Genomic DNA, 57155 nt, shown 5'->3' on the forward strand with positions numbered 1-57155 from the left:
TCAGTCTTATCTGGTGCCAAGGACCACGCCACACCGCATCGCGCCTGTGATCGCAGGTCGTGCTCCACATAAAACGACGCTCGAGATAATGCGCCAGGCAGCCGGCCTCGGTCACGCCGGCGCTCATCACCTGCTTGTAGCCCGCGTAGTCGTCGCAGATCAGCGTACCTCGCCAGCCGCCGCTGCCGTCTTCGGCGATGCCCAGGAAGCGCCGTGCGTTGTGCCCGGCACGGCTTTCGGCGAAGTCGAAGACCACGGCGTTGACCTCGTCCCAGACCGTGGTGCAGTAGCTCCACAAGTAGGCTCTGTGCGTCTTGCCATGACCTGGCTTGAGCATCGCCACCGGGGTCTCGTCGGCGTGCAGCACGTGGCGCCCAAGCAGGTCCTCGCGCATGGCCTGCACCAACGGCGCCAGTTCCACGCCGATGGCGCCGATCCATTCGGCCTGGGTGGAGCGCGGCACTGCGAAGCCTGCGCGGCCCAGGCTAGCCTCCTGGCGGTACAGCGGTTGGTGGTCGATGTACTTGGCCACCGCCACATGCGCCATCAGGCCGGCGGTGGCGATGCCCTTGTCGATCACGCAGGCAGGCACCGGTGCCTGGATCAGCGTCTGGCATTGGGTGCAGGCCCACTTGCCACGCACATGGCGCTGCACGCTGAAGCGTCCAGGCTCATAGTCGAGCTTCTCGGCCACGTCCTGGCCGATGCGCTTCATCTGGCAGCCGCAGCCCGGTGTGGTGCAGATGGTGTCGTCGGGTTCGTGGTGGATGTCGTGGCGCGGCAGGTGGGCCGGCAGCGCCTGGCGCTTCGGGGTCTGCTTCTCCCCTGCGGCCTTGGCTGGCGACTGCAGCTTCCCTACCTCGCGTTCCAGGGCTTGCAGGTCCTCGTCGATGACCTCTTGCAGCAGGCTCCTCTGCTCGGGACTAAAGCGTTCGGCGCTGGCGGCGAACTTCAGCCGCTTGAGCACGGCCATCTCATGGGCCATCTTGGCGTTCAGCGCCTGAGCGTGCCGTACCTCGCTCTGCAGCCGGCTGGCCAAGGCGCACACCTGTGCGAAGCTCATGCCCGAGAACGCCGGATCAGGGATTGCATCAAGGGCGTTGGCGCTGCTGCTGTCCATCAGGGCGGTGATGGTGCCAGCAGGCTTAGCCGGCCGCCATCGGCACATTCCGCAATGGACGGGCTCACACCACCTTGATCACGCCGGCCTCGCCAACACGCTGCCAGGGCAGTCCGAGCACCAAGGCGTTCAGCTGCGAGTGGGTCAGCGACAGCGTGCTGCCATCCCTGGGCCAGACAAAGCGGCCGCTGTTCAGCCGCCGCGCTGCCAGCCACACACCGATGCCGTCGTGTACCAGCAGCTTCATGCGGTTGGCCCGTCGGTTGGCAAACAGGTAGGCGTGGTGGGGCCTGGCCTCGCCGAAGACCTTGACCACGCGGGCCAACGCCGACTCGGTGCCAGAGCGCATATCCAGCGGCTCGGTGGCCAACCACACGGCGTCGATGCGGATCAACGCAGCCACTCGCGCAGCCAAGCTGCGCACGACGATGCCGACTCCACCGGCCAGTGCACGACTGCAGTGGCACTGCCTCGCTTCAACTCGACACGGATGTCGCGGCCCGGAATCTCGCCTTCAGGCTGGACATCGAGTGCGATGAAGTCGGGCATCGGCAAGGTCGGAACGTCAGTCGCCTTCGGCGACGCAGCCCTGCGATCATCAGCACGCCACCGGTGCACCACGTTCGCATTCAGGTTGTACAGCCTCGCGATCGCCGCGGCAGAAGCATCCGGCTGCCGGCACGCCTCAAGGACCTCAGCCTTGAACCGCGCGCTGTGCTTGCGACGCGTGGCCCGCTTAACCACACCATCTATCGTGTCCACATCATTCATCGCGGACACGATGCCTGCTAACTCTCAGGCAATCAAGATGACTTCACTGCGCGCCTACACTTCATCTCCCAAGGCGGCACGTCAACCAGTCTAGAAGACTGATGTGCACCAGTTGTCGGTGAGATGGTGAAATGGATTCGAGTTGCTCTATTCATCACCTCGCGAGCTTTCCTCACTCTCGCTCGTAGCAAGCCCGCTTCGCGTACATGAAAGCGACCAAGTTGCCCGACAAGATTGGACGTCCTATCCGCGAACTTATGCAGTTCAGCCCCGACGTCCTCTGCGACGACGCGCTTCTCCAGCTCATGGACTTGCGTACGTACGGCCGACCGGCGCGCTTTGCTCCAGGAGGGCTTGGTATTCACGATTACTTTGGTCACGATCATTCGCTGCGAGCTAGAGAAAATCTCGTGCTTCTTACGTTTTGCGGAAAGGCCGTTTCGTCGCAACATGCCGTAGACATCCGCAATGATTCGCTCTTGCTCAACTGGCGTGATGTCCAGCTTGGATGACATCGCCATATCGTCAACGTAGCGCGAATATGTCAGGCCGTGTTTTGCAAGTTTGGCCTGTAGGTACGGCTCATCTCTCCACAGCACCAAATTCGCCAAGTAACTGCTTGTGCCGGCGCCTTGGGGCAAGGTGCCTGCTTTTGTGGTCAGCTTGGTTAGCAAGTGCGCCACATCATCGCCAAAGCCAAAGAAGTGCCTCCAGATGTCCCACACTCGCTCAGCGCTTACAGAAGGGAAAAACTTGCTCACATCCTCGCATATCAAGATACGTGCGCCCGTATGAAGCTTGGCGTTCGTAACGTAATCACGCCCCTTGACGCTGCCGGTAAGGTATTCGGGAAATCGGACCCGTTGGAGGATTGCTTCTTTGATGCGTCGCTGAATGGCTTTCAATCGCGGCTTGGCTGAAAACACCTCGCGGGTCGACCCGGGATCCATCCGGACAGGACGATATGAGCGATCTGCCACTATGGCGATAGCTTCCAACTCGGCCAGCTCTGTACGGAGCGCTTTGGCCAGTTTCTCGTTAGTCCAGATTGGGTTAAAGGGATAGCTTGGCTTGTTGAGGATCAGGCTCATTCAAAAGCTCCAAGGCCGTGAAGGCCAGCTGTCCTGCAAGCGCTCGATCCAGCTTGCCAAGTTCACTTCCTTCTGCACCGAGGAAAAAGAGAATCTCTACCGGCATCCCTAACGCATTGGCGATGCGGGTGACCGTCGAGAGCGGCGGGTCGCGCCGATTGCGCTCCAGCATCGAAAGATACGACCCCGATATATTCGCGCGATCGGCAAGCTCAGCTTGAGACAGCTTGCGCTTTTTCCTTGCCAGCTGGATCGCGTTTCCGATGTCCATGCTCTACCTTCAAGAAACAAAGTATGGGCTTGGGGTGTTCGAGTCTTCACATCTTGTCGCGAACGTTCGTCATGATACTGACGATCACCGCAATGATCTGAAGTACACGAAGGGATAGTGTTGCCACATCCATTCCGTATGTCCGCGATTCGAGATGCTGCTGCAGCGTCTCGATTACCGCATCCAATTCAACCTTCACACCGCTGTCGAGTTGGCTATCGCAAGCATCACGGACCTTCTTCAGGACCGCGATGTGGTTCTTACAAGTTTGTTTGTCCATGTGGACTCTCCTTACAGAGCGGAATTGCCCTGCGTCCCCATTCAAGGCAGCGCCGTAAAGGAGCCAACTCGACACCAAGCCCACCACAGTTGCCGCCGACTGCCGAACGTCCCCTCGTCGCCTCCGTGCCATGCACCACGTACTAAGCGTCGCCGGACCTTCGTCGTCCACTCGCTGCCGAACCGACCGCGAGCTGCGTTTCAAGCCTCATCAACTGCCCGATGAAGCGGCACCATCACTGGCGCCCAACTACTGAGCCTTCTGCCTTCTGGGTAAAAGAATCACAAACTTTTCGAACCGCGCCGGGGCCATGTTTCCCCCCGCCGTAGTTGAATTTGATCATGAAATCGCACTCAGAGGGCTTTTATTGAACTGCCAGTTCATATTTTATTGTGAATCAAAACGTAAGCGACCGCTGTCAGAACAAGAGGTCGGGCCGGGATGGTCGGAGAAACCGAGGCAATCGCGAAGTCCACCCGTCCAACTGATGTGACAAGTGGTGATTGATGACTTCTTCGGCTGCAAACTTCGCCTCGAGCTCACGCCACTTGGCCGTCAAGCAGGGCGCCATAGTTGTGGTTGTGTGAGGCACTGAGTGGCAGACCGGCGCCACAGGTGGTCGCATCAGAGCGGAGTTCGAGGACTGGTGGATTGCGTGGCCCAGCTGGTGTTTTTTGGCCAAGCGTCGCCGGGGACCCTGTGCTACTTTTTGGCTGATTGTTGGCCCCGTGACGGGCGGCGCCTGAAAGATGGGCTTCACCAGTCGCATTGCCTGTGCCTTGGGGTGGCTGCGGGCTCAGTCGGTGACGGCTGAGGGTGAACCGTGTAATGTTCCCCCCCATATGTCTTCAATACCCGATAGCTATGTTGACTCGATGCCTACTGATCCCGACTTACTCGTGGAACTCGGGCGAGTAGCATGGGCGGCAGCACGTCTGCATGCAGGAGTTCGCGATTCCATCAACAGGCACAGTGGCTCAACCTCAATGGCTCCTTTTGAGTTGACGCTTGGGAGGGCCATTGCAGACCTTGAAAGACTCGCGTCAAGCAATGGACGCGTAGACCAAGTGGCGTGGGTCCACAACGTCGGGCGACCTGCAAGTCATCGTCGCAACGCGGTGATTCACGCCGTGACGTTTACGGCCCCCGACGGCAAGCAGGCAATCGGGACCGTAGATAGCACTGCACCGGGCAGATTCCTCGGGGCTGATTTGCGAGCTGTCACGCTCGTCCTCATCGAGGCGAGCATGAAGTTGCCGGCTTAAAACTGAGAAGAGCCCCTCTGCTGCATGCCGCTAGTCGCCTAACCACGTCGCGTGAACTCTTCCAACCCTCTTCACGTGGAGCACAAGTGGCTTTGGCGCTAGTGGTGCTGGATCCAAAGTGCAGGACTATCGAACTCGATTAGTCACTTCGGGAAACCGTCAACGTGAGCGCGTTCAGCGGGTCAACAGCGCAGCACCGCTCGAGATCTCACAAAAGTACCTGTCAGCGCGAGTGCAACTGCGACAAGCGACGCAGATCGTCGACCATGGCCTGATCTCCCTTTTCCAAGGGCTGCGCAGCAAGCGCGTCTGCCATGGCCGTCAGCCGCACGGCGTGTATGGCTTCGGCCTCCTGCAGCGTCTGCCCAGGCCCTACTGGAAAACTCAAAAGTGAGCTTTCCTCTGCAACAAAGAACCAGATCGCTCTCTGCTTGGGTGCCATCTCGGCAAACATCGCCATGTAGTCTCGCAAGGTCGACTCGTAGATCAACTGCTTTTCAGATTTGACCAATATGCCCCCAAGGCGCACTCCCAATGCTAGGAATCACGCTACCAGATTTCGAGCTTTTCACTCTTGAAGTACTTTCTCCGAATTCCGGCACGCTATGCGTACGCCCCACTCTGAATCCGGCTGAGCAGACGAGACACCATGGCTTGGCCTTCCGCCGTATCCATCAAATCCCCGGGTCTCTGTCCATTCAGGGCGGACAGCGGCTGATCCAACCATTGGGCTACCCTGTTAGCGCCGGTGCAATCGAGATCAGCAGTGCCAGTCGAACATTGACCAGGGGCTGGAGCTGGTTCCGTTAGGAGCCAGCTGTGGATAACTATAGGTTGGATGCCTCGGTGGGTCCTCCTTTTCTTGAACCGATCGTTGGTATTCCCGAGCCGTCAGACGAGGCCCCTTCCTCCGCGGCCTCGCTCACCTGGGCCGCCGCTGTCTTCCTGGTCTGCTCGCGCGTCTTGATGCGCCCCTTGGCTTCGTGCGTGCTGTGGCGGAAGCGGTAGGACTCGTTGCCCGTCTTGATGATGTGGCAGTGATGGGTCAAGCGATCCAATAGCGCCGTGGTCATCTTGGCGTCGCCGAACACGCTGGACCACTCCGCGAACGTCAGGTTGGTGGTGATCATCACGCTGGTGTGCTCGTACAGCTTGGACAACAGGTGGAACAACAAGGCGCCACCGGCCTGGCTGAACGGCAGGTAGCCCAACTCGTCGAGCACGACCAGGTCCATGCGTACCAGACTCATGGCGATGCGTCCGGCGCGTCCCTGGCTCTTCTCATGTTCCAGGGCATTGACCAGATCGACCGTGGAGTAGAACCGCACTCGCCTGGCGTGCCGGGTGAGTCCGGCAATCCCCAGCGCCGTGGCCAGGTGGGTCTTGCCAGTGCCTGGGCCACCGACCAACACCACGTTCTGCGCATCCTGCGTGAACGACAGGTCCGCCAGTTTCTGGATCAACGCGCGGTCGACCTGCGAGACGGCGAAGTCGAAGCCGGCTAAGTCGCGGTGCATGGGGAAGCGCGCCGACTTCATCTGGTGAGCAATGGAGCGCATTGCCCGGTCAGCATCTTCGGCCTGCAGCAGGTGCTCCACCAGCCAGCGTGATGCGGCCAGGGTCGTATCGCCGCCTTGCTCCGTCAGATCGGCCCAGGCCGTGGCCATGCCGTTGAGCCGCAGCGCCTTCAGTTGGGACTGTACATCGATGGAGGTCTCACGCATGGCCAACCTCCTGTCCGTCCAGATGATCCTGGTGGGTGGGGCGCAGCCGGTCGTAGCGCGCGGTGTCGGCCTTGGGCGCCTGGGTGAGTCGCAGGGACGTCTGCGCCTGATCCGGCGGCGCCGGGCTGTTCAGGCGAGCCAGCACGTTGCGCACGTGCTCCACGCTGATGCTGCCGCTGGGCGCTCTGCCTTCGAGCACCAGCTCGATGGCCACCAGCACTGCCTCCAGCCCGGCCTGCGGCACCGCGGCCAGCACCTGTGCCATGACCCGGTCTCCTCCGGGGTGCCTGAGCAGCGACTGGCGCAAGCGCAGCAACGGCGCCGGCAGGTCCAGGAACGGCGTGCCGTTGCGCAAGGCGCCCGGCTTGCGCTGCACCAGCTCGATGTAGTGCTGCCAGTCGTAGCTGGTCTGGCCGCTGCCCGGCAGCCGGGCATGGCTGGCCACGACGGCGTCCGCGGCCGCCACATCGACTCGCTCGGGATAGACGCGGGTGCTGACGATATGGCCGGCCCACTCGCACGGCACGGAGTAACGGTTGCGCGCGGCGACCACCAGGCAGGTGCTGCTGACCCGGGCCAGCCGCTCGACGTAGCCGTCGAAGGGGGCTGGCATGGACATGAGGTGAGGCTTCTCCAGCTCCCACATCTCGGCCACGGTGAACTGCCGGTGGATCGGGTGTGTGGTGTCGGCCCACACCGAACGACACCGCTCGCTCAGCCAGGCATTGAGTTCGATGAACGAGCCGAAGCGCCGGGTTGCGGCTTCAATCCAGATGCGCCTGCGGCTGTCCTGCACGTTCTTCTCGACCACACCCTTCTCCCAGCCGGAGGCGACGTTGCAGAAGTCGGCGTCGAACAGGTAGTGGCTCCACATCGCAGCGAAGCGCGCGTTGACGGTGCGCTGCTTGCCGCGCCGCACCTTGTCCACGGCGGTGCGCATGTTGTCGTAGATGCCGCGCCGGGTGACGCCGCCGAGTGCCTGGAAGGAGCGGGTGTGGGCGTCGAACAGCATCTCATGGCCCTGGCTGGGGTAGGCCACCAGCCAGAAGGCTCGACTGGCGCACAGCTTCAGGTGCGCCACTTGCACGTTGTAGAACACGCCACCGACGACCATGGCTTCGACACTCTAGTCGAACTGGAAGGCCTCGCCCAGCTCGAAGCTCATCGGAACGAACGCCTTGGCCGGACTAGCTGCCGACTCCACCCGCCAGCGCCGGATGTAGTCGGTGACGGCGCTGTAGCCGCCGCGGTAGCCCTGAGCCTGTATCTGGGCAAGAGCACGACCGCTGCGCCGTGCCTGCTTGGGGCGATGGCTGTCGGTTGTGAGCGCTTGATGCAGGGCCGGCTCGAACGCCGTGAGCTTGCCATCGAGCTTGACCCGCTCGTACTTCGGCACAACATCGCTGGGAGCCCGGAGCCACTTCTTGACCGTGTTGCGCGACAGGCCTGTGCGCTTTGCGATCTCGCTGAGAGAGAGTTGGTCGCGCAGCCTCATGCGCCTGACCTTGCCAATCATGTCCATGGTGATCACCTTGAATCCCTGCTGAAATTCTCAGCAGGTCAGTGGAACACCCTGGTCAATATTGGATTGGCACTTTGTGCTTTAGCTGGTCAAGATTGCGCTGGCACTAAGAGCATCGACGTTTTGATGTCAGCACCGCCAGCCAACGTGGCGGTCATCACGCTCGTCATCCAGGGGAACATCACTCGTCCGAGCAAGTTGTCCCGTTGAGGCCATAGTCGCCTCGCTGGATATCGAAAGCGCGCGACGTCGCTGAGCTGCGCTCCCCGGCAGCTGGACTTCCTCCAGTCGAAAGACGGTCGATGGTGGCACTGAGGTATTTTTTTGGACGATCGAGCCGCAGGAAACGCGCAAGGGCAGCAGCACCCGCTGCCCTATCGCAGGCAGATCAAACGCCCTCGCCGCTTACGCCGTATTGGTACTTGCGTACAGCCAGGCTCTCGTCTGCGCGTTGTCGTTCGGCGTCGATCCTGCGATCCAACTGCTCGGCCAGCCACGCTGAAAACGCTCGAAGCCGCTCGTTTTCATCCGTCTTCCAAGCGCCGATTTGGTCGCGCTTGCGCTGGTAAGCTTGAACCATGCCGTGCTCGCCCCAGACGGTGCCAGTTGTTTCTAACGCAGCAGCCACCTCTCTCCATGCCGTCGACTGTTCCGGCACTGCTTTCACAATTGCCTTGCAGATATCCAGGATGGGGGCGCCGCCACCGTATGCACGCGTGATGGCCAAGACGAACTCGATGTCATCCTCGGCGCCAGGTACTACCAGTTCAAGCAGTGGAGCTTGTAGCGGCTGATCGAAGTTCGGAAACACCGCCTTCACCAGCTTGGCTCCGCCACGATAAGGAAACATCGAACGCACATCCATGTCGTAGAAGTTTTCGCGAAGAAGGTGAAGCAATTTGGCAGGATGCTTTTGAAGCAGCTTGTTGAGGCCATGCAACTGGTAGGGAATCGCCTCAAACTTGTCTTCGAGCACACTGCGACCTTCCGCTCGAAGCTGACGCCTTTCGTTCACTTCCACCTTCAGTCTCGAAGACAGAAAGCCGAATACGGCATCAATGTCTGTCTCGCCGACGGCACGAAGGACCTCCTCGGTTTGATAGTCGATTTCTTGCAAGTTAACCAAGCTGGCCAGCACCTCATCGCGATTCGACTTCTCCATCGCTGCGACCAGCGTCTTAAACTCCCGGCCAAACCAGAATACCTTGGCCCACCGGGCGTCGTGCCGTTTCGCGAGAGCCCGCAGCCCCCTTATGAACACGTCCTTCGCCTCGGCGCACCCTTGGCCATGGAGCGTGGCTGCGACACCCATGGCGATACTTAACGCATCGCGCTGATCCAACTCCTCAGCACGAGCCACGACGGCCTCCAACATGTCCAAGCGGTCGGGGCCGACTTTGAAGAGCGACTTCGCAATGGCGACGAGGTGCGTACCGTCAACCAGCCAACGGTCGATGACTTGGCCGACTTCCTTTTCTCGATTGCTGAGCTGCAGGCCACCCAGCAGCGGAACCAGAAACGGCTGCATAGCCGCCTCGTGTTCGCTGACAAGCTCCAGCGCTAGATCGGGCTCCTGGCGAGCCAGCAGATCCAGGAACTCAAAGTACACAGGGAAGGTAGCGAGGTCATCGGACTCGGTCTTCGAGAACTCCAGAATGCGGTCGCGCCACACGGCCCGGTTGCCGTCGTCGATGGCGTTGACGTATCCACGAGCGGCCTGCTGGCGGTTGGTGTTGCCATAGTCCCATTCTTCTTCGCGCGTCTTAAGCTTCTCCCAATCTCCGAAAATACCCTCGAAGCCGATTAACTGCTTGTAGATCTGGTACTCGTCATGTAGAGCGATAGCATCGCGGATTGTTAGCGCCGAGTTGGCGATTTCGGTGGAGGTGGCGTGATAGTAGTTCCAGTAGCTGTGGTGCTCGATGTCCTGGACCAGCGGCATCGCCTCAGTCGACACAAGGCCTCGCCAAAAGCCCAGCACGTCGATGGTGTCCCGCTGGAACATCTCTGCCGTTTCAGCGTCTTGCGAACTCTGCTCCCGGTGGGTCGCAGCATTCAGCGCATTGATGACGCTCTCCCTGTAGCGGACGGCGCCGTTGAGCGGATACATCCGCTTCAGCAGCGCGATGGCGCTCGCACGCATCCCGGCGACGTCGGCGTTGCCCGGCACGCTGCCGCGCGAGATGGTCACCGCGTTGTACGTCCACTGCTGGCCTTCCATGGAAGGCGACAGCACCATGTTGATCACGCCTAAGATCGCCCGAGCATCGGCGACCAGTTGCTCGTCGCTAAGGCCGGCCAACTTGTTGACGATGCTCTTCTGGGGTTCAACACCCAGCGTAGGGAAGTAGTCGAGGTCGATGGTCGCGAGACGTTGCAGCGCTGTCTGGGCTTTGCTGATAACCCTCTCGTCTGGCGACCGCGTAAGTTCCAACAGAAAGTCCACCATCACATCCAACTGCGCGTATCGGATCGCGTTAGGAACATCAACTGCTTCGCAGATCAGTTCTGACGCTGAACGGTACCCGCGTGCGGTGATTGGCTCACCGCCATCGGTCAGCACACGTGCCGGCAGCGTACGCGCGAAAGTCACAAGCGCGGGTATGACAGCGCCGTGATAGTTCGGTGCCAAGACACTGAGGATCTTCAACGCACCCTTGAGTTCTTCGTAGTCGGTGCCGCGCTCCAGGATGGTTTCCACGCGGCGATGCTCTTCGTCCAGACGTTTCTGCACCGCGATGGACGGGTTGGCCAGCAGCTTAGACAGTGTCGCAACGCGCAGTTCAAGGTTCATGGTCGAGCGCCTTCAACAAAAGCTCTTGGACGAGAGGGTCTTCTGCAGCGAGGCGGGCTGTTTCAGGATTCGTGGGCAGGTAGCGGTTGCCTGTGTCCCGCAACATGCCGGACAGCTCGAGCGTCCTTGCCTCGTGCTCAGTGAATTCCCTTGGGATACCGAGCACCTCCAGTTTCGCGAACAGCACCTCTTTGAGTGGGGTTTCCCATGCGTCGATGATGCCCAGCACGATGCGATCAAGATTCTCGAACTTCTTGCTGCGCAGTTGATCAAGCGGGACTGCCGCAACAGCTAGCGGCTTGGCCAGGATAGACACCACGGCGGTGGCCTCCTCGATGGCGGCATCCAGCAACTCGATGTCGCCCCAAATCTCGAAGCCGTCGTCACGCAGCGCACCTTCGAGTTTTCCATCCCGAACAAGGGCGATGTGGCGTCCAGCCTTCGCCTTGACGTCCATTGCAGCTTCGAAGATCCAAGAGTCCGGGATATCCTTGCGCCGGTTCTCGCGTTTCTCTCTGCCATTGAACGGCGAGCTGACGTTGAAGTATCTGGCCCAGGCTCTCTCGCCATGCTCGCCTGTGAACGGCAGCACCTCGATCTTGTTGGCAGCCAGGTACTTCCTGAGGACCTCGACCGAGTGCCGATCCAGCTCAGCGCGGCTAGGCACCCGCAGGTCTATGTGGACCAAGCCGTCGCAGATCATGCCGAGTGACCCACCCTTAAGTTCGCCGAGCTTCGAATTCGCCGCGACGATCACTTGGTCGTAGTCGTCCAGAATCTGGGTCCGGCGCTCCTCCAATGCGATTAGCGGAATGTAGAGCTTGGCCACGCCCTGCTGAACGCGCCTGAGTAACCGGCCAAAGTTGGGGTGTCCGAATGGCGTCTGACGCAGCAGGCTTGTGTCAAAAATGATGTGGAAAAGGTCCATAGGCTGCGACGCGGCGGCTCTGGTTGAATCTCTCGATGATAGGGGCAGGCATTGCGTCGACAGGCCGATTTGCTCGACCACTGTCGGCGGCGCTATGCAAATGCCGCTTACTCCAATGCAAAACAACTGAGTCGCCGTAAAGCCGCACTTGGTGAACTTCGACTATCAGTCTAAACCTGCCTCTCGGCGCCGAGTTCCCGGTACTCGACTGCCCCCTCTGCGATCTTGATGGCACCCCCTCTCACGAGAGCCGCCATTACACCGGCCACCTTTTCAGGCGTGGGATCCGGCCCAAAACGCCATTGAATTCTTTTCTCGAGTGAGGTCAAGGTCTTGGGCTTCCCTGCTTCCGCGAAGTCCTTGAGGATCTCCAAATAGATCTGGTCGACCGATTTCGATTTCTTGTTCCTCGCGGCAAGCCGAATAGATGCGGCAGCCAGACGGTCCGCTGCGATCTTGGGAGGCAATGACGGCGTCTGCCGAGCAGGCAGGGATCGGGCTTCAGCGGGCGCAGGCCCCAGGTCTTCCACGCGCTCGACCCGCCGGCCCTTCGATCGCGCATGCACGATAGCGGGGTCGTAGTCGCCATCCGCCGCAACGATCACGAAACGCGCCCCCGGCTCGTGGCGCCCGACCAGATAGCCCAGGTAGAGGACCAGATGGAAATCCAGCGAGTTCTTGCCCGGCCTGGAGATGTCGACAAGAGACACTCGGTCACCCAATTCCATGTACGGCGCGAGCAGTCCGATCTCGTGCTCACCATAGAAAATCCAGGCCTCGCCATTCGAACCCATCCACGACGCGACATCCTCCGGCGCTGGATGCCGGTTCTGCAGATCGATCAACAGATAGGTCTTGCTCATTGCCCGGCGGCATTCGCAATCATGAGCCGCGACGTCGCGCGCGTCGCACCGACGTAGAACAGCCGCATCTCCTCCAAAGGATCATGGTCGTCCCTAGCAGCCACCACGTCCCGGCCTGCGACAGCCTGACGCGCCCCCATTACCGCAACCACCGGAAACTCCAGTCCCTTGCTGGCATGCAGCGTCATCACCTTGATGGTGTCCGCACCGGGGTCGAAATCACGCGTGCCCTTGCGCACCTTGTGCGGCAAGCGACGACGCTCCAGGGCCCTGGCGCATTCGTCCATCAGCGCCCAGCTGCGGCACAGCACCGCCATGTCGCCCCAGGCATGCCCTTCGTTGTGCGCACTGGCCATGAGTTCGGCGATCCGGTCGGCCTGAGCCCGCGTGCTCGGCAGGTCGATAACGATGGGTTCGGGCCCGTCCCGACCGCAGCTCACCGGCTGAATGATCGGAACACCGTCGTCGTCCTTCTCCTGGGGCCGCAGGAGTTCGGTCGCTACCGCACTCGCCGTTTGCAGGATCTGGCGGGTGTTGCGGTAGTTGATCCTCAGGATGGTCGTGCGGCCCTGCGCCTGCACGCCCACGCTCTTGAAGCTGAAGGGCTTGCCGCTGCGCTTGTCGTAGATGCTCTGGGCATCGTCGTACAGCAGCAGCAAACTGTTGGTCGCAGGATCGACCATCTGGGTGACCAGCTTGAGCCACTCGGGCGCGAAATCGTGGCCTTCGTCGACCAGCACCGCCAAGTACTGTCCCGAAGGAATCATCTTGCGGTCCACCCCGTCGATGACGTTGCGCACCATCTGCTCCATCTTGGGAGTCACGGGGAGGTCGTTGGGCGGCAGCGGCTGGCCGAACGCCACGAGCTGGTCGCGGCACCATTTGTGGAAATGGCGGACCTGGACACGCTCGGCCAGCCCCTTGGCTTGCATCGTCGCCTGCAGCTTGACCGCCAGCGGCTCGTTGTAGCAAAGCACGAGCACGGGCTTGTGCGTATCGCTCGCGGCCTTGGCCAGATACTCGGCGCGATACCCCAGGATCATGGTCTTGCCGGACCCCGCGACGCCGTGGATGACACGGTGGCCGTCACCCAGGCTGCGCGCCAACTGCTCCTGCTGTAGGTCCATCACGCGCAGGAGATCGGGGATCGTCGCCTTGTCGTCCGCGTCGTCGAAGAGCGCACCCTGCTGCGGCACCCGCACTTCGGGAAACAGGTTCCAGCGCACCCGGTCGATCTGCGGCAGCGACAGCGTCCCGCGCATCAGCACCGGGAACATGTCCCAGAGCCGGCTTTGGAAACCCTCCGGCTCGGCGTCCTCCAGCATCTCGTCGGAACAGATCACACGGTTGGGTTCGATCGCGCTGCCGAGCCCCGCGGCCTCGAACTGCTTGCGCGTGATCCGGGTGAAGACGACGCCATAGCTCCATGGGAAGGTGAGCATGCCCTTCCATTTGCCCTCATGCTGAACCAGCTGCGCGTCGCGCTTGAGGGCATCGACCACCTGCAGCGCCTGGTGCCGGGCCTGCTCGACCGGATTGGGCACGCGCTTGGGAACGCCGTCGGGCACGATTGTCCAGTCGCCGCGACTGGCCTGCTGGATCGTGTCCAAGCGCCAGTCCTTGGTTTCCAGGATCAGCAGACCCCGGCTGGGGTGCAGCACGACGAAGTCGGGGTGGCATTGCCTGGGCCCGATGGGGACGTCGTACCACAGCAGGTAGTCCTCATCGAGTTTCTGCTGCAGTCGCTCCGCCAGGCGCCGCTCGCCCGAAGTCATGCGGGAAACGCAGGTGCTCAACGCAGGAATCAGGACAGCCATAGAAGATGCCATCCCCCCGGACGGCTTGAACAAAGAGGTGAAACGCAACCTACAGTAACAGGCGGATACGGTCAATTGCTCTGCATTTCGGCCAGGGCCAGAGTGCGCTCCTCTTGGGGGCAGGCGCCATCCGCGCGGCAACGTTCTTTCCGACACCCAGGACGGCATGCAGCGCACGCGCAGTGCGCCTCTGGTGCTTGGACCGCCTTGCATCGGCCGCCGGCGCCTGCTTGTGCGCCTTCTCAGACGCACTGAGTGTCCCCATGGCCTCACGCCAGCGTCAAGCAGCTCGTGCAACGCATCGATCGCTTCGTCACTGCCGACAACACCGAATGCCGGCCGTTCAAGTGGAACGCCACCGCCGATTCGATCCTTGAGAAGCTGCATCGACTTTGCTCACGTATCGGGGGGACAGGACACTGGCGGACCAACGCATATCACGCAGTCGACGTTGGCGCCGATCAGATCCACCCGAGGGTCGGACACGCACAAGTCGAGGCGGATGGCGGAGTAGCGCGCCACGAAATCCGGCAGCAGCGGTCGCAAGCAAGGCGGCGGCACGCAACTTCGCGCTCTCCTGGGTTCCACTTCGAGATATGGAACCAGAAAGACAAAGACGTTCGCCTGCATGAGCCCGGCCCGCTCCGGACCGGGCTCTCTGGCCGCTTCGCGGTCAGCCAGCCAGTCAACTGCAAGCGACGCGCCTGGAGGGCATCGACCAGCCCGTCCACGGCACAGCGGCGGGCCGTGCCGTGGACGGGGCTCAGAAGTCCATGCCTCCTGCCGCGGGGACTGCAGGCGCCTTCTGGGGTGCGGGCATCTGCGCGACCGTTGCATCGGTCGTGAGGATCAGGCCCGCGATGGACGCCGCGTTCTGCAGCGCCGTGCGCGTGACCTTGGTCGGGTCGATCACGCCGAGTTCGACCAGGTCGCCGTACTGGCCGGTGGCCGCGTCATACCCGTGGTTGCCCTTGCCCTTGAGCACCTCCGCCACGACCACGGAAGGCTCGACGCCCGCGTTCGACGCGATGGCGCGCAGCGGCGCTTCAAGCGCGCGCAGCGCGATGCGGATGCCCGCATCCTGATCGGCGTTCGCGCCGCGGAGCTCGGACAGCGCCGCGCGCGCACGCAGCAAGGCGACACCGCCGCCAGGCACGATGCCCTCGGCCACGGCCGCGCGCGTGGCGTGCAGCGCATCGTCCACGCGGTCCTTCTTCTCCTTCATCTCGACCTCGGTCGCGGCACCCACACGGATCACGGCCACACCGCCTGCAAGCTTGGCGACGCGCTCCTGCAGCTTCTCGCGGTCGTAGTCGCTCGTGGCCTGCTCGATCTGGGCCTGGATCGACTTCACGCGCGCATCGATGCGCTTCTGGTCGCCGCCGCCGTCGATGATGATCGTGGTTTCCTTGTGCACCTCGATGCGCTTGGCATGCCCGAGGTCCTCGAGCGTGGCCTTGTCGAGCTGCTTGCCCGTTTCCTCCGAGATCACCGTGGCGCCGGTGAGCACCGCGATGTCCTCGAGCATGGCCTTGCGGCGATCGCCGAAGCCCGGGGCCTTCACGGCAGCGACCTTGAGCACGCCGCGCATCGAGTTGACCACGAGCGTGGCCAGCGCCTCGCCTTCCACCTCCTCGGCCACGACCAGCAGCGGTCGGCCGGCCTTTGCGGCGGCCTCGAGCACCGGCAGCAGCTCGCGGATGTTCGAGATCTTCTTGTCATGGAGCAGCACGAGCGGGTCTTCGAGCTGCGCCACCTGCTTCTCGGGATCGTTGATGAAGTAGGGGCTCAGGTAGCCGCGATCGAACTGCATGCCCTCGACGACGTCGAGTTCGTTATCCAGCGACTTGCCGTCCTCGACCGTGATCACGCCCTCCTTGCCCACCTTCTCCATCGCGTCCGCGATGATCTTGCCGATCGCCTCGTCGGAGTTCGCGGAAAGTGCGGCCACCTGCGCGATCTCCCTGCCCGTGGAAATGGGCTTGGAGAGCTTCTGGAGTTCGTCGAGCACGGCGGTGGTCGCCTTGTCGATGCCGCGCTTGAGATCCATCGGGTTCATGCCCGAGGCGACGTGCTTCATGCCTTCCTGCACGATGGCCTGGGCCAGCACGGTCGCGGTGGTCGTGCCGTCGCCGGCCACGTCGGCGGTCTTGGAGGCGACCTGCTTGACGATCTGCGCGCCCATGTTCTCGAACTTGTCGGCAAGCTCGATTTCCTTGGCGACCGACACGCCGTCCTTGGTGATGACCGGCGCGCCGAAGCTGCGCTCCAGCAGCACGTTGCGACCCTTCGGCCCCAGGGTGACCTTCACTGCATTGGCAAGGATGTTCACGCCCGCAACGATGCGCTGGCGGGCGTCGTCATGAAACTGGACATCTTTCGCAGTCATTTTGAGATTGCTCCTTTTCACTCACACACGTTGGATAAAACCGGACGGCCGGATCTCAGGCGACGCGCCTGAGATTGCCGCGCTCGCTGTCTTCGACCACGGCGAGCACATCGTCCTCGCGCAGCACGAGCAGTTCCTCGTCATCAACCTTGACCGTCTGGCCTGCGTACTTGCCGAACAGCACCTGGTCACCGGCCTTCAGGTGCAAGGGCCGCAAGGTGCCGTCCGCGAGCAGCCTGCCCTGGCCCACCGAAAGCACCTCGCCTTGCTCGGGCTTCTCGGCGGCCGAGTCCGGAATCACGATGCCCGAAGCCGTCTTGCGCTGCTGTTCGATTCGCTTGACGATCACCCGGTCGTAAAGAGGATGAAGTTTCATGTTCGATCTCCTAAGCGATAACAGGTCATCAAAAAGAAAACCTCGCCGCCGGTCGGCGGCGCGATCGGTTCGTTCCCGGCGCACAAGCGCCGGCGCGCGAGAGCTATGGGCGGCTCGCCGGGCGTTCAAGAGCCGCAAGCGCCGATTTTTTTGTGACGAGTTTTTTCAGCCTCGCCCGAGCACGAGACGGCTCGAATGGCCGAGCCTGTACACGGTCCGCGCACCACCCGCATTCCCTGCTGCACCGCCGGCCGCGCGCGGCAGCACCGGACAGGGCAGCGTGCGTCCGCCCGAACTGTCGAGGGTTTCGTCGGCGTCCTCCCGGACCATCGACCAGATGCCGTACTTGCGGGGCCTGAACAGCCAGCGGACATAGCCGCGGCGCCCGGCTTCGCGCAGCATCTCGCGGCGGTCGGGCGCGTCCGCGATCGTGTGTTCCTGCGCGTCTTCCTCGTCCTCGATGAAGCCGAACGCGCACATGGCGTCGCGAACCTCGGTGGCCGGAACACCCAGCCGCCACCACCCGGGGCGCTCCACGCGCTCGAGCTCCCAGGCGCCGACCTGCCAGGCGGCCTCCAGCAGCGCGTGCTCGAGTCCGCCGGCCCCCTCGCCCGAAAGGTCCAACTGCGCGACCGACTGGGCCACCGACCGCAAGGGCAAAACGACGCCGGGCAGCTTCAGCGGCGTCTGCCGCAGGAAACCGTGCCAGTGCAGGGAAAGCAGGGCCGCGTCGCTGCGGCGGGCGACGCGGGTGACCGTGACCGCATACAGCGGCAAGCGCATGGCGGCCGCCTGGGCCGCGATGGTCTCGAAGATGTTCATTCGCACCTCACCATGACTACGACGAAACGCATGAGGAAACAGGCGCATTTTGAGCCCGCGCGGCGCCCGAGGTTCAACGGCGCGACGCCCTCTTGAAATGCGCGCAGGCACCTCCAGATGGCCGCTCGGAAGCAGCACCGCTTCCAAATCTTCGCCTCATCCTTGTTTATTCATTCCCTTCCGAGGAGATTGTCTTGACGATGAAGATCGCGCAGATCGCACCCCTCTATGAAGCCGTGCCGCCGCGGCTCTATGGCGGCACCGAGCGGGTCGTCGCCCACCTCACCAACGCGCTGGTCGACCTCGGCCACGAGGTCACGCTGTTCGCCTCGGCCGACACGTCCACGCGGGCGCAGCTCGTGCCCATGCGCGCGCAGGCCCTGCGCCTGGACCCGGCGCCGCTGAAGTCGGACCTCGCGAGCCACCTGAACATGCTCGCCGAACTGAAGCGCCGCGCCGACGAGTTCGACGTGCTGCACTTCCACACCGACCTCCTGCACTTCCCCTTCTTCGAGGACATCGCGCCACGCACCCTCACCACGCTGCACGGCCGGCTGGACATCGCCGACCTGCCCATGGCCTACAAGCGCTGGCACCGCTATCCGCTGGTGTCCATCTCACGCCACCAGCGAAAGCCGCTGCCGTTCGCGAACTGGGTGGCCACCATCCCGCACGGCCTGGACGAGTCGATCTATGCGTTCGAACCGGGCCCGGGCCGGTATCTGGCATTCCTCGGGCGCATCTCGCCCGAGAAGCGCCCCGACAGGGCCATCGCGATCGCCAAGAAGGCCGGACTGCCGCTGAAGATCGCGGCCAAGGTGGACGCGGCCGACGTGAACTACTTCGAGCAGGTGATCCGCCCGATGCTGGACGACCCGCTCATCGAGTTCGTGGGCGAGATCGGCGATGCAGAGAAGTCCGCATTCCTCGGCGGCGCCTCGGCGCTCCTGTTCCCCATCGACTGGCCCGAGCCCTTCGGGCTGGTGATGATCGAAGCCATGGCCTGCGGCACGCCGGTGATCGGCTGGCGCTGCGGCTCGGTGCCTGAGGTGATCGAGGAAGGCGTTAGCGGACGGATCGTCGACAGCCTGCCGCAGGCCGTCGAAGCCGTGCACGCCATCGAACAACTCGACCGGCGCCGCGTGCGGCAGGCATTCGACAACCGCTTCTCGGCGCGTGCGATGGCCAGCGCCTATGTCGAGCAGTACAGGCGGCTCACCGGCCGCGACGATGCAGACGCGGCCATGCCGCCGCAATCGCTGTACCGCGAGTTCGCATGAGCATGAGCAGTGACGCACCGGCCACCACGCAGGCCGAGACCGCGCCCGAGCGCGCGGTCCAGCACGCCTTCGTGCTCAAGGAGGCGGACACCTACGTCGTGATGGACGCCCGCGGCGACATCGGCGGCGGCGTCGACGGCATGTTCCACCACGACACGCGCATGCTGTCGAGCTTCGTGCTGCGGCTGGACGGCGCCCTGCCGTCACTGCTGTCCAGCGGCGTGGGCAGCGACAACGTCCACTTCACCGCGAACCTCACGAACCATCCGCTGCCCGTGCTCGGGTCCGACTCGACGCCGCAGGGCGTGATCCATCTCGAGCGCACGCGCTTCCTGTGGGGCGCGCGGCTGTTCGAGCGCCTGCGGCTGGTCAACTACAGCGACCAGCCGGCCCGCGTGCCGCTGACGCTGGATTTCGCGGCCGACTTCCGCGACATGTTCGAAGTCCGCGGGCAGGTGCGCGCGCAGCGCGGCGAGTTCGGCCCTCCCGAGGTCGGCACCCGGCGCGCCGTGCTGCGCTATCGGGGCCTCGACGATCTGCTTCGCTGCGCATGCATCGACTTCTCCGAAGCGCCGCAGCGCCTGAGCGCGCAGCAGGCCGCATTCGACGTCGAGCTTGCCGCGCGCGGCAGCTGGACCGTGTTCGTGGAGGTCGGCACCGAGCCGGCTTGTGCGGGACCCGAGCGCTTCCGCGAGGCGGGCGTGCTCGCGCGCTGGCGGATGCGCGCGCGTCGACGACGAGGGGCCAGGCTGCAGGCCTCGGGGCGGCTGTTCCAGGGTTGGCTCGACCGGTCGCGCGCCGACCTGGCCCTGCTCACGACCGACATGCCCACGGGACCCTACCCTTACGCGGGCATTCCATGGTTCTCGACGCCCTTCGGCCGGGACGCCATCGTCACCGCATTCCAGACGCTGTGGCTTGACCCCGCGCTGGCGCTCGGTGTGCTGAGGTTCCTCGCGGCGCGGCAGGCGCACCAGACCTCCAGCTTCCACGACGCCGAACCCGGAAAGATCATGCACGAGACCCGCAAGGGCGAGATGGCAGCGGTCGAGGAACTTCCCTTCGGCCGCTACTACGGCGGTGTCGACACCACGCCGCTGTTCGTTGCGCTGGCGGGTGCCTATGTGCAGCGCACCGGCGACACCGCAGCGATCGACCACATCTGGCCGGCGCTCGTGGCGGCCTGCGAATGGATGGAGCGCAGCATGGCGCGCCACCCTTCGGGCCTGCTGGCTTACCAGCGCGGGGAGACCAGCGGATTGGCCAACCAGGGATGGAAGGACAGCCACGACTCGGTCTTCCATGCGGACGGCCGGACGCCCGAAGGGCCCATCGCGCTGGTCGAGGTCCAGGGCTATGCGTGCGCCGCCTTCCGCGCGATGGCAGTCATGGCGCGGCTGCGCGCCGACGCACGGGCCGACCAATGGCAGCGCCGGTCGGTGCAGGTCGCGCAGGCGATCGAGCAGCAGTTCTGGCTGCCCGAGCGGCAGTTCTACGCACTGGCGGTCGACGGGAGCAACAGGCCCTGCGCGGTGCGCGCGTCGAACGCGGGGCATCTCCTGTTCGCAGGGGTGCCTGCCGCCGGACGGGCGAAGGCGGTCGCGCAGCAGCTGCTGGCGCCGGAGTTCGAATCGGGCTGGGGCATGCGCACCCTGCCGCTGGAGGCGGCGCGCTTCAATCCCATGTCCTACCACAATGGATCGGTGTGGCCGCACGACCTTGCCCTGTGCGCCGCAGGCATGTCGCTCTATGGAGAGCGCGACGGCGTGGTGCGTCTCCTCGACAACCTGTTCGAGGCGGCCACGCATTTCGGAATGCGCCTGCCGGAACTGTTCTGCGGATTCGAGCGGCAGCCGGGCCAGGGCCCGGTGGCCTATCCCGTGGCGTGCCTGCCTCAGGCTTGGGCAGCGGGCTCGGTGTTCATGCTGCTGCAGGCATGCCTGGGACTGCAGGTGGATGGCATCCGGCGAGAGATCGACATCGTCCACCCCCGCCTGCCCACCGACATCGATCAGTTGCACCTGCTGAAGCTGCGGGTGGGAGATGGCAGCCTGGACCTCCATTTCCAGCGCATGCGGGACAACCGGGTTGTGGTGGTCGCGCGCAACCTGCCCGGAGGACCTCCCGTGCAGGTGAACTTGCGGCTCTAGGTGTGAAGTTTCAACAGGTTGTTGCGGGTGTTCACCCGGGGTGTTTTGAGAGACTGGAATCCCCACGATCCGCTCTACGCCTAAAGCCGGATGAACGCCCATAAGAATGCCCGATTGACGTACCTGCGGCGATTGGATTCAGCGCATAACTTCGATTTCTAAATTCGCCCTTGCCTGCGGCCGCGCGGACATCACGCCGCAGCGGCATACGGGCAAGGCGAGCTACAAGCTGAAGATCGACGAGACGCCCATTCGCACTCCAACATGCAATCGAGCTGGATGATTGCTGCTGTCTGGTGCTTTGCGCCAGGACTTCGAAGGCCATCCGCCGTCATCATTCTTTGGAAATTGTGAGAGAAGTGTCGCTTGTCAAGCCAGCGGGCTGATCCGAATCGTGGCCGTGAGCGCTCAGTTGTGCAGCTCCGCCAGTCGGGTGGCCGGTTGATCGACGAGGTGGCCAAGGCAGTGACGTCCAACTGGAGAGTCGAAGTCAGTGCGAGAAAGAAGACAAGACCCAAACGTCGGTCGCGACCGGAACCTCCTTCAGAGAGCCCGTTCCACCCAATTCCCTCATCCGATCCCGGCAGTAGTCGAACATGTCTTCGAACGAGTTCGGTTTCTGAAACTTAGAGGTCAGGTACCCCGAGATCCGATGGGCATCGACGGCATGCGGATAGTCGATCACATGAGCGTGGGCATCAACAATCCATCCAGAGTCATTTTCAAACTCGACCCCTTGCCCGTGTATGCGATATCCCCAGGGCTCGCCGCGCATCAGGAGTTCGCCTTTCTTGGGCACACCGGTCAGATACTTTCGCTCCATCTCCGGGTGCATGTCCAAGAAGCATCCAAGCAGATCGGCCTGTGTGATTGAGTAGGCTTCAATTTCACGCAGAAGCTCGTCGTCATTCATGGCTACCATCGATTCATCCTTTCTGCCCTGGCTGCATCGGCCTGACTTCTCAAGAGGCTCGCGTCCTCTGGGGAAACAGGGTTCAGATGTGGACCGGGATTTCTCGAACCCCAGCCTTGATTGCAGCTTCCGCACAATGATGACCGGTTTGCCGTCGCCGGCCTTCGCCGGCCTCGCTTGGGGGAATGAACCATATCCTTTTGCTCTTTGCCGCATGCCGTCGAGGATGGATTTACCCATCTCGTCCGGCAGCGCTCTGCATTCCCTCCGAAAGATCAATGCGGAGTTGATCTCTAGAGTCTCACCAGAGCCGACCGGTCTGCCATGCCCCCGAATGAAGGTTGGATAGAACCATCATGCTCTCTCGTTGTCTTGGCGTAGGCGGTTCAGTAGCTCATCGCAGATCCCGTCGCGTTTTCTTGAGCTTTTCTGACAGACGCGGGACCTGGCAGGCCAAAGTCGTCTCGAGGTTCCATTGCCGCTGAATGGCGGCGTCTCCGCTATCACGCACTTCCATTCATTTCGCAAAGTTCGCCATGGCGAGCGACTGCTCGACTCTCGACGAAAACAGTTTGCGAGCCGGAGACGATCTTCGCGTTGCCCGTGCCGAGTGACACGCCCAGCACCCCCAGTTATCCGCGTTGCCTGTCACTCCCTTGACGAGGCTGTCGACCATTGACACTTTCTCTTTGCGCGCAAACTTAGTTTGAGCATGTGGCCTTTTCAGGAGAATGAATAAACACGATTCCGAGGGGAACGACCTGGTTGCCAACGACGCAGAAATTAGGGGCGATGTTGGCCACCACGAATCGCGCCTCTGCGGGCGCGCGGACTCTACCGTTCACTTGCCTGCCAAGGTCCAGCGCGCCAGATAAGGCGCCGTCCGGCTGCCAGTTGCCGCGGCCACCTCCTGCGGCCGGCCGCTCGCGACGACGCGCCCGCCCTGCGCGCCTGCACCCGGCCCCATGTCGATCACCCAGTCACAGGCCGAGACCAGCCGCAGTTCGTGCTCGACGACGATGACGGTGTTGCCGGCGTCGACCAGGCCGCCCAGTTGAGCCATGAGCTTGTCCACGTCGGACGGGTGCAGGCCGGTGGTTGGTTCGTCCAGCACGTACAGCGCGTCGCCGCGCTGCGCGCGCTGCAGCTCCGTCGCCAGCTTGATCCGCTGCGCTTCCCCGCCCGACAGCTCGGTGGCCGGCTGCCCCAGCCGCAGGTAGCCCAGGCCGATGGCCTTGAGCAGCCGCAGAGGCCGTTCGATGGCGCCGTCGTTCTCGAAGAAGGCGTGCGCCTCGTCCACCGTCATGGCCAGCACGTCGGCAATGGTGCGATCGCGCAACGTCACCTTGAGCGTCAGTTCGTTGAAGCGCGAGCCGTGGCAGGTGGGGCAAGGCGCATACACGCTGGGCATGAAGAGCAGCTCGACGCTGACCAACCCTTCGCCCTCGCAGGTGGCACACCGGCCCTTCGCGACGTTGAACGAGAACCGGCCGGCATCGAAGTGGCGGGCACGCGCAGCCTTGGAGTCGGCGAACAGCTTGCGCACATGGTCGAAGAGGCCTGTATACGTGGCCAGGTTGGAACGCGGCGTGCGCCCGATGGGCTTTTGGTCCACGCGCACCAGCCGGCGAATGCGTTCCATGCCGCCGGCGATGCGACCACCGGTGCGGCCACCAGGGCTGCTCGCGGCACCCGGTTCGGCGTCTGGCTCCTCGTCTGCAGGCGACACTTCGTGGCCCAGGTGCGCGGCCACCAGCTCTACCAGCGCCTGACTCACGAGGCTGGATTTGCCCGACCCGGAAACCCCGGTCACCGCCGTCAGCACCCCGAGCGGAAACGCTACCGACAGGCTCTGCAGGTTGTTGCGCGTGATGTCTTCCAGCGCCAGCCATCCGGCAGGGTCGCGCAAGGACGGCTGCGTTGAGGTTCGCGGCGCAAAAAGATAGCGCGCGGTGTGCGAAGCCTCCACATGGCGCAGCCCCTTGGGCGGGCCGCTGTAAAGAACGATGCCGCCTTCCTCCCCGGCACCGGGGCCGACGTCGACCAGCCAGTCGGCGCGCCGCATCAGGTCCAGGTCGTGTTCGACAACGAACAGCGAATTGCCCGAGCGCTTGAGCGTATCGAGAGCCACCACCAGCGCCTCGCTGTCCGCGGGATGCAGCCCCGCCGACGGCTCGTCGAGCACATAGACGACGCCGAAAAGGTTCGAGCGGATCTGCGTGGCAAGCCGCAGGCGCTGGAGTTCGCCCGGGGACAGCGTCGGCGTGCTGCGGTCGAGCGAAAGGTAGCCAAGGCCGAGATCGGTCAGCACGGTGATTCGCGCCAACAGGTCGTGCGCAATGCGCTGCGCTGCGATGCGCTTCTCCGCCGACTGGTTGGGCGTTCGGCGCACATCGGGGGCCGCCGCGTGTGCACCGCCCTTCTTGCGCAGCACGCTTGGTCGGGCGTCGCCACCGGACGCGTCCGGCGCATCGCCTCCCGCCGCGCCACGCAGCACCTGCGCGAACTGCGCCAGCGGCATGCGCGAGATCTCGCCGATGTCGTACCCCGCAAAGCGCACCGACAGGGCCTCCGGCTTGAGCCGCTTGCCTTTGCAGGCCGGACAGTCTCCGCCCACCATGAAGCGCGCGACGCGGTTCTTCATCAGCGCGCTCTGCGTGGTCGCGAAAGTGTGCAGCACGTACTTGCGCGCGCCGATGAAAGTGCCCTGGTAGCTGGGCTCCAGCTTGCTGCGCAGCGCCGCGCGCGTCTCGGCCGGCGTGAAGCCGGCGTACACCGGAACCGTCGGCTGCTCCTCGGTGAAGAGAATCCAGTCACGCGTTTTCTTCGGCAGATCGCGCCATGGCTTGTCGACGTCGATGCCCATGGTGACAAGGATGTCGCGAAGGTTCTGACCGTGCCAGGCGGGTGGCCAGGAGGCAATGGCGCGCTCGCGGATGCTGAGCGTGTCGTCCGGCACCATCGAGCGTTCGGTCACCTCGAAGATGCGTCCCAGTCCGTGGCAGACCGGGCAGGCACCTTGCGGCGTGTTGGGCGAAAAGTCTTCCGCATAGAGCATCGGCTGGCGCGCCGGATAGTCGCCGGCCCTTGAATAAAGCATGCGCAACAGACTCGACAGCGTGGTGACGCTGCCCACCGAAGAGCGCGTGCTCGGCGTGCCGCGCTGCTGCTGCAGGGCCACCGCGGGCGGCAGACCGTCAATGGAATCGACCGCGGGCACGCCCACCTGGTCGATCAGCCGGCGCGCATAGGGCGAGACCGATTCGAAATAGCGCCGCTGGGCCTCGGCGTAGAGCGTGCCGAAAGCCAGCGACGATTTGCCGGAACCGGAGATTCCGCTGAACACCACCAGGGCGTCGCGCGGAATGTCGACGTCAACATTGCGAAGGTTATGTTCGCGTGCACCGCGAACACGCACGAAATGGTCGGTGCCACGGGCGGTAGCGCGCGTCATGTTTTTCTTTCTGTTGTATGCCGTAGGCGACGATGCCTCAGGCATTGAAAAAATGTAGACCCGGTTGAGACTATCCAAGCCCGCCGGCACGCCTGTGAGAGTCGGTCCACCAAGACTGTCGGACACCGGGACCCTGGGTAAAAGGCCTGCAGTGGCGCCTCGCTGTCAACGGCGCGATCACGCCGTGCGTACCGTCTGAATCTAGATCGGCACACCACGTGATTGGACTCAGACGGTTTGCGGTCCGCACCGCACGGGGCGCATCTACTCAATCCTGCAAGGGTCTCGGGATTTCTCCGACACTGTCAGCGCAGAAACTTCTGGAACGTCGGTCGATCGATCCCCCGTTCAGCGTTGCCATGCCGCTCAGCTACCTCCAGCGCCTTGAACAATCAAGCCTCCCGTTGACCGTCACGGATCCAGACGAGGTTCGGAAGGTAGAGGTACTTCGAGGAGCACTGCTGATCGAAGCGCGGTTGCGTCGCGCCACCGGTGCAGGCCCTGTTCACTCGGCCATCGTCTTCTCGATCACACCAACCGGTATGGAACACCTGAGGAGGCTGCGCCGATCCTCTGAATCAAGTGAATGAAGCCCCCGTTTGGCGCCAGATCTCGACCGGCCGGATGCCTCTGTAACACGAGGGCGCGTCAAGGAATGGCTCCAGATCGCGTCGGACTGCCCCCGGTTCTTATACGATGCGGGTCATCAACCAGCGATGTACGCTCTTGCGCGCCCTAGCAAAAAGGGATCGAAATTGAATCAGATTACACACGCTCCCCTGGATCACACAGTCTCGAATGAGACGGCCGCGCCGCAAACGACCGGCGCCGCCAAACCCTTCAATGAAGATCAACGCCTCGCGGCGCTGCACCGCTATCAGGTGCTTGACACCATCGCGGAGCAAGCATACGACGATGTGACGACACTCGCTTCGGCGGTTTGCAAGGCGCCGATCGCGCTCATCTCCCTTATCGATCAGGGCCGCCAATGGTTCAAGTCGCGCGTCGGGCTGGACGCGAGTGAGACGCCGCGCGAGCTCGCGTTTTGCGCGCACGCCATCCTGCAGCCGGACATCGTGTTCGAAGTGCAGGATGCCCACCTGGACCCGCGCTTCGCCAGCAACCCGCTGGTGACCGGCGACCCGGGCATCCGCTTCTACGCAGGGGCGCCTCTGGTCACAGCCGATGGTCTGCCGATCGGCACGGTCTGCGTGATCGATCGCGAGCCGCGCGCCCTGTCGGCGGCCGAACGCAAGGCGCTGCAGTCGCTGGCCCGGCAGGTGGTCGCGCAACTCGAGCTGCGACAGGTCATGGCCGGCCTGGAGCTCGAGAGCATGACCGATCCGCTAACGTCGCTGTGGAACCGGCGAAGCCTGGATCGGCGACTGCAGGCGGCCTGGGATCTCCAGGCACGCGAGCGTTCGCCGCTGAGCCTGCTGATGATCGACCTGGACCACTTCAAGCGCATCAACGATGCCCTCGGCCATCCCGCCGGCGATCGGGTGCTGGTGCAGGCCGCGGCCATCATCCGGGACCAGATCGGCCACGACGGTATTGCTGCCCGTTTCGGGGGTGAGGAATTCTGCGTCGTGCTGCCAGGCATGGACGCCGAGACGGCACGGGAGCGCGCCGAGCAGGTACGGCGCGCGATCGAGGGCGCGTCTTGGCCCGCCCCCAACGTGACTGCCAGCATCGGCGTAGCGACTGCGGTGGTTGACAGAGAAAGCTCGCCCAACGTGATGCTCACGCGTGCAGATCGCGCACTGTATGTCGCCAAGCGCGAGGGCCGCAACTGCGTGCGGCAGTTCGATGGATGGTCCTGATCGCTAGGCTTCAGGCGGAATGCGCCGCGGCGAACCGACCTACGAGCGCTTTGGTTCACGCGTTCATGGCTCGGCATGCTTCGAAGACGGGAACGCCGTGGGCCGGAGATGTTCGATACCCGATCTCCGCTGCGAGGTGCAGCCTGGCGAATTCTCTTGAGAACATCCGGCTCCATCGTGAGCTGGCCGTCGTAGCGGCCCTGGGCGGCGCGCTGGCCCTGAGCTTCAAACCGGGCTTCGTGCCCAGCACGGGCGACACGCCCATGGTCGTCAGCACCGGCGCACTGACCGGCCGGTTCTCAGCGATCAACGCGCCGGGCTTCAAGGTCACGCCCACCTACACGCAAACCCAGCTCATCGTGCGTTTGGACACCTGAGTGCGACCGACGCATCGTCCACTGAGCCCGATCTGGAAGTCGCCGCAGCTTGGATGCGCCTGAGCAGCGCCTGCCGGCCGAGCCATCGCTTCTCTGCAACCGCAGTCACATTCATGTCACGCACAGGCAGAAAGCTCTACCCTTTTCGCGTCCGTGAATCCCATGCTCCCGACCTCGCAGCTTTATCGTGTCCTGAACCGTGCACCGGTCTGGTCACTCAGTCTCTGGGCACTTCTTCTGGCCGCGTGTGGCGGCGGCAACAGCGGCTCTTCCTTCACCTGGCTGCCCACCACGGGGGCCTCAACAGTGCCTGCGGCTCCAGGCAACACGACGACGACCAATACCAGCGGTGTGGTGGTCGGCAGCTACTTCGTCAATGCCAAGGTCTGCCTCGACATCAACTCCAACGGTCGCTGCGACGGCGATGAACCCTCCACGCGATCAGACAAGCAAGGCCGCTTTACGCTCGCAGGCTCCGGCGCAGGCATCGTGGCCGAGATCGGCACCGATGCCACCGAGCTCGATCCCCTCGGACCGTCCTCCAAGCCGGTGGCTTCGCCGCTTGTGCTGCGTGCGCCGAAGGAGGCGCCCGGCATCGTCGACTTTCAATCGACCGCGGTGGTCGCGGAAATGGAGGCCAACGGGCTCGACTTCAAGACGGCCGTGGGCAAGGTCGCGATCTCGGTGGGCGTGATCGCGTCGAAGCTGCTCGGCGACATCAACACCGAGGCCGACCCGGTCGCGAAGGCCTCGCTCAAGGCGGCGTCCGACGAAGGCCTGCAGCGCATCCGCGACGCGCTGGCATCAGCGGCGAGCGGCGACGACGTCAAGACGCTCGTGACGGCCGCTGCCCTGACGGAGCGCTACTACCAGACCAAGGCACCGTACCGGCCGCAACAGGACGTCAGCACCTACGAAGCCGCGCCTGCCGGCTTTTCGCCGGTCTATACCGAGCTTGTCGCGCGCCATGGCTCACGCGGCCTCTCCAGCCTGAAGTACGACCTGGCGGTCTACAACATGTGGAAGAAGGCGCAGGACGATGGGGCGCTCACGCCGCTGGGCGAGAAGCTCGGCCCCGACGTGCTGAAGATCATGAAGGCCAACTTCCTTCTCGGGTACGGCGTGGCGGGCATCAGCACGCCAGGCTATGGCAACGAGACCCAAGTCGGTATCTACGAACACACGCAGCTCGCGGCCCGGATGGTGCAGCGCCTGCCCGCCTACTGGAAGCAGATCGGCGACGACGCAGGCACCGCCCCGCGCCAGATCGTGACGGTCACCTCCGGCGTCGACCGCGCGGTCGACAGCGGCAACTTCTTCGTGCAGTCGCTCAAGACGGTGCAGCCGGCATTGGCGCCGCTGCTGGCCCATCCTCCGGCACCGGCCCCGTACCCCGACAACGGCGCGGCCGTCAGCCAGCCGGCCGGCACCAACCACTTCCTGCTGTACTTTCACAAGCTCGTGAAGTCGAGCGACCTGGTCACGAACCCGGCCGATCCGCTCTATAGCACCTACCAGGCCAGCCTCGCCTACCAGGACTACAAGAGCAATGACACCGACCTGCTGGTCAAGCAGAGCGGCCTCACGCTGACGCCCTCAGCCGCGGCCGCCGGACGGGTGTTGCTGGAGCGCCTGTTCGCCAAAAGTTTCGTCGACAAGATCGCCAGCGGCACCTACAGCTTCGCCAACACCGGCAGCTTCAGCTTCACCAGCGATGACGGCAAATTCGCGCCAAGCCTGAGCGGCGACGGCAAGACGTCGATCAAATCGCTCGGCGACGCCGGCTCGTTGCTGTACGAGCTCTACGTGATCTCTCCGGCGATGCGAAGCGAAGCCGGCGTCGACTTCACTGCCTACATGCCCGTTGCGCAGGCGAAGTTCTTTGCCGCCCTCAACGACGGCTCCGACTTCTACGACAAGGGGCCGGGCATGACGGAGAAAGGTGACATCACCTCGCGCATGGCGCAGATCCTGGTGGACGACATGTTCAACGAAGTCGACGCGATCGCCAGGGGCGACCGGTCACACGCTGCCAAGCTGCGCTTTGCACACGCCGAAATCATGATGCCCTTCGCCGTGCGGATGGGATTGAAAGGCGTGGACCAGAGTGTTCCCAAGGCCGCCAGCTTCGGCTACGACAGCAACACGTGGCGCGGCGACTACGTCTCGCCGATGGCGGCCAACATGCAGTGGGACGTGTTCGCCGATGCGGGTGGAAAGCTGCTGGTACGGATGCTCTACAACGAGAAGGAAACCGACTTCAAGGCGGCCTGCGATTCAGCCAAAGCGCCGGGTACGGCTCACTACTACGACTACACGGCACTCAAGGCCTGCTACGGGCACGTGGCAAGCCCGAGCTGAGCGGGCCGCAGCTGACCCACGAAAACGCCGCAAGACGAGGCGCCCGGATCGGACGGGTCAGGAGCAACTGGTTTCCTGGATGCCGCAGAGACGACCCACCCAGACGCGGAAACGGCCCAGCGGCAGGCCTGCGCGCGCCGCGGGCTCGACCTTCAGTGCAGCGCGTTCCTGGGCGGGGAAGCGCTGATCCGTGAATTCGACTTGCGCCCATTCGCCCTGGCAGTCGCTCAGACGGCCGGCTTCGATGAAGCTGTCGCCATCGAAGGTCTCGCCGTCGCCCACGCGCAGGTGGACGGCGGCGGCAGGGGCCGGTCGCGCGCGGCCCGCATCCGCTTGGGACTTCACGGTGAGCTTGCTGCCGCTGACCCATCCCCTGCCGCTGTACATCGGCCGCGCCGGACGACCGGTGAGATCGGCGTTGTCCCTGGCGTTGCGGATCAGGAACCAGCCCTCGCGCACGCCGGTGATCTCCACCTCGACGCGGACACCGTAGTTCATCGTCGGCTCGACGAAGGTCGGCGGGAGCTTGCCCAGGACCTTCGCCGCAGTGCTCGGCGCCTCGCGGACGTTGAGACCGGCCGGGTCGGTTTCGGCGACGAAGGCACCGAAGTTGCAGGATCTGGCCGGTGTCACCGACGGCGACTCCGGGCGCGAAGCACCGTCGGCGGGACCGGCGGCGTTCGCGCCGCTGGTGAGCGAAGCCAGACCAGCAGTGACAGCGATCACGATCGCCCTGGGGAGGTGGAAATCAGCAGTCATCGGTAGCCATCGAGGGAATGTGGAGGAACGCCGGCCTCTTCTACACCATCAGCCCGCCCTGCGACGCGCAACCAGGGGCACCAGCCAGGCCACCGCGAGCAATACCGCCCACGTCGCCAGATAGCACCAGTCCGCAGGCCCCGAGTGGCCGACGGACTCCCAGCCCGTGGCGGCCTCCCACCATGACCAGAAGGGATACAGGACGAGTGTCAGGATCGGACCGGCCGGCACCACCCAGGCAAGAGCGATCAGCAACCGCAGCACGCGGTGGCGTTGCACGGGTGGCGCTGGCACGGGATCGGAAGGGCGCGGCATGGCCCCATTCTGGTCGGCTCGCTGCTTTTCTGAAAGGGTCGGGCGCCCTCGAGTCGGGGCACTGCCGGAAGCCACCGGCGAAACTTGCGGCGATACCGCCAAATTGACGTTCACGCCGCGCCGCTCTCTCAGGCTTGCTGCGTCATCTTCGCAAGCTCGCTCGCTTCGTTAGCCGCGCCTATTCATATTCTGCGGTTCCCAAACGAACCAGACGCCGGCCACTCGGACCCGGGGAGCCATCACCTTCTTCCAATTCGTGCTCGAGTTCGCCGCGCAGCAGCTCCCGCGCTGGCGCCGGTAACCGACGCAGCAGAGGCAGGCGAGATAGCAACGCGCGAACCTGGGCCGGCGTGAGCGTTTCCAGCAGCGCCCTGGCCGCGGTACGGGCCACGCCGGGCGCAGGGTCCGACAAGCTCCCGGTCAATACCGGCATCACACGCTCTGAGGTGAAGAAACTCAACGCCCACACGATGCGTCGGCGCACGTAAGGCTCTCGCCTGTCCAAAGTGCGGATCAACGGCTCAATGGCTTCGCTATCGCCAATCGCGGCCAGCGCCAGCGCGGCGTTGGCGCAGCAATCGTCATCCTCGTTATCGAGCTGCGCTATCAACGCGGCGAGTGCACGGCGATCCGGCAGATCGATGAGCGCGTCCGTCACCTCCCTTGTCAGTTCGTTCTCACTCAGGAGTGGCAACAGCAGCGGGACCGCGTCATCGGCGAGACCACGGTAGGCGAGTGCCTGCACCGCCAGCTTGCGCGCATGGAGGCCCGTCTTCCCAGGCGACTGAAATAGACGGAAAAATACCGGCGGAATCGGCGCGCCCGCCTCGAACTTCAGTGCCTTGATCGCGGCATTGCTTATCTCGGCAACGGGGTCTTCAAGCAGCTCGGACACGCGCGGCGACAAGCGCTCTGCAACGCCTGGGCCTGCAAGTGGCAATGCCTCCAGCGCCGCCACGCGGACATTTTCAGCTGGGTCGCGCAGCGCAGCCAGCCAGAGCGGAAGCGAAGCAGCGCCAGGCTGCTTGTCGAACAGAGGGGCCAGCGAGCGGACGGCACGCTCGCGGACTTCCTCATCGGTATCCGTCAGCATCAACGAAACGAGTTCAAGCCGATGCTCCTCAGGCAGCGAGCGTGAATCGCCAAGCGCCAGCGCTGCGGCCAGCCGGAGTCTCAAGTCCTCGGCGCGAGCGGCCAATCGGAGCGCATCCAATGCCTGGGTTCCGTCGAGGTAAGCCAATGCATACAGCGCATTCTCTCGAACCTCCAAGTCGAGATCGTGGTGGAAAACGCGGATCAACGCCTCGAATATGGACCGGACAGGCAGGTCGAAGTCTTTGAGAGCGATCACGACGTTGCTGCGCACATCGGCATCCGTATCGCGCAGTGCGACCAACAGCGGTTCGATCGCAACTGGGTCGCTGAAACGCAGACCTTGGGCGGCGGCAGCGCGCACGCAGGCATCCACGTCCCCCAGGCCTGCCGTCAACGCATCGAATGCCGCCGTGCCGACGCCCCTGTCCTCTTCGTCGCCCAACCACCACATGGCTTTACATCTTGCGGCTGGAAGCGGATCGCAGGCGGCTTCGACGAACACCTTCGTCACTGCATCCCCTCTCAACCGAGAATCTGCCAGGGCAGACAAGGCGGCGCTGCGCATTTCTTCATCCCTGTCGGCCCACAGCGGCAACCAGGGTGCAAGTTGCCCGGCGACGTCAGTCGCTTGTTCGGCCTCTTTTTCCGCGGCCTCTATACGTGCTTGATCCAGCATTCAAATAGCTTATTTTGTGAGGCTGACGCGACCGGGCGAATTTTTTCGCTGCCGGCCGAGGTTCTCACGGTATTCCTTGGGGCCGAGAGAGAGATTTCGATCCGCTTCTGGTTGTACCAACGGACGTAGGAAGCAACCGCTTCGATGAATTCCTCAACGGTGGTGTTCGTCCAGTTTCGAGGATAAGACAGTTCGGTCTTAGGTCGGCCGCGGCCAATCGTCCGTGACGGTGTTCGGCAGCATCGACCTGAACTTCACCTACTCGAAGGCGGGCAACGCCTCGACCAAGGTCATGGACCAGGGCGGCTACCTGCTGCCCAGTCGCCTGGGCTTTGGCGGCGTGGAAGACCTGGGCGGCGGATTCGCGACCGGTTTCTGGCTGGAGACCGCCGTGCTGCCCGATACCGGCGTGGCGCAAGGCGGCTTCGGCCGGCGCTCCATCGTGAGCCTGACGACTGAGGACCTCGGCGAACTGCGGCTGGGCCGCGACTACACGCCCACGTTCTGGAACGTGTCGAGCTTTTCCCCCTTCGGCACGGTCGGCATGGGCGGCAGCAGCAACATCGTCGAAGGCTGGCCGCTCGGCCTGGGCCGTGCACGCACACAGGCCCGCGCCAGCAACTCCGCCGGCTACTTCCTGCCGCGCGGCCTCGGCGGCCTTTACGGGCAGTTCATGTTCGCGACAGCCGAAGGCGCGCAGGGCACCGGCTACCGCGGCGGCCGGCTGGGCTACGAGTCGGGCCCGCTCAACGTAGCGGTCGCGTATGGGCAGACCGCGGTGGGCGTCGAGGACTGCCGCACTGTGACCGTCGGCGGCAGTTGTGACTTCGGCGTGGTCAAGGCCTACGTCAACTACCTGCGCCATCGGCTGGGACGCGAGCGGCAGACGAACGCACTGATCGGTGCGTCGGTTCCCGTCGGCGCGGGGCAGATCCGGGTATCGTTCGCGCGCTCCGAGCGCTCCGGCCCAGGCCTCGAGACCGGCGGCACTGCCCGCCAGTTCGCCATCGGCCACGCACACAACCTGAGCAAGCGCACCACGCTGTACAGCACCTACTCGCGCATCAGCAGCCGCGGAAATGCCGCCTACGTGGTGGCCGACTCGTCGCGTCAAGAGCGCCTTCTGAAGGCTTGCCTGGACTATCGGTCAAGTCGCTTCTGCGGACGCTGGCCTTTGAGTTCGTGCGGGATTCCCAGCACTGCCGTCGAACTGCTCGCCCGGCCTCACATGACGACGCCATTCACAGGGGCGAGGCAGCCCGCCTGACGCGCCTGCGGGTCGGGGCATCGCCGTGGTGCAGATGTCTGCAGCCGCCGTGCCCGTCAGTGCATCGAGCTGACGGGTGCCCATCACGCGGGCGGCCAGCTGCATGACGACCACGCCCTTGCCCAGCAGGGGGCCGGCCACCATGGGCGCACGAGGCTGGGAAGCGCTTCCGTGCCATCCGGGCGTCGCTTCGAGGCAACGCGGCTCAGTTTTTTACGAACTTTGAACGACTTTCGTTCTACACCGCATGTTGTCGGGTCAGCGCAGCAGGCCGCATCATCTGCAAGACGCGACTTGCAGGAGATGCGGATGGATTCACTCTGCGCCAGCCAGGACAGCCGATTCCCGCACGAAGCGGCTGTCGACCAACTGCGTCTCGCGAGGCGCGTCCCCTGCAGGGCAACGCATGCGCGACAGCGGTCCACCACGCAACTGTTCCGCGAAGCCGGGCGCCGCGTCGATGCGAGGATCCGTGGCACCGAAGCCCTTCGTGCGTTTCGCCTCCGTGCGGATGCAGGGCGACGCTTTGGCCGAGCACAGCGGGTTAGCAGCGCTCGACAGGGAAGGCAGCAGCATCAATGCGAGGTTCGCGACGCCGAGCCTGTGCCCGCAGCGAGGGACCTCCTACCCTTCCCGCTCCGCGAGGAACTGCATAACCACGATTCAAGCCCACTCTGAACTGGGCTTTCTGAGGGAGATCGCTATGACCGCTCGGAACTTTTCGACCATTGCTGCAGCCAGCAAAGCTGTCAATTTCGTGCTCGCCGAAACGGAGCTTGGCGCCACGCCAGCCCACTACTTCGAGCCGACCAATCTGGGTGGGCTGCCGCCGACGGAGTCCGAGCTCAGGGTCAAGGAGGACACGGAGTTGGGCAATCGCACCCGCTTCGCAACTCACATGTGCCTCATGTCGGCCAGTCAGACCTTGCAAGCATGCCTGGATCTGCTCAGTTGTGAAGTCGATCTGCCCCCTCAGGAACGCGTCCGAAAGTTGGCGGAAATCGCCAGCAAGGCACGAGCCGCCGAGGAAATGGCTGCGCAGGCCGCCGGCGTTCTGTTGGGCGAGATCAACATGCCCGAAAACGGCTCGATCGTGGTCTCGCGCGGCGCGCAGTGAGCTGCAGCGAGTGGTGGAATTTCCCGGTCTCCTGAACTGCGACCAAGAGGTCTCCAGGCTCGGCGAGAGAGCGCTGCTTCGTTTCCAGTGACTCAGGGATGCCGGGCTGCGTCGTACGGTCCCGGAAGGTTGAGAGAACGACATAGCTGCGCGTGCTCTTCACGCCCGAGCTTGCGTGCAGTGGGATCAGGCCGCCCCATCTTGAACCCGGCAGTACCTTGTGTATGAGTTGACCCGCGCCAAAGCGAGATATGGTCTCCAGGCCGCCGCCGACTTCATCGGTGACGGTGGCCCTTTCTCTTCATTCGTGCCGGCGCCTTCGCCTTCGAGGCGAAAGTGGCTTGCGGCGGATCGGCCGTCACTTCCATCGATCGCCAGCGCAGCAGCCCGGAGACCCCGGGCATCCTGCTGTACTTTCACGCGGAGTCGACGGGCTGATCAATCGTCACACCCAGCACCTCTTCCGACAGGTGCTCGAGTTGCCGAATGGTCCACTCGATCACCTCGGTCTCGCTGAGTGCCTTGTCCGCCAGCCAGCCAAGCACCAGCTGGTCATGAAACCCGATCCAGGCGCGCAGGCACACCCGCATGCGTTTGGTCGGCCGGGTGATGCCCAGCACCGCCATCACCTGATCGATGGCCTTGCCGCGTGATTCTTCCCAGATCTTCGCGATGGTGCTGCTGAGCGCTGCATTGGACGAGCGAGCCCGAAAGATCGCGTCCCCCTCCCTCTGCTTGACGGCGCGCATGTGCGCGCGCAGGAACGACGTGATCCGCTGGCGTGCGGTGTCGCCGCGAAACGATGTCAGCTGTGCCTCGTCCATTCGCGCTGCGGCCACCCGACTGACCTCGGCATAGAGCTCTTCCATCGAGCCAAAGTGATGGAACAAAAGCCCGTGCGCCACACCGGCTTCCCGCGCGATCTCCGAGGCCGGCACGTCCAGGAACCCCCTGCTGGCGAACAGCCGCTCGGCGGCCTCGAGCACCCGTTGCTTGCCGGTGGGTGGCTTTCCCGCGCCTAGCCGCGCAGACCGCGGTCCCGGCGAATCAAGGGGTTCATTCATGCAGGAAATCATATCCCCGTGCCTGCCGGCCAAACCGCCACCGCCCCCGGGAAAACCACAAGACCAGAGACACGGCAGCCGCATAAACTGATTGACAGTCAGTCAATATTGATCGAACCCAGATGAATTCAGATGCATCACATACCGGCCCGGAGCGCTTCGACGTGCTCGTCGTGGGCGGTGGCCCCTGCGGCCTCGCCGCGGCCATCGCGCTGGGCCGCTGCGGCGTCAAGACCTTGCTGGTCGAGAAGCATCCTTCCACCTCGTTCCATCCACGCGGCCACGTGGTGAGCGCGCGGACCATGGAGATCCTGCGGACCTGGGGCTTGGAGGAAGCTGTGCGTTCCCGCGGGATTCCTCATGATCGCAACCAAGGCATCGCGTTCGTGCGCTCCCTGGTCGGCGAGCTCATCGGGGAGATCCGCACCTTCGCGGATCCGCTGCGCAACCGGCTCGCCGAGACGCACGGCCCGAGCGCCAAGACGTCCTGCCCTCAGGACGCCTTCGAGCCTGAACTGCTGCGCGGCGCGCAGGGCCTGCCTTCGGTGACACTGCGTTTCGGCACGCGCGTGGACGCGCTCGGCCAGGATGCACACGGCGTGCATGCCACCGTCGAATTGCCCGATGGTGAGCGCCGGCAGGTGCAGGCGCGATATGCCATTGCCGCCGACGGCGCGCGCGGTGCGCTGCGCGAGCAGCTCGGCATCGCCATGAGCGGCGCCGGCGTGCTCGGCGATCAGATCGGCGTCTACTTCGAGGCCGATCTCTGGCGGTGGGTGGCACAGCGTCCCAACCTGCTCTGGTGGATCTACAACCCCCAGACAGTCGGCGTGCTGATCGCCCTGGACGGGCGTCGCCGCTGGACCTACAACTTCGGCTACGACCCGGCAAAGAGCAGGCCGGAGGACTTCACCCGGGAGCGTTGCGCGCAGGTCGTGAAGGCCGCGGTTGGCGCCTCCGACCTCGACCTGACCGTGCGCGACGTTCGTGTATGGCGCATGCAGGCGCGTGTGGCCGAGTCCCTTCGTGCCGGACGCGTGTTCCTGGCCGGCGACGCTGCCCATCCGCTGCCTCCCACCGGCGGCCAGGGCATGAACACCGCCATCGGCGACGTGCACAACCTGTGCTGGAAGCTGGCCCTGGTGGTCAACGGCGTGGCCCCTGATGCACTGCTTGACACCTACGGCGAAGAACGGCTGCCCGTCATCCGCTTCAATGTCGAACAAAGCGTGCGCAACGCCAGGAACATGGAGGCCAGCGGCCTGGGCGGCATCCTGAAGACGCAAGAGGATTTCCGGGAGGATGACATCGCTCGCATGCGCGAGGCGATCCCCGCCCAGCGCGAGCACTTCGACTATCCCGGCCAGACATACGGCTACAGCTACCGCTCAGCACTCGTTTTCGATGACGGCAGCATGGCCGCGCCGACCGAGGTCCACAGCTACCGCCCCTCTGCCATGCCGGGCGCACGCGCACCGCACTGCTGGCTGCGCCGCCCCCAAGGCAGCGACTTCTCCACCATCGACCTGTTCAAGGATCTGAATTTCACGCTGCTCGCGGGCCGTCTCGGGCAGCGGTGGCGATCCGCCTTCCGCCAGGTCGCATTCGATGCGGGTCTGGCGGCACAGGCCTTCGTGGTCGGGGCGGAGGGTGACCTGCTCGACAACCTGGGCGCCTTCCAGGACCTGTACGGCATCGGCGCCGACGGCGCCGTGCTGGTGCGCCCGGACGGACACGTCATGTGGCGCTCCTGCGGGGCCCACGAGTTCCCCCACGACGTGTTGAGCAATGTGCTTGCCGCAGTGGTCGGCCAAAGCCAGTGCCTGGGCACGCCGCTTCCCCTGGCCTCCTGACTTCCTGGGACAAAGGAAACCGCCATGAGTCTTCTCCCGCCTCCTGCGTCGCCGCGCCGAATGGCCCACATCGCGCTTCGCACCAATCGCCTGCAAGCGATGACCCAGTGGTACTGCACGGTGCTGGGCGCACACGTGGCCTACGGCTCCAGCAAGGTCGCCTTCCTGACCTATGACGACGAGCACCATCGCATCGCCTTGCTGGCCCTGGACGACTATCCGCAGCGGCCGCAGCAGGTCACGGAGGGCTACTTCCATACGGCCTTCGCCTATGACTCTCTGGGCGACCTGCTGGGCACCTACAAGCGGCTGCAGGGCCTGGGCATCGAGCCGCACCGCACGATCAATCACGGCCCGACCGTGTCTCTGTACTACCTCGATCCGGATGGCAACCAGATCGAGCTGCAGGTCGACAGCTTTCCCGACGCCGAGGCCACCAATGCGTGGATGCGCAGCGAGGCCTTCAGCCGCAATCCGATCGGCATCGAGTTCGACGCCGAAGACATGCTTGCCGAGCTGCGGGCAGGCGTACCGGAGGTGGAGTTGATGCGGCGTCCTGACAGTGTGTAAGAAGGTCCCCGACCAACAAGGAGACAAAGAGATGCTGAAACCTGTGATCAGGCGAATGGCAGGGTGTGGCCTGCTGGCCCTCGCGTGCTGCGCGGCGCCCGCCACCGCGCAACAGGCCAGGACAACGATGATCCTGCCGGCCGTGTCGGTGCTGTTCGCACCGGTCTACATCGCCCAGGACGCCGGCTACTTCAAGGAAGCCGGCGTGGATGTCGAGCTCGGATTGCTGGCAGGTCCGGCCGCCCTCAACGCACTCATCGGCAGCAGCGCCGACTTCACGACCCTCGCCGGCCTGATCCAGATCCGCGCCGCGCAGCGCGGGCAGAAAACCCTGGCGATCGCGGGCCTGCAGGAAAAAGCCACCACCGAGATCGTGCTCGGTGCGAGCACGGCCGAGAAACTGGCCAGCGCGCGCACGCCGACGGAGCGCGCCAAGGCGCTCAAGGGCCTGACGCTGGCGGTCGATGCAGCCAACGGCCTGCCGCACGCCTTCCTTCGCTATGCCGCCCGTCAGGGCGGCCTGGACGCCGACCGGGACGTCCGACTCGTCTTCATGTCGCCCACCGGAATGGATGCCGCCCTGCAGCGCAAGGAGATCGACGGATTCGTTTTCTCCAGCCCGTTCACGCTCGAGTCAGTCAGACGCGGCGCGCAGTTGTGGATCAGCGGACCGCGGGGCGACCTCCCCAACCTGGACCCCACGGCGTACAACGTCCTGGTGGCACGCGATGGCTACTGCACCACCGCACCCGGCACCTGCAAGGCCGTCATCGCAGCGCTGACGCGGTCGATGGCGCTGCTGGCGAACGAACCCGGCCAGGCACTGGCACTGTTGTCCAAGCGATTCGACAAGATGGACCCCGCGTTGCTGCAGGACGCCTTCGAGACGTTCCGCCGCAACGCGCCGCCACGCCCCATGCCGATGGCGCAGTCATTCAGCCACACGGTCGACACGATGTTCGGTCCGGCCGACGACAAAGCCGCGCTCAAGACGCTCGTCAAGGGCCTGTACAGCGACGACTACGTCGCGGCCGCCAAGAAGTAGCCGGTCCGCACCATGCGCCACCCCTGGATCGATCGCGCACTGCTGGGTGCAGCGCTGCTGGCAACCTGGCAGTTTGCCGCCCAGACCTGGGACCCCTACTGGATCAGCTCGCCCCTGCTGGTGCTCAAACGCGGGTACGCCATGGTCGCGACGGGCGATCTGTGGTTTCACGCTCGCTTCACCGTGGGCGAGGCGCTGGGCGGCTTCGTGCTGGGTGCCGCGCCGGCGTGCCTGCTTGCGATGCTGCTGCGCCGGCACCCTCGGGCGGAAGCCGGCGTGTTGGCGATCTGCAGTCTCGGCTATGCCTTGCCGAAGACCGCGCTGGTTCCGCTGTTCATCCTCTGGCTGGGCGTCGGGCCCGGCGCCAAGGTGGCGCTCGTGGCCTCGGCCATCTTCTTCATCGTGTTCTACAGCACGCTGCGAGGTGTCAAGGCCGTCAGTGCGCAACTGCTCATGACGGCGCGCGTGCTCGGCGCCACCGAGAGCCAACTGCTGCGCCAAGTGGTCTGGCCCTCGGTGGTTCCCTATGTCTTCGGCGGACTGCGGGTGGCCCTGCCGTACGCCGTGGCAGGCGCGATCGTGGGCGAAATCATCTCGTCCAACCGCGGCCTGGGCTACCTGGCCCAGTACGGTGCGATGGACTTCGACACCACGCTGATCTTCGTTGCGCTGGCAACTGTCATGTCGCTGGTGCTGCTCATCAACGCGGGCGTCGAGTTCGCACAGAAGAGGCTTTTGCAGTGGCAATCGGAACCATCACAAGACAGCGCGGCGACGATCGGCAGCTAGCCGGTACGCTGCCGCTGCATCCCCCGGCACTGCTGGCATTGCACGGGCTCGGCGTCTCCTACGCCGACGCCGGCGCGCCGGAAGGACGCTGGATCCTGAAGGACGTCGACCTGGCCGTGGCGGAAGGCGAGTTCGTCACGGTCATGGGCTCGTCGGGCGCGGGCAAGTCCACGCTGCTCAGCGTGATCGCTCAAACACTGGCGCCGAGTGCGGGACAGGTCGTCTTCAAGGACCAGGTAGTCGCCGGCGCGGGGCGCGAGGCACAACCGGGCTGCCACCGGCAGATCGGCTTCGTGACACAGGACGACAACCTTCTGCCCTGGCGCACCGTATGGCAAAACCTGCTGTTTCCGCTCACGCTCGCGGGCAAGCCGTCACCCGCGCAACTGGAGCACGCGCGCCTGCTCCTGGAGCAAGTCGGCCTGGCAGGCTGGGCCGACCACTACCCGCATCAGCTCTCGGGTGGGATGCGCAAGCGCGCGGCGTTGGCACGTACCCTGGTCTACGACCCTCCCGTCGTCCTGATGGACGAGCCTTTCGGCGCGCTGGATGCGGAGACGCGGGCGCAGCTGCAGGCCGACCTGCTGCGGCTGTGGGAGACACGGCGCAAGACCATCCTGTTCGTCACGCACGACATCAACGAGGCGATCGCGCTCGCGGACCGCGTGGTGGTGCTGGCCGGAACTCCGGGGCGCGTGGAACTTCAGCGACGCATCCGCATCCCGCGCCCGCGCGACCCCGAGCTGATCTTCAAGGCGCCCGATTTCGCGACCCACTACGAGGCGATCCGCAGTTGCCTTCGCAAGGTGCCTCACCCATGACCGCCGACCGCCGTCTGTGGCCGTCGAGGTTGGCCGGGCTGGCCATCTTCCTCGCGTGCTGGCAGGTCGCCGGCCTGGTCATGGGCGACTACTGGATGCCGGGGCCGGCCCAGGTGGCGCAGCGACTCTGGGCCGAACTGACAGCAGGCAGCCTGCTTCGCGACCTCTGGGCCACGGGCCGGCTGGTGCTGATGGGAACGCTGGGCGGCACGGTCCTGGGCATCGGCCTGGCCTGCCTGCTGCGGCTGCTGCCGCGCCTCGACAGCATGCTCCAGCCCTTCATCACGGCCCTCATGAGCGTGCCCAAGCTCGGTCTCGTGCCGCTGCTGGTCCTGTGGTTCGGCACGGGCTTGGCCCCTCAACTTCTGCTGGTGGTCCTGACGGTGCTCTTCATCGTCTTCGCCATCGCCTACGCCGGCCTGATCACCGTGAATCGCCAACTGCTCATGACGGCGCGGGTGTTCGGCGCCGGCCCGCTGCAGCTGACGCGGTTCATCGTCTTGCCGACCTTGTGGCCCTTCGTGCTGACCGGCTTGGAAGTGGCACTGCCCTGGGCGCTCAGCGCCGCGCTGGTGGCGGAATTCCTCTCGGCCAAGGTGGGCGTGGGCCATGCCATCGACCAAGCCCGGCAGGTGCGCGATTCCATCGGCGTCTTCTATGGCATTGCCGCGGCGACCGCCATCGTTCTTGTCTGCAACGCCGCCCTCGCACTCGCGCGGCGCCTCACCCTGAAGATCCAACCGGAGCACTGACCCATGAAGATTCTCAAGTTCAGCGATGGCCGACGAACGGCCTTCGGCATCCTGCAAGGGACGAACCAGATCCGCATTCTGAGCGGATCGCCGTTCGAGGGACCCATCACGCCGACGGACGCCGTCGTTGCCCTGTCCGAGGTCACCCTGCTGGTTCCGACGGTCGCACATCCCCGAGTCTTCGGCATCGGCCTCAACTATCGCTCCCACATTGCCGAGACCGGACGCGGCACGCCCGAGATTCCACCCGTGTTCATGAAGCCGGACACCGCGCTGCTGCCGCATGGCGGGCAGATCGTGTTCCCGAGAGCCGCCCAGATCGTGCACTACGAGACCGAATTGGTCGCGGTGATCGGACGCACAGCGAAGCAGGTTCGCCGCGAGGACGCCCTGACGCATGTACTGGGCTATACCTGCGGCAACGACGTCAGCGAGCGGGCCTATCAGCGCAAGGAAATGGCCATGGGCCTGATGACGATGGGAAAGGCCGCCGACACCTTCGCGCCTATCGGACCATGGATCGAAACCGAGGCGGATCCCACCCGGTTGCGCATGACAGGCCGGCTCAACGGCCAGATCGTCCAGGATTGCGAGACCTCCGACCTGCTGTTCGACGTCGCCGACTTGATCTCCTACCTGAGTTCGTTCATCACGCTGCTGCCCGGCGACCTCGTCATGACCGGCACGCCAGGCGGGGTCGGACCGCTGTCCCCCGGAGACACCTTCGAGATCGAGATCGAGGGTGTCGGAAGGCTTACCAACACCGTGGCCGCATTCACCCCCGTGCGCACATGAACACCGCCGATCCCACCTCGGACGCCTCGGATACCTCTGACACCGTTGCCACTCTTGCCACCCCTGATCTCCTGCTGGCGGACGAGGCACGCTATCAGGCGCTGTATGCGCGAGACACCGGGGCGCTCTCACAGATGCTGGACGACGCCTACCTGCATACCCATGCGAACGGGAGAACCGACGACAAGGCGGCCTTCCTCGCATCGATCGCCGCCGACAAGTACCGCTTCATCGACGCGAAGCGAAAGGACCAGCGCGTGCGTCGCTTCGGCGACGTCGCACTGCTGAACGGTGTCGTGCACACCACCGTGGACGTTGCGGGCTCGCGCAAGACGTTGCACAACGCGTTCTTCACGGCCTGGCGCAACGACGGCGACCGCTGGCGGATGCTCCACTGGCAGGCCACCAAGATCCTCGAGGGCTGAGCGCCCCATCATGCAGGCAACCATGAACTCTCGCCGGAAGGGCCTTCGGGCCCTCGCACTGATGTCCCTGCTGGGCCTGAGCGGGCTGGCCGCCGGCCAGACGGAACGCTACCCCTCGGCGCCTGTGAGGCTGATCCTGCCGGCTGCGGCCGGCACGGGCGTGGACATTCTCGGGCGCATCGCCGCGCAGTACCTGGGCGACGTGCTCGGGCAAGCCGTGGTCGTGGAAAACGTGGTCGGCGCCAGCGGGGTCATCGGCGTGCAGCGCGTCGTGCGCGCCAAGCCTGATGGCTACACGCTGCTGTTCACGTTCAACCAGACGATCACGATGAACCCGCACGTGGTCGCCAACCTTCCCTACGATCCCGAGAAGGACCTCGTGCCCATTTCGCGCTTCGCCGAGTCCACCTTCGTCTGGCTCGTCAATGCCCAGGTCCCCATCACGACTTTCCCTGAGCTGCTGCGCCATGCCAAGGCGAACCCTTCCAAGCTCGCGATGGGCGTCACCGGATATGGCTCCGCGGCCTACCTGGGTGCGCAGATGCTGAGCCTGCAGACGGGTGCCGAGCTGCTGCACGTCAACTATGCCAACAACTTCAGCGCCAATCTGCTGTCGAACGAGGTTCAGCTGTCGATGAGCCCGGCGTCGCAGGTGCCGGGTCTCCTCGCCACCGGCAAGGTGCGCGCATTGGCTCAGACGGGTACGCGGCGTGCGCGCGGCATGCCCGACCTCCCCACGGTCAGCGAGTTCGTGCCAGGGCACGTGATCGAGGCCTGGTACGGCGTCTGGGTTCCGCAAGGCACTCCCAAGCCCATCGTGCTTGCGCTTTCACGGGCCTGGATGAAAGTCGCGGCAATGCCCGAAGTCGCCGCCCGCCTCGACAAGCTGGGCGCCGAGCCCGGGGGCAGCAGCGCGGAGGCGCTTGCGGACCATGCGCGCAGGGAAGCACGCACATGGGCCGAGGTGGTCAAGGCGCGCGGCATTCGACCCTCGCAATGACGGCTTCAGCGAATGACGTTGGCAATGCGCCCCTCCTCGCCCCTCCTCACCCTGCACGACCTCTCACCTGACATCCTACGAAAATGGGTTTCCAGACACAGCGCTTTGCGATTCCGCTTCTCCACAGTGAGGAGCCAGCGCATGTCCAAACGAACTATCCACAACGCACCAGCTGAAGCATCGTGCTAAAAATTGCATCCGTTTGGCATCGCGGTGTCACATCGCAGTCGACGAATTCAGTGATCCGCTTAAAAGCCTGCCGTTTCCGCGCATGACATGAACTACCTTCTAGTAGTTCAATTGTTCGCATCCATTTCCGTTCAGGTCGCAACCAAGGCTTGCGGCTCCGCCTTGCTCAAGGTCCCCCGCCCGAGGGCTCGAGAGAGGTTCTTCAGCATCTCGTTCACCATTTGCGAGAGGTCATATCGGTGCCGCCAACCCCAATCGGCCCGAGCGCATCGGTCATCGATGGAATTGGGCCAGCTGCTGGCAATGGCTTGGCGAAAATCTGGCTCGTACACGATCTCGAAGTCAGGCAGATGCTTGCGGATCTCCGCCGCGATTTCCCTCGGCGTGAAGCTCAAGCCTGCAAGGTTGTAGCTGCCGCGTTCCGTGATCTCGGTTGCAGGAGCTTCCATCAATTCCAGGGTCGCACGCACCGCGTCGTCCATGTACAGCATGGGCAGGGACTCGTCAGGCTCTAGGAAGCAGGTGTAGCGCTCGCTCTTCAAAGCGGCATGGAAGATGTCGACCGCGTAATCGGTCGTCCCACCTCCGGGGCTCGTCTTCCAGGAGATGAGTCCCGGGTAGCGCAAGCTTCGCACATCGACGCCGTGCTTCTCGAAGTACCAACGGCACCAGCCTTCGCCGGCAAGCTTCGATATGCCATAGACCGTGCCGGGCTCCATCACCGTTGTCTGCGGCGTGCCGTCTTCCGGAGTCGTTGGGCCGAATGCCGCAATCGAGCTCGGCCAGAACACCTTGTCCAGCTTGTAGTGGCGGGCCGCCTCCAGGACGTTCAACAGGCCATCCATATTGAGCTTCCATGCCCACGCCGGCCGCGTCTCGCCGCTCGCCGACAGAGCTGCCGCCAGATGGTAGATCTGGGTAACGCGATGCTTTTCGATCACCCCGGCAAGGCGCCGGGTGTCGGTTACGTCAAGCGTTTCATACCGCAGGCTTTGATGTCGGCCGCTCGCGAGTCGATCGCTCACAATGACGTTTTCCGCGCCGTGGCGCTCGGCGAGCGCGACGGCAAGTTCCGTCCCCAACTGGCCGTTGGCGCCGACGACGAGAATGCGAGGCGCTTCGCTCATGCGATCACCCCCGTGTCCTTACCTGCTTGCTCGAATGCGCGCAGGGCTTCATCCAGTTGGCCCCGCGTGTGCTGCGCACTGATCTGCACGCGGATACGGGCTTGGTCCTTCGGGACGACGGGGTAAAAGAAGCCCGTCACGTAGACGCCCAGCTCCAGCAGTCGCCGTGCAAAACGCTGTGACAGCTCCGCGTCGTAAAGCATCACGGGCACGATGGGGTGTTCGCCCGGCTTCACCTCGAAGTCCCGCGCGATGAGACCTGCACGGAAATAGCGCGTGTTGTCTTCCAGCTGGTCGCGCAGGGTCGTGTTCGCCTCCAGCACATCGAGCACCTTGAGCGTGGCGCCGACGATGGCCGGAGCCAGGCTGTTGGAAAAAAGATAGGGACGCGAGCGTTGCCGCAGCAACTGCACCACTTCCCGCTTCGCGCTGGTGAATCCGCCTGATGCGCCGCCAAGTGCCTTTCCAAGCGTGCCCGTGATGATGTCAACATTGCCAAAGACGCCGCAGTACTCGTGACTACCGCGCCCCTTCTTGCCCAGGAAACCGGTGGCGTGCGAGTCGTCCACCCCTAGCAATGCACTGAATTCGTCGCAGATCGCGCGCATCTCGTGCAGGCGAGCTATGGTCCCGTCCATCGAGAAAACCCCGTCGGTGAACACGAGCTTATGCCGCGCCCCGGCCTCGTCCGCCGCCTCCAGCTGCACGCGCAGGTCGTTCATGTCATCGTGCCGGTAGCGGTAGCGCTTGGCCTTGCACAGGCGGATGCCGTCGATGATCGAGGCGTGGTTCAGTTCGTCGCTGATGACCGCATCCTCCGGACCCAGCAGCGGCTCGAACAATCCACCGTTCGCGTCGAAGGCTGATCCGTACAGGATGGTGTCCTCCATGCCCAGAAAAGTGGAGAGGCGCGCCTCCAGTGCCTGGTGCAGGTCCTGGGTTCCACAGATGAACCGGGCACCGCTCATGCCGAAGCCGCGTGCGTCGAGTGCCGCGTGGGCGGCCTGCAGGACGTCCGCGTGGGACGACAGACCGAGGTAGTTGTTGGCGCAGAGATTGATCAACGCCGGTGCACCGGCAGTGGAGATCCGGCTGCCTTGCGGCGACGTGATGGCGCGCTCGATCTTCGGCAAGCCGGCCATTTGGATCTGTTCAAGTTCCTGCCGCAACGCGGCGTAGTAGTCTTTGGTGGTTCCCATGAGATTGTCTTTGTTGGGTTTAGAGAATCGCTTCGGCGTCGCTCGTGCAGTGACGCAGAACCTGTTCGAGTTGCCGCGGGTCGTGCGCCTTCAAGACTTCGGCCGGCCGCGGCAGATGCAGATCACGCAGGCGTGACAACCAGAACCGAAGCGCGGCGGCGCGCCGCATCGCGAGCAGAAGGCCACGCTCCGGTGGCTGCAGCGGCCGCACTGCTTCATAGGCCGATAGCAAAGCGGCTTCATGCGCTGCATTCCCTTGCCCGCTATCCAGGTCAACGCACCAGTCGTTGAGGCATACGCCGATGTCGTACAGCCACGTGTCGCAGCCGGCGAAATAGAAGTCGAGAACCCCCGTGAGCCGCTCACCCTCGAACAAGACGTTGTCGCGAAACAAGTCCCCGTGGATGGGGCCACGAGGTAAGGCCGCGTAGTCATCCGATGCCGCGACGCGGTTCTGGAAATCCATTTCACGCGTGAGTAGCGCTCGCTGACCATTGTCGAGGTAGGGCATGACCAGGGGAGCGGTTTCGCTCCACCAGAGCAAGCCTCGCAGATTGGGCTGGTAGCGTTCGTAGTCCTTGCCAGCCAAGTGCATTCGGGCGAGCACCGCTCCGACGGCACTGCAGTGCGCGACGGAGGGTTTCAGTTCACTCCTGCCATGCAACCTGGTCACGATCGCGGCGGGCTTGCCCTTCAGGCGATGCAGGATGCGTCCTTCACGGTCCGGCAACGGGTCGGGCACAGGAATTCCCTGTCCGGCCAGGTGTTGCATGAGGTGCAGGTAGAAGGGCAGCTCCTCATCTGCCAGCCGCTCGAACAGCGTCAGCACATGCGGGCCCGCATCCGTCGCCACGAAGTAGTTCGTGTTCTCGATGCCCCCGGAGCAAGCGAAAAGGGCCCGCAATCCACCCTGCTCGAACTTGCGCAGGAACATTGCGGCCTCGTCGAATGAAACTTCGGTAAAGACAGCCATGGGACGATCAGGCCACGTGGGAAGCGATATAGGCCTTCACCTGCTCAACCTCGGCCGGAAGCACCGTGACGCGGCGCGGCAGCTCCTCGATGGCTTCGAACTTGGCCGGTCGATCCGGGCCGCGTCCCAGCGCCTCCGCGACCGTGGCCGCAAACTTGATCGGCAGCGCGGTCTCCAGCACGACCATGGGCGTCCCCTTGCGCACATGCTCACGTGCCACCTTGAGGCCGTCGGCCGTATGCGGATCTACCATCACGCCGAAGCGATGAAAGGTATCGCGGATGGTCGAGACACGGTCTGCATGCGTGCTCTTGCCCGACACGAAGCCGAACTTGGGATCGGCCGGGAGTTCGAAGCGACCCTGGCTCACCAGCTGTTCACCAAACAGGCGCTTCACCTTCGCCGCGTCGCGGCCGATCAAATCGAACACGAAGCGCTCGAAGTTGCTGGCCTTGCTGATGTCCATCGACGGGCTGGAGGTCTTGTGCGTGTCGACCGCACCGCGCACGCGGTACACGCCGGTGCGGAAGAACTCGTCGAGCACGTCGTTCTCGTTGGTGGCGACCACCAGCGTGTGGATCGGCAGGCCCATCATGCGCGCCACGTGGCCCGCGCAGACGTTGCCGAAGTTGCCCGAGGGCACGGTGAAGCTCACCGGCCTGTCGTTGCTCGCCGTGGCCTGGAAGTAGCCCGCGAAGTAGTAGACGACCTGCGCCAGCAGCCGCGCCCAGTTGATCGAATTGACCGTGCCGATGCGGTACTTGCGCTTGAAGGCCAGGTCGTTCGACACGGCCTTGACGATGTCCTGGCAGTCGTCGAACACGCCGGTGATGGCGATGTTGTGGATGTTCGCGTCCTGCAGGCTGAACATCTGCGCCTGCTGGAACGGGCTCATGCGGCCGTCGGGCGAGGTCATGAAGACGCGCACGCCCTTCTTGCCGCGCATGGCGTACTCGGCCGCGCTGCCGGTGTCGCCGCTGGTGGCGCCCAGGATGTTGAGCTCGGCGCCGCGGCGGGCCAGTTCGTACTCGAACAGGTTGCCCAGCAGCTGCATCGCCATGTCCTTGAAGGCCAGCGTGGGGCCGTTCGACAGGGCTTCGAGGTACACGCCGTCTTCCAGCTCGCGCAGCGGCACGATCTCGTCGGTACCGAACACTTCGGCCGTGTAGGTCTTCGCGCAGATCGCCTTCAGGTCGGCCGGCGGAATGTCGTCGATGTAGAGCGAGAGGATCTCGAAGGCCAGCTCGGCATACGGCAGCTTGCGCCACTTGGCGAGCGTGGCGGTGTCGACCTGCGGATATTGCTCGGGCAGGTAGAGGCCGCCGTCGGGCGCCAGGCCTTCGAGCAGGATTTCGCAGAAGCGCTTCCGGTCGGGATCGCCCCGGGTGGATAGGTAGAGCATCATTTCTGGGAGGGAAAGGACGTGTCCAGCAGCGCCAGATGCGCAACGGTCACAAACCAGCGCACACCGAAGGCCAGCACGTCGTCGTTGAAGTCGTAGGAGGGGTGGTGCAAGGGCGCAGGGCTCGTGCCCGCGCCTTGGCCAAGCCAGAGATAGGCGCCCGGCCGTTGCTGCAGCATGAACGCGAAGTCTTCCGAGGTGAAAGCGGGTGCTCCAGCCGTCTGCGCTTCCAGGCCGGCGCGGCGTGCCGCTTCGAGCGCGAGACGCGCGTGCGCCGGGCTGTTGATGGTGGCAGGGTAGTAGCGCGTGTACTCCACATCGACAGTGGTGCCGCTCGCGCGTGCCACACCTGCGGCCATGTCGCGCAGGGCCTGCTCGATCATGTCCTGCACCGCCCCGTTGAAGCTGCGCACCGTGCCGGTCAGCTCCACCGCTGCCGGCAGCACGTTGTGCGACTGGCCGCCACTGATGCGGGTGACCGAGAGCACCGCGTTCTCGGTGGGCGCCACGCGTCGTGACACGATGGTGTGCAGCTGGGCCACCAGCGTGCTGGCGGCCAGCACCACATCAGGTGTGTGGTGCGGCTGCGCCGCGTGCCCGCCGCGCCCACGCACCACGATATCGAAACGATCCGCTGCGGCCATGATGGGGCCGGGCCGCGTCGCTGCCACGCCCAAAGGGAGGTCCGGCCAGTTGTGCACGGCGAACACGGCTTCGCAGGGGAAGCGCTCGAACAGGCCTTCTCGCACCATCTCGCGCGCACCGCCTCGTCCTTCTTCGGCCGGCTGGAAGATGAAGGCGACGCAGCCCTCGAATGCTTCATCGCGCGCGAGTTGCCGCGCTGCGCCGAGCAGCATCGCTGTGTGGCCGTCGTGCCCACACCCGTGGTGACGGCCGGGGAAGCGACTGACATGCGGCCACTCGCCTTGCTCCACGACGGGCAGAGCGTCCATGTCTGCACGCAGGCCGACCATCCGCGGCGAGCTTCCTCGGCGCAGAACACCGACCACGCCCGTCCCACCGATGCCCTCATGCACCTCCAGCCCCGCCTCACGCAGCGCCGCTGCGACGATGCCAGAGGTTCGGCGCTCTTCGAACGCCAGCTCGGGATGAGCATGCAGATCGCGTCGCAGCGCAATCAGATCGGGCAGAAGATCGTCAATGGTTGCGTTCACGGCTCAATACCCCTTGTCGCGGCTCACAAGACCCGCCAACGGCTCGCCTGCTTGATGGCGCCGTATGTTCTCCAGCACGAGATCAACCGCTGTTTCCGGCTGGGTCATGCTGGCGGTATGCGGCGTCAACAGAATGCGCGGATGTGACCAGAATCGGTGGTTCGCAGGTAGCGGCTCGGGCGCCGTGACATCGACCACGGCGGAAGAAATCCACCCGCTGTCGAGCGCGTCCAGCAAGGCTTGATGGTCGAGCTGTGCGCCACGCCCCACATGCACCAGAGATGCGCCACGGGGCAAAGCATTGAGCAGCTTTGCATCGAGAATGTCGCGCGTCTCGCTCGTCAGCGGCAGCAAGCAGACCAGGATGTCCGTGGCAGCCAGCATCCCCCACAGCTCGCTCTCACCCGCGTAGCAAGTAACGCCTTCGAACTCGTGGCGCGTCCGGCTCCAGCCCGCAAGCTGGAACCCAAAGCCTCGAAGCTGCGTAAGAACCGCCCGACCCAACACTCCCATGCCAAGGATGCCCACCCTTCGCTTGGCGGCAGCGTGGACGCGGTGTGCGGCCCATTTTCCTTGCCGCTGCTGCTCGATGTAGGCCGGCAGGTCCCGGTGCAAAGCCAGCACAGCCATGGTGGCGTACTCCACCATACCCGCAACCACGCCAGGCTCGGCCAGGCGCACCACAGGCAGGGCCGGCGGCACTTTGCTCAGGTCGAACTGGTCCACGCCGGCGCCCGTGGAGAACACCAGTTCCACGTTGGGGAACTGCCGTTCGAAGCCTTCAGGCAGCGTCCACGCTGCGAGATAGCGCACGCGCTCAGGCAAGCCGATGTCGGGCCAGATGTGAAACGGGATCTCGGGCGCCTTGGCGGCGAACAGGCGTGCCCATTCCGCCCCGCGCACGGGGTCGGCCTTGTAGACGAAGGCCATGGCTACTTGTTGTAGACGACCCAGATCTTGCGGGTCGTTTCGATGCAATGCCAGATGCCCGTGAATTCGGGTCTCATGACGAAAGAATCCCCCGCGCGCACCCGCACGGGCTCCTTTCCGTCCTCTGTCACTTCCGACAGGCCCGAGAGGATGTAGCAGAACTCCCAGGTGCCGCCTTTGATGGATCGGTAGGTGCCAGGCGTGGTTTCCCAGACGCCAGCGCGGACCTTTTCGTCGTTGGAACGGTCGACGTCCCAGTTCTTGAACTTGGCAGCGCCTGCGAGGACGCGCTCGGGCAAAGGCCCGCCCTCGCGTGCGGTACCCAGATCGTCGAACTTGAAGAAAGTGAGATTGCTCATGAAGATGGTTTCTGTACTTATCGAAGAGGCTCAGATAGCGCCGACCTTGACCTTCGAGCCGTCGCCAAAGCGCGAGTAGCGGAAAGGCGTGGGATCCACAGGAGGCGCATCGCCCGTGACCATGCTCGCTGCCAGTTGCCCCGCCCCTGGCCCCAGGCCGAAGCCATGGCCGCTGAAGCCGGCGGCGAGCACGAAGCCTTGGATGCGGCCCACAGGCGAGATGACGGGCACCGCGTCCGGCGTGCTGTCGATGTACGCCCCCCAGGCCTGGGACACCGTGATCCCAGGCAGCGCCGGGTAGAGCCGCTTGAAACTGTCCAAGAGGTAGTTGATCGCCTTCTGGTCGGGCGCTGGGTCCAGCACACGGATTTGCTCGAACGGCGATTTCTCGTCGAACTCCCAGCGGTTGAGTGCCTCGGGTCCGCGGAAGAAGGAGCGCCCCACGCCGATCTCCACCGCTTTGAGCCGCTTGACGAACATCGGCATGAAGTCACGCGCGTACCGCAGGCCCTGGGGTGTGAGCTCCAGCGTCCCTTTTCCGCTGATGGCGACGATGTAGCCGCCATCGGGGCGGCGCGTCAGCGTGCACTCCGGGGTCGCCAGCGCTGGTGCAAGACCTTCAATGGGTGGTGTGCGCAGCACGGACGCACGGACACTCGCCTGCGGGAAGGAGATGCCGTGCCGGCGGCAGAACGCAGAGGCCCAGGCGCCCCCGGCGCACACGACGGCGCCCGTTCTGACCAGGCCTTTCTCGGTGAACACGCCGCTTATCGCGCCATTGGAAATGTCAAGCCCGCGGGCCGCGCAGTCCTGATGGATCGTGGCACCGAACGCACGGGCTCCTTCTGCGATGCCGGGTGCCGCCAGGGCCGGATCCGCAGTGCCATCGTCCATGGAGTGCACGCCGCCCAGCCACTTGCGAGTGGTGCTGCCTCGCATCACGCTTTCGGCCTCTTTGGCGTCGAGCATGCGTGTGCGCACACCAAAAGGACGTCCATGCTGCGCCCCCCAGGCTTCCCAGGTGGCGAGCTGCTTCAGGTCGTCACTCGCGTAGTACAGGCCGCAGCGCTGGAAGCCGAGGTCACGCCCGATGTCGCGTGCCATCTCATCCCACAAACGCATCGAGAGACCCGACAGCGGTAGTTCGCGCGCATCGCGGTTTTGCTGGCGGCACCAACCCCAGTTGCGACTGGATTGCTCACCGCCGATATAGCCTTTCTCCAGGATGACCACAGAAAGGCCACGCTTGGCCAGGAAGTACGCCGTAGAGACACCGACGATGCCACCGCCGATGATCACTGCGTCGGCTTGCTCGGGCAACTTGTAGTCGCTGCGAACGCGAAGGATAGAAGGAGACATGGATGGGCGTCAGATGTCGTCGCGGATGCACGCGGTCGCGTGGTTCCGCTCGACAAACCTAAGTTCAGGAACGGCGTTCGTGCAAGCAGGCTGGGCATGCGGGCATCGCGTGCGAAAGGCGCAACCCGAGGGCGGCGCCAACGGACTGGGAATGTCGCCCTTGAGCAGCTCGCGCGGGCGCCGCTGCTGCGGGTCGATGTTCGGAACCGCCGCCATCAATGCGCGCGTGTAGGGATGCCGAGGGTCGTTCAGCAACGATTCGGCGTCGCCGATTTCCACCAGCCGGCCCAAATACATCACCGCGATTCGATCGGAAATGTGGCCCACGACAGCGAGGTCGTGGCTGATGAACAACATGGTCAGACCCAAGCGCTGCTTCAACTCGAGCAGCAGGTTGATCACCTGCGCCTGCACCGAAACGTCGAGCGCGGACACTGGCTCGTCAGCCACCAGCAGCTGCGGCTCGGTCATCAGCGCGCGAGCGATGCCGATGCGCTGTCGCTGGCCGCCCGAGAACTCGTGCGGATAGCGGGTCCGATGCGCGGGGTTGAGTCCCACTGTCTTCAATATGGCGTCGATCCTGTCGCGGCGCTCCTGCACGGTGAGCTCGGGCATGTGGATCTGCAGCGGTGCCGACAGCAACTCCTCCACCGTGTGCTTCGGATTCAGCGACGAGTACGGATCCTGAAAGACCATCTGCATCGCGCGCCGCAGGGGCCGCATCTGGCGGCGCGTGAGGCCCACCAGGGGCTTGCCGTCGAATCGGACCTGACCCGCCGTTGGCGCATCGAGGTTCAGGATCGCGCGGCCGATGGTGCTCTTGCCGGAGCCGCTTTCGCCCACCAGGCTCAACACCTCGCCCCGGCGGATGTCAAAGTTCACGCCGTCGACGGCCTTCACGGTCTGAGCCGGCTTGCCCAGCCAGCCCCCGCCGATCGAGTACCACTTGCGCATGCCTTCGACCTGCAAAAGGGCGGCAGCGGTATGTTCTTGCTGCATCACACGGCTCCTTGAATTTCAGGCCAACGCACACACCGCACCAGGTGGCCGGGCCCTACGCCCTCGAGGTCGGGCACTGCGACATCGCAGCGTCCCGGCTCGAAATGGCTGCAGCGCGGTCCGAAGGTGCAGCCCGGCGGGTGGGACGTCGGGTCGGGCACGTTGCCCGGGATCGCGAACAGCGGGGTCTTGCGGGCCCGATTCGAGTGCAGCCGTGGAACGGACTGGATCAGTCCGCGACTGTAGGGGTGGCGCGGCTGTGCGAACAGCGACACCACGTCCGTCGTTTCCACGATGCGGCCCGCGTACATCACCATCACGCGGTCCGCAATCTCGGCAACCGTCCCGAGGTTGTGCGTGATGTAGATCATGGCCATGCCGTTATCGGACTGCAGCTTCTGCAGCAGCTCCAGGATCTGCGCCTGGATGGTCACGTCCAGCGCCGTGGTAGGTTCGTCGGCGATCAGCAGGGACGGTTCGCATGCGATCGCCATGGCGATCATCACGCGCTGGCGCATGCCGCCGGACAGTTCATGCGGGTAATTCGCGAGCCGGCGCCTGGGATCGGAAATGCCGACCTGGTTCAAGAGTTCAGCGGCTCGCTCCGTGGCGGCACGGCCTTTCATCCCCAGGTGAAGGTGCAGGCTCTCGCAGATCTGCGCCCCGACGGTGTGCACCGGGTTGAGCGAGGTCATCGGCTCCTGAAAGATCACCGAGGCGGCGCCTCCGCGCACCTGGCGCATCACACGCTCGGGCGTACCCACGAGCTCGTAAGTTTTGCCATCGCGCGCCGCCAGACGGGCAGAACCGCTGATGGTGCAGTACGGCGCAGGTGGGGTGAGGCCGAGCAGGCCCAGGCAGGTCACGCTCTTGCCCGAGCTGGTTTCTCCCACCAACGCCAGGTTTTCGCCCCGGCGCAAAGTAAAGCTCACATCGCGCACGGCCCGCACGGGTCCGCCAGATGCGCGGAACGTCACGTTCAGGTCACGCACTTCCAGAATGTTGTCCACTTCCGCGCTTTCGGCAGCGGGCACGAAGTGCAATGGCTCGAGATGGTCCATGGCAAGCATCCTTAACGATCCAGTTTGGCGTCCAGCGCATCGCGCAGGCCGTCACCAATGAAGTTGAAGCTCGTCACCGTGAGCGTGATGGCGACCCCCGGCACGATGGCCAGCCACGGCGCATTCGTCAGATAGCTTTGCGCGTTCTCGAGCATGTTTCCCCAGCTCGGCGTCGGGGGGTGGATGCCGAAGCCGAGAAAGCTGATGTAGGACTCTGCCAAGATCGCGTTGGCGATGTTCAGCGTTGCGGCAACGACGATGGGGCCCACTGCGTTCGGCAGGAGCTCGCGGAACATGATCCTCAGGTCGCTGGCACCGAGCGACTCTGCCGCGACCGCGAAGTCGCGTGAACGCAGAGAGCGGACCTGCCCCTCGACCACGCGCGCCACCTCCATCCAACTGGCCGCAGCGATAAGCACCACAATGGAAATGACCGAGGGCTCTATCAGCGCCGCGACCGCCAGCAGCAGGAAGATCGTCGGAAAGCACAGCATGGAATCCACGAAGCGCATCAGTACGGTGCCAATTGCGCCGCGATAGAAACCCGCCACCAGTCCCACCAGTACGCCGATCACCATTGACAGCAACGTGGCGGCGAAGCCCACCGACAAGGAGATGCGTCCCGCGTACATCAGGCGCGCCAGGATGTCGCGGCCAAGGGGATCCGTGCCGAGGATATGGACGCCCGCGAAGGGAGCAACCAGGCGGTTCCGGATGTCGGTGTCCGTGGCGTTGAACTGCGTCAGATAAGGTCCGACGAAGCTCAGCAGCGTCATGAGTCCGATCACCACCAGTCCCAGCGTCGCAAGACGGTGCCGCATGAAGCGGCGGATCGCAGGATGCCGTTCGCCGAAGGACCGACGAACGAGCGGGAGGGATGCTGGATGTACGGCGCTCATTGGACACCGACCTTGATGCGGGGATCCGCAACGGAATAGAGCAGGTCAGCCAGCAGGCTGCCCAACAGCACCATGCATGCAGTGAACATGAGCATGCCCATCACCACTGGATAGTCCCGGTTGCCCACACTGTCCAGGAACAACCTCCCCATGCCGGGCCAGGTGAAAACGGTTTCGGTCACGAGAGCGCCGCTCAGAAGCGTAGACACGTGCAAACCGGTGATGGTGATCATGGGCAACAAGGCGTTGCGAAGGGCGTGGTGGATGAGAATGCGCACCGGAGCGACGCCCTTGGAGCGGGCCGTGCGGATGTAGTCCTGATTGATCACATCCAGCATCGAGGAACGCATGTATCGACTCCACACTGCCGTCGACACCAATGCGAGCACGATGCAGGGCAGCATCAAGTGCTGGATGCGATCGAGCGCAGAACCATCGCCGATGGTTTCCCGTCCGCCGGCCGGCAGCCATCCCAGGTTCACGGAGAAGACGTAGATCACTGCCAACCCGAACCAAAAAGTGGGAATCGATAGGGCCACCATGGCGCCGATGGTGGCGAGGTGGTCAAAGATTGAATACCGCCTTACGGCACCAAGGATGCCGATCATTCCGCCGATAAACATCGCCAACAGCGTGGAAGAGATCATCAACTCGAGCGTGGGGCCGACGTGCATGCCGATCTTCGTCAAGACCGGCAGGTCGTCACGATACGACCGGCCCCAGTCGCCTCTTAGCAGATTGCCGGCCCA

At 64.2% G+C, this 57155-nt stretch carries 51 protein-coding genes and 3 pseudogenes (1 of these 54 running past the window's edge); 17 read left to right on the forward strand and 37 right to left on the reverse strand.

The window, feature by feature from the left end:
- From FHT32_RS32695 to FHT32_RS32760, 14 genes and pseudogenes are all read right to left on the reverse strand, one after another.
- Window positions 1-1120: IS66 family transposase (locus FHT32_RS32695; RefSeq protein WP_176668695.1), on the reverse strand; the 1120-nt coding region annotated here is incomplete at its 3' end.
- A gap of 64 nt (window positions 1121-1184) precedes the next feature.
- Complete coding sequence (gene tnpB, locus FHT32_RS32700) at window positions 1185-1514, reverse strand: IS66 family insertion sequence element accessory protein TnpB (RefSeq protein ID WP_176668696.1); 330 nt, start codon at window positions 1512-1514, stop codon at window positions 1185-1187.
- Window positions 1511-1891: a transposase gene (locus FHT32_RS32705; RefSeq protein WP_176668697.1), complete on the reverse strand. Its 381-nt coding sequence runs from the start codon at window positions 1889-1891 to the stop codon at window positions 1511-1513. The genes tnpB and FHT32_RS32705 overlap by 4 nt, the downstream gene beginning before the upstream one ends.
- A 32-nt stretch (window positions 1892-1923) precedes the next feature.
- The gene (locus FHT32_RS32710) at window positions 1924-2982 is read right to left on the reverse strand and encodes a reverse transcriptase family protein (RefSeq protein WP_176668698.1); all 1059 of its coding nucleotides are present in this window, start codon (window positions 2980-2982) and stop codon (window positions 1924-1926) included.
- Window positions 2945-3253 (reverse strand): helix-turn-helix transcriptional regulator, encoded by a 309-nt coding sequence (locus tag FHT32_RS32715; protein ID WP_176668699.1) that lies wholly within the window; start codon window positions 3251-3253, stop codon window positions 2945-2947. The genes FHT32_RS32710 and FHT32_RS32715 overlap by 38 nt, the downstream gene beginning before the upstream one ends.
- Before the next feature lie 46 nt (window positions 3254-3299).
- Window positions 3300-3533, reverse strand: a complete 234-nt coding sequence (locus tag FHT32_RS32720) for a hypothetical protein (protein WP_176668700.1) — start codon at window positions 3531-3533, stop codon at window positions 3300-3302.
- A 1488-nt stretch (window positions 3534-5021) separates the two neighbouring features.
- Window positions 5022-5288, reverse strand: a complete 267-nt coding sequence (locus FHT32_RS32725; RefSeq protein ID WP_176668701.1) for a hypothetical protein — start codon at window positions 5286-5288, stop codon at window positions 5022-5024.
- A gap of 113 nt (window positions 5289-5401) precedes the next feature.
- Entirely contained in the window at window positions 5402-5638 is a 237-nt protein-coding gene (locus FHT32_RS35525) for an MbcA/ParS/Xre antitoxin family protein (RefSeq protein WP_176668768.1), read from the reverse strand.
- A complete protein-coding gene (gene istB, locus FHT32_RS32735; protein WP_176668702.1) occupies window positions 5626-6522 on the reverse strand; it encodes an IS21-like element helper ATPase IstB in 897 nt (298 codons plus the stop codon). The genes FHT32_RS35525 and istB overlap by 13 nt, the downstream gene beginning before the upstream one ends.
- A pseudogene (gene istA / locus FHT32_RS32740) lies at window positions 6515-8044 on the reverse strand (IS21 family transposase). The gene istB and the pseudogene istA overlap by 8 nt, the downstream one beginning before the upstream one ends.
- Before the next feature lie 388 nt (window positions 8045-8432).
- Window positions 8433-10838, reverse strand: a complete 2406-nt coding sequence (locus FHT32_RS32745; protein ID WP_176668703.1) for a hypothetical protein — start codon at window positions 10836-10838, stop codon at window positions 8433-8435.
- Window positions 10828-11766, reverse strand: a complete 939-nt coding sequence (locus FHT32_RS32750) for a PIN domain-containing protein (protein WP_176668704.1) — start codon at window positions 11764-11766, stop codon at window positions 10828-10830. Before FHT32_RS32750 ends, FHT32_RS32745 begins: the two co-directional genes overlap by 11 nt.
- Before the next feature lie 170 nt (window positions 11767-11936).
- Window positions 11937-12629, reverse strand: a complete 693-nt coding sequence (locus tag FHT32_RS32755; protein ID WP_176668705.1) for a PIN domain-containing protein — start codon at window positions 12627-12629, stop codon at window positions 11937-11939.
- Window positions 12626-14446, reverse strand: a complete 1821-nt coding sequence (locus tag FHT32_RS32760; protein WP_176668706.1) for a DEAD/DEAH box helicase — start codon at window positions 14444-14446, stop codon at window positions 12626-12628. The genes FHT32_RS32755 and FHT32_RS32760 overlap by 4 nt, the downstream gene beginning before the upstream one ends.
- Window positions 14447-14722: 276 nt before the next feature.
- On the opposite strand from FHT32_RS32760, the pseudogene FHT32_RS35220 reads away from it, so the two are divergent.
- Window positions 14723-14866: pseudogene (locus FHT32_RS35220) on the forward strand (IS630 family transposase); the annotation flags it as partial.
- A 343-nt stretch (window positions 14867-15209) separates the two neighbouring features.
- Here FHT32_RS35220 and groL read toward each other — a convergent pair.
- The 3 genes from groL to FHT32_RS32775 form a co-directional block, all read right to left on the reverse strand.
- Window positions 15210-16835, reverse strand: coding sequence for a chaperonin GroEL (gene groL / locus FHT32_RS32765; RefSeq protein ID WP_176668707.1), 1626 nt, complete (start codon window positions 16833-16835; stop codon window positions 15210-15212).
- A gap of 55 nt (window positions 16836-16890) precedes the next feature.
- Window positions 16891-17211: a co-chaperone GroES gene (locus tag FHT32_RS32770; RefSeq protein ID WP_176668708.1), complete on the reverse strand. Its 321-nt coding sequence runs from the start codon at window positions 17209-17211 to the stop codon at window positions 16891-16893.
- A 165-nt stretch (window positions 17212-17376) separates the two neighbouring features.
- Complete coding sequence (locus FHT32_RS32775) at window positions 17377-18033, reverse strand: diguanylate cyclase (protein WP_176668709.1); 657 nt, start codon at window positions 18031-18033, stop codon at window positions 17377-17379.
- A 200-nt stretch (window positions 18034-18233) separates the two neighbouring features.
- On the opposite strand from FHT32_RS32775, the gene FHT32_RS32780 reads away from it, so the two are divergent.
- Window positions 18234-19313, forward strand: coding sequence for a glycosyltransferase family 4 protein (locus FHT32_RS32780; RefSeq protein ID WP_176668769.1), 1080 nt, complete (start codon window positions 18234-18236; stop codon window positions 19311-19313).
- A complete protein-coding gene (locus FHT32_RS32785) occupies window positions 19310-21463 on the forward strand; it encodes an amylo-alpha-1,6-glucosidase (protein WP_176668710.1) in 2154 nt (717 codons plus the stop codon). Before FHT32_RS32780 ends, FHT32_RS32785 begins: the two co-directional genes overlap by 4 nt.
- Before the next feature lie 490 nt (window positions 21464-21953).
- Here the strand turns inward: FHT32_RS32785 and FHT32_RS32790 are convergent, their stop codons facing one another.
- Window positions 21954-22376 carry a hypothetical protein gene (locus tag FHT32_RS32790; protein WP_176668711.1) on the reverse strand — a complete coding sequence of 141 codons (423 nt, stop codon included), beginning with the start codon at window positions 22374-22376 and terminating at the stop codon, window positions 21954-21956.
- A gap of 841 nt (window positions 22377-23217) precedes the next feature.
- Window positions 23218-25830, reverse strand: a complete 2613-nt coding sequence (locus tag FHT32_RS32795; protein WP_176668770.1) for an excinuclease ABC subunit UvrA — start codon at window positions 25828-25830, stop codon at window positions 23218-23220.
- A gap of 755 nt (window positions 25831-26585) precedes the next feature.
- Here FHT32_RS32795 and FHT32_RS32800 point away from each other — a divergent pair.
- The 3 genes from FHT32_RS32800 to FHT32_RS32810 all read left to right on the forward strand — a co-directional run bounded on the left by FHT32_RS32800 (window position 26586) and on the right by FHT32_RS32810 (window position 30391).
- Complete coding sequence (locus FHT32_RS32800) at window positions 26586-27653, forward strand: diguanylate cyclase (RefSeq protein ID WP_256099257.1); 1068 nt, start codon at window positions 26586-26588, stop codon at window positions 27651-27653.
- On the forward strand, window positions 27644-28030 hold the full coding sequence (locus FHT32_RS32805) for a hypothetical protein (RefSeq protein WP_176668713.1): 387 nt from the start codon (window positions 27644-27646) through the stop codon (window positions 28028-28030). The genes FHT32_RS32800 and FHT32_RS32805 overlap by 10 nt, the downstream gene beginning before the upstream one ends.
- Before the next feature lie 153 nt (window positions 28031-28183).
- A complete protein-coding gene (locus FHT32_RS32810; protein ID WP_176668714.1) occupies window positions 28184-30391 on the forward strand; it encodes a histidine-type phosphatase in 2208 nt (735 codons plus the stop codon).
- Between the two features lie 57 nt (window positions 30392-30448).
- Here the strand turns inward: FHT32_RS32810 and FHT32_RS32815 are convergent, their stop codons facing one another.
- The 4 genes and pseudogenes from FHT32_RS32815 to FHT32_RS32830 all read right to left on the reverse strand — a co-directional run.
- Window positions 30449-31150 carry an SH3 domain-containing protein gene (locus FHT32_RS32815; RefSeq protein WP_176668715.1) on the reverse strand — a complete coding sequence of 234 codons (702 nt, stop codon included), beginning with the start codon at window positions 31148-31150 and terminating at the stop codon, window positions 30449-30451.
- A gap of 48 nt (window positions 31151-31198) precedes the next feature.
- Entirely contained in the window at window positions 31199-31429 is a 231-nt protein-coding gene (locus FHT32_RS32820; RefSeq protein WP_176668716.1) for a hypothetical protein, read from the reverse strand.
- Window positions 31430-31643: 214 nt separating this feature from the next.
- The gene (locus FHT32_RS32825) at window positions 31644-33236 is read right to left on the reverse strand and encodes a HEAT repeat domain-containing protein (protein ID WP_176668717.1); all 1593 of its coding nucleotides are present in this window, start codon (window positions 33234-33236) and stop codon (window positions 31644-31646) included.
- 9 nt (window positions 33237-33245) lie between these two features.
- A pseudogene (locus FHT32_RS32830) lies at window positions 33246-33445 on the reverse strand (IS3 family transposase); the annotation flags it as partial.
- A 14-nt stretch (window positions 33446-33459) separates the two neighbouring features.
- Between FHT32_RS32830 and FHT32_RS32835 the strand changes: the two are divergent.
- A complete protein-coding gene (locus FHT32_RS32835; protein WP_176668718.1) occupies window positions 33460-34503 on the forward strand; it encodes a porin in 1044 nt (347 codons plus the stop codon).
- Window positions 34504-34818: 315 nt separating this feature from the next.
- Here the strand turns inward: FHT32_RS32835 and FHT32_RS32840 are convergent, their stop codons facing one another.
- Window positions 34819-35079, reverse strand: coding sequence for a hypothetical protein (locus FHT32_RS32840; protein ID WP_176668719.1), 261 nt, complete (start codon window positions 35077-35079; stop codon window positions 34819-34821).
- Window positions 35080-35206: 127 nt separating this feature from the next.
- On the opposite strand from FHT32_RS32840, the gene FHT32_RS32845 reads away from it, so the two are divergent.
- Window positions 35207-35620, forward strand: coding sequence for a hypothetical protein (locus FHT32_RS32845; protein WP_176668720.1), 414 nt, complete (start codon window positions 35207-35209; stop codon window positions 35618-35620).
- 416 nt (window positions 35621-36036) lie between these two features.
- Here the strand turns inward: FHT32_RS32845 and FHT32_RS32850 are convergent, their stop codons facing one another.
- Window positions 36037-36684 (reverse strand): TetR family transcriptional regulator, encoded by a 648-nt coding sequence (locus FHT32_RS32850; protein ID WP_176668721.1) that lies wholly within the window; start codon window positions 36682-36684, stop codon window positions 36037-36039.
- Between the two features lie 164 nt (window positions 36685-36848).
- On the opposite strand from FHT32_RS32850, the gene FHT32_RS32855 reads away from it, so the two are divergent.
- The 9 genes from FHT32_RS32855 to FHT32_RS32895 are packed head-to-tail and all read left to right on the forward strand — an operon-like array spanning window position 36849 to window position 44734.
- Entirely contained in the window at window positions 36849-38537 is a 1689-nt protein-coding gene (locus FHT32_RS32855; RefSeq protein WP_176668722.1) for an FAD-dependent monooxygenase, read from the forward strand.
- A gap of 24 nt (window positions 38538-38561) precedes the next feature.
- A complete protein-coding gene (locus tag FHT32_RS32860) occupies window positions 38562-39107 on the forward strand; it encodes a VOC family protein (protein WP_256099259.1) in 546 nt (181 codons plus the stop codon).
- Between the two features lie 31 nt (window positions 39108-39138).
- The gene (locus FHT32_RS32865) at window positions 39139-40152 is read left to right on the forward strand and encodes an ABC transporter substrate-binding protein (protein WP_176668723.1); all 1014 of its coding nucleotides are present in this window, start codon (window positions 39139-39141) and stop codon (window positions 40150-40152) included.
- Window positions 40153-40164: 12 nt separating this feature from the next.
- Window positions 40165-40941: an ABC transporter permease gene (locus FHT32_RS32870; protein ID WP_176668724.1), complete on the forward strand. Its 777-nt coding sequence runs from the start codon at window positions 40165-40167 to the stop codon at window positions 40939-40941.
- Window positions 40893-41762 (forward strand): ABC transporter ATP-binding protein, encoded by an 870-nt coding sequence (locus FHT32_RS32875; RefSeq protein WP_176668725.1) that lies wholly within the window; start codon window positions 40893-40895, stop codon window positions 41760-41762. Before FHT32_RS32870 ends, FHT32_RS32875 begins: the two co-directional genes overlap by 49 nt.
- Window positions 41759-42514 carry an ABC transporter permease gene (locus tag FHT32_RS32880; RefSeq protein ID WP_176668726.1) on the forward strand — a complete coding sequence of 252 codons (756 nt, stop codon included), beginning with the start codon at window positions 41759-41761 and terminating at the stop codon, window positions 42512-42514. The genes FHT32_RS32875 and FHT32_RS32880 overlap by 4 nt, the downstream gene beginning before the upstream one ends.
- A 3-nt stretch (window positions 42515-42517) precedes the next feature.
- Window positions 42518-43309, forward strand: coding sequence for a fumarylacetoacetate hydrolase family protein (locus tag FHT32_RS32885; protein ID WP_176668727.1), 792 nt, complete (start codon window positions 42518-42520; stop codon window positions 43307-43309).
- A complete protein-coding gene (locus tag FHT32_RS32890) occupies window positions 43306-43734 on the forward strand; it encodes a nuclear transport factor 2 family protein (protein ID WP_176668728.1) in 429 nt (142 codons plus the stop codon). Before FHT32_RS32885 ends, FHT32_RS32890 begins: the two co-directional genes overlap by 4 nt.
- Before the next feature lie 22 nt (window positions 43735-43756).
- Window positions 43757-44734 carry a tripartite tricarboxylate transporter substrate binding protein gene (locus tag FHT32_RS32895; RefSeq protein ID WP_176668729.1) on the forward strand — a complete coding sequence of 326 codons (978 nt, stop codon included), beginning with the start codon at window positions 43757-43759 and terminating at the stop codon, window positions 44732-44734.
- 320 nt (window positions 44735-45054) lie between these two features.
- Here FHT32_RS32895 and FHT32_RS32900 read toward each other — a convergent pair whose 3' ends face one another.
- The 12 genes in view from FHT32_RS32900 to FHT32_RS32955 are tightly spaced (at most 30 nt apart) and all read right to left on the reverse strand, a layout consistent with a single transcriptional unit that may run on beyond the window.
- Entirely contained in the window at window positions 45055-46050 is a 996-nt protein-coding gene (locus tag FHT32_RS32900) for an NAD-dependent epimerase/dehydratase family protein (RefSeq protein WP_176668730.1), read from the reverse strand.
- Window positions 46047-47249, reverse strand: a complete 1203-nt coding sequence (gene kbl, locus FHT32_RS32905) for a glycine C-acetyltransferase (protein WP_176668731.1) — start codon at window positions 47247-47249, stop codon at window positions 46047-46049. The genes FHT32_RS32900 and kbl overlap by 4 nt, the downstream gene beginning before the upstream one ends.
- 19 nt (window positions 47250-47268) lie before the next feature.
- The gene (locus FHT32_RS32910) at window positions 47269-48222 is read right to left on the reverse strand and encodes a homoserine kinase (RefSeq protein ID WP_176668732.1); all 954 of its coding nucleotides are present in this window, start codon (window positions 48220-48222) and stop codon (window positions 47269-47271) included.
- A 7-nt stretch (window positions 48223-48229) separates the two neighbouring features.
- Window positions 48230-49624, reverse strand: a complete 1395-nt coding sequence (gene thrC, locus FHT32_RS32915; protein WP_176668773.1) for a threonine synthase — start codon at window positions 49622-49624, stop codon at window positions 48230-48232.
- On the reverse strand, window positions 49624-50799 hold the full coding sequence (locus tag FHT32_RS32920) for a M20 aminoacylase family protein (protein ID WP_176668733.1): 1176 nt from the start codon (window positions 50797-50799) through the stop codon (window positions 49624-49626). The genes thrC and FHT32_RS32920 overlap by 1 nt, the downstream gene beginning before the upstream one ends.
- 3 nt (window positions 50800-50802) lie before the next feature.
- Window positions 50803-51729: a glyoxylate/hydroxypyruvate reductase A gene (locus FHT32_RS32925; protein WP_176668734.1), complete on the reverse strand. Its 927-nt coding sequence runs from the start codon at window positions 51727-51729 to the stop codon at window positions 50803-50805.
- 2 nt (window positions 51730-51731) lie between these two features.
- On the reverse strand, window positions 51732-52088 hold the full coding sequence (locus tag FHT32_RS32930) for a cupin domain-containing protein (protein ID WP_176668735.1): 357 nt from the start codon (window positions 52086-52088) through the stop codon (window positions 51732-51734).
- A 30-nt stretch (window positions 52089-52118) separates the two neighbouring features.
- Window positions 52119-53447, reverse strand: a complete 1329-nt coding sequence (locus FHT32_RS32935) for an FAD-binding oxidoreductase (protein ID WP_176668736.1) — start codon at window positions 53445-53447, stop codon at window positions 52119-52121.
- Window positions 53448-53456: 9 nt separating this feature from the next.
- Window positions 53457-54446: an ABC transporter ATP-binding protein gene (locus tag FHT32_RS32940; RefSeq protein ID WP_176668737.1), complete on the reverse strand. Its 990-nt coding sequence runs from the start codon at window positions 54444-54446 to the stop codon at window positions 53457-53459.
- Entirely contained in the window at window positions 54446-55507 is a 1062-nt protein-coding gene (locus tag FHT32_RS32945) for an ABC transporter ATP-binding protein (protein ID WP_176668738.1), read from the reverse strand. The genes FHT32_RS32940 and FHT32_RS32945 overlap by 1 nt, the downstream gene beginning before the upstream one ends.
- Before the next feature lie 11 nt (window positions 55508-55518).
- Window positions 55519-56406, reverse strand: a complete 888-nt coding sequence (locus FHT32_RS32950; protein WP_176668739.1) for an ABC transporter permease — start codon at window positions 56404-56406, stop codon at window positions 55519-55521.
- A protein-coding gene (locus FHT32_RS32955) for an ABC transporter permease (protein ID WP_176668740.1) crosses the window boundary here: on the reverse strand, window positions 56403-57155 show its 3' portion. It continues 204 nt past the right edge of the window; 753 of the gene's 957 nt are visible here — the last part of the coding sequence; its start codon lies beyond the right edge, outside the window — the gene reads right to left on this strand; the stop codon is at window positions 56403-56405. Before FHT32_RS32955 ends, FHT32_RS32950 begins: the two co-directional genes overlap by 4 nt.

Origin of the sequence: Variovorax sp. SG517, from assembly GCF_013376045.1 — a bacterium.
GTDB lineage: Bacteria > Pseudomonadota > Gammaproteobacteria > Burkholderiales > Burkholderiaceae_C > Variovorax.

What these genes read in the sequence shown, in the direction of transcription:
- FHT32_RS32950 (WP_176668739.1), bottom strand. Translation starts at nt 56,406, where the DNA reads ATGAGCGCCGTACATCCAGCATCCCTCCCGCTCGTTCGTCGGTCCTTC.
- FHT32_RS32945 (WP_176668738.1), bottom strand. Translation starts at nt 55,507, where the DNA reads ATGGACCATCTCGAGCCATTGCACTTCGTGCCCGCTGCCGAAAGCGCG.
- FHT32_RS32715 (WP_176668699.1), bottom strand. Translation starts at nt 3,253, where the DNA reads ATGGACATCGGAAACGCGATCCAGCTGGCAAGGAAAAAGCGCAAGCTG.
- FHT32_RS32840 (WP_176668719.1), bottom strand. Translation starts at nt 35,079, where the DNA reads ATGCTGCTGCCTTCCCTGTCGAGCGCTGCTAACCCGCTGTGCTCGGCC.
- FHT32_RS32770 (WP_176668708.1), bottom strand. Translation starts at nt 17,211, where the DNA reads ATGAAACTTCATCCTCTTTACGACCGGGTGATCGTCAAGCGAATCGAA.
- FHT32_RS32785 (WP_176668710.1), top strand. Translation starts at nt 19,310, where the DNA reads ATGAGCATGAGCAGTGACGCACCGGCCACCACGCAGGCCGAGACCGCG.
- FHT32_RS32815 (WP_176668715.1), bottom strand. Translation starts at nt 31,150, where the DNA reads ATGACTGCTGATTTCCACCTCCCCAGGGCGATCGTGATCGCTGTCACT.
- FHT32_RS32755 (WP_176668705.1), bottom strand. Translation starts at nt 12,629, where the DNA reads ATGAGCAAGACCTATCTGTTGATCGATCTGCAGAACCGGCATCCAGCG.
- FHT32_RS32910 (WP_176668732.1), bottom strand. Translation starts at nt 48,222, where the DNA reads ATGGCTGTCTTTACCGAAGTTTCATTCGACGAGGCCGCAATGTTCCTG.
- FHT32_RS32870 (WP_176668724.1), top strand. Translation starts at nt 40,165, where the DNA reads ATGCGCCACCCCTGGATCGATCGCGCACTGCTGGGTGCAGCGCTGCTG.
- FHT32_RS32925 (WP_176668734.1), bottom strand. Translation starts at nt 51,729, where the DNA reads ATGGCCTTCGTCTACAAGGCCGACCCCGTGCGCGGGGCGGAATGGGCA.
- FHT32_RS32790 (WP_176668711.1), bottom strand. Translation starts at nt 22,376, where the DNA reads ATGAATGACGACGAGCTTCTGCGTGAAATTGAAGCCTACTCAATCACA.
- FHT32_RS32930 (WP_176668735.1), bottom strand. Translation starts at nt 52,088, where the DNA reads ATGAGCAATCTCACTTTCTTCAAGTTCGACGATCTGGGTACCGCACGC.
- FHT32_RS32775 (WP_176668709.1), bottom strand. Translation starts at nt 18,033, where the DNA reads ATGAACATCTTCGAGACCATCGCGGCCCAGGCGGCCGCCATGCGCTTG.
- istB (WP_176668702.1), bottom strand. Translation starts at nt 6,522, where the DNA reads ATGCGTGAGACCTCCATCGATGTACAGTCCCAACTGAAGGCGCTGCGG.
- FHT32_RS32845 (WP_176668720.1), top strand. Translation starts at nt 35,207, where the DNA reads ATGACCGCTCGGAACTTTTCGACCATTGCTGCAGCCAGCAAAGCTGTC.
- FHT32_RS32935 (WP_176668736.1), bottom strand. Translation starts at nt 53,447, where the DNA reads ATGTCTCCTTCTATCCTTCGCGTTCGCAGCGACTACAAGTTGCCCGAG.
- FHT32_RS32710 (WP_176668698.1), bottom strand. Translation starts at nt 2,982, where the DNA reads ATGAGCCTGATCCTCAACAAGCCAAGCTATCCCTTTAACCCAATCTGG.
- FHT32_RS32760 (WP_176668706.1), bottom strand. Translation starts at nt 14,446, where the DNA reads ATGGCTGTCCTGATTCCTGCGTTGAGCACCTGCGTTTCCCGCATGACT.
- groL (WP_176668707.1), bottom strand. Translation starts at nt 16,835, where the DNA reads ATGACTGCGAAAGATGTCCAGTTTCATGACGACGCCCGCCAGCGCATC.
- kbl (WP_176668731.1), bottom strand. Translation starts at nt 47,249, where the DNA reads ATGGGAACCACCAAAGACTACTACGCCGCGTTGCGGCAGGAACTTGAA.
- FHT32_RS32895 (WP_176668729.1), top strand. Translation starts at nt 43,757, where the DNA reads ATGAACTCTCGCCGGAAGGGCCTTCGGGCCCTCGCACTGATGTCCCTG.
- FHT32_RS32805 (WP_176668713.1), top strand. Translation starts at nt 27,644, where the DNA reads ATGGTCCTGATCGCTAGGCTTCAGGCGGAATGCGCCGCGGCGAACCGA.
- FHT32_RS32850 (WP_176668721.1), bottom strand. Translation starts at nt 36,684, where the DNA reads ATGAATGAACCCCTTGATTCGCCGGGACCGCGGTCTGCGCGGCTAGGC.
- FHT32_RS32795 (WP_176668770.1), bottom strand. Translation starts at nt 25,830, where the DNA reads ATGACGCGCGCTACCGCCCGTGGCACCGACCATTTCGTGCGTGTTCGC.
- FHT32_RS32720 (WP_176668700.1), bottom strand. Translation starts at nt 3,533, where the DNA reads ATGGACAAACAAACTTGTAAGAACCACATCGCGGTCCTGAAGAAGGTC.
- FHT32_RS32780 (WP_176668769.1), top strand. Translation starts at nt 18,234, where the DNA reads ATGAAGATCGCGCAGATCGCACCCCTCTATGAAGCCGTGCCGCCGCGG.
- thrC (WP_176668773.1), bottom strand. Translation starts at nt 49,624, where the DNA reads ATGCTCTACCTATCCACCCGGGGCGATCCCGACCGGAAGCGCTTCTGC.
- FHT32_RS32890 (WP_176668728.1), top strand. Translation starts at nt 43,306, where the DNA reads ATGAACACCGCCGATCCCACCTCGGACGCCTCGGATACCTCTGACACC.
- FHT32_RS32865 (WP_176668723.1), top strand. Translation starts at nt 39,139, where the DNA reads ATGCTGAAACCTGTGATCAGGCGAATGGCAGGGTGTGGCCTGCTGGCC.
- FHT32_RS32825 (WP_176668717.1), bottom strand. Translation starts at nt 33,236, where the DNA reads ATGCTGGATCAAGCACGTATAGAGGCCGCGGAAAAAGAGGCCGAACAA.
- FHT32_RS32900 (WP_176668730.1), bottom strand. Translation starts at nt 46,050, where the DNA reads ATGAGCGAAGCGCCTCGCATTCTCGTCGTCGGCGCCAACGGCCAGTTG.
- FHT32_RS32745 (WP_176668703.1), bottom strand. Translation starts at nt 10,838, where the DNA reads ATGAACCTTGAACTGCGCGTTGCGACACTGTCTAAGCTGCTGGCCAAC.
- FHT32_RS32705 (WP_176668697.1), bottom strand. Translation starts at nt 1,891, where the DNA reads ATGAATGATGTGGACACGATAGATGGTGTGGTTAAGCGGGCCACGCGT.
- FHT32_RS32885 (WP_176668727.1), top strand. Translation starts at nt 42,518, where the DNA reads ATGAAGATTCTCAAGTTCAGCGATGGCCGACGAACGGCCTTCGGCATC.
- FHT32_RS32880 (WP_176668726.1), top strand. Translation starts at nt 41,759, where the DNA reads ATGACCGCCGACCGCCGTCTGTGGCCGTCGAGGTTGGCCGGGCTGGCC.
- FHT32_RS32940 (WP_176668737.1), bottom strand. Translation starts at nt 54,446, where the DNA reads ATGCAGCAAGAACATACCGCTGCCGCCCTTTTGCAGGTCGAAGGCATG.
- FHT32_RS32750 (WP_176668704.1), bottom strand. Translation starts at nt 11,766, where the DNA reads ATGGACCTTTTCCACATCATTTTTGACACAAGCCTGCTGCGTCAGACG.
- FHT32_RS32860 (WP_256099259.1), top strand. Translation starts at nt 38,562, where the DNA reads ATGAGTCTTCTCCCGCCTCCTGCGTCGCCGCGCCGAATGGCCCACATC.